General features: G+C 70.9%; 40 protein-coding genes (1 of these 40 running past the window's edge). 25 read left to right on the forward strand and 15 right to left on the reverse strand.

The annotated features are described in order from the left end of the window. Nucleotides 1–92: 92 nt before the first annotated feature. The gene (locus ACZ7OH_RS36485) at nucleotides 93–731 is read right to left on the reverse strand and encodes a phosphoglycerate mutase family protein (RefSeq protein WP_400904218.1); all 639 of its coding nucleotides are present in this window, start codon (nucleotides 729–731) and stop codon (nucleotides 93–95) included. A 56-nt stretch (nucleotides 732–787) separates the two neighbouring features. On the opposite strand from ACZ7OH_RS36485, the gene ACZ7OH_RS36490 reads away from it, so the two are divergent. The 8 genes from ACZ7OH_RS36490 to ACZ7OH_RS36525 all read left to right on the forward strand — a co-directional run bounded on the left by ACZ7OH_RS36490 (nucleotide 788) and on the right by ACZ7OH_RS36525 (nucleotide 14,384). Next, on the forward strand, nucleotides 788–2,806 hold the full coding sequence (locus tag ACZ7OH_RS36490) for a bifunctional copper resistance protein CopD/cytochrome c oxidase assembly protein (protein WP_470285030.1): 2,019 nt from the start codon (nucleotides 788–790) through the stop codon (nucleotides 2,804–2,806). A 117-nt stretch (nucleotides 2,807–2,923) separates the two neighbouring features. Beyond that, complete coding sequence (gene ettA, locus ACZ7OH_RS36495; protein WP_400904221.1) at nucleotides 2,924–4,600, forward strand: energy-dependent translational throttle protein EttA; 1,677 nt, start codon at nucleotides 2,924–2,926, stop codon at nucleotides 4,598–4,600. A gap of 16 nt (nucleotides 4,601–4,616) precedes the next feature. Beyond that, complete coding sequence (locus ACZ7OH_RS36500) at nucleotides 4,617–7,148, forward strand: hypothetical protein (protein ID WP_470285031.1); 2,532 nt, start codon at nucleotides 4,617–4,619, stop codon at nucleotides 7,146–7,148. Nucleotides 7,149–7,585: 437 nt separating this feature from the next. After that, nucleotides 7,586–12,565, forward strand: coding sequence for an NAD-glutamate dehydrogenase (locus ACZ7OH_RS36505; protein ID WP_470285032.1), 4,980 nt, complete (start codon nucleotides 7,586–7,588; stop codon nucleotides 12,563–12,565). Further along, nucleotides 12,562–12,981 carry an acyl-CoA thioesterase gene (locus ACZ7OH_RS36510; RefSeq protein ID WP_400904226.1) on the forward strand — a complete coding sequence of 140 codons (420 nt, stop codon included), beginning with the start codon at nucleotides 12,562–12,564 and terminating at the stop codon, nucleotides 12,979–12,981. Before ACZ7OH_RS36505 ends, ACZ7OH_RS36510 begins: the two co-directional genes overlap by 4 nt. Then, nucleotides 12,974–13,609, forward strand: coding sequence for a DUF8010 domain-containing protein (locus ACZ7OH_RS36515; protein WP_470285033.1), 636 nt, complete (start codon nucleotides 12,974–12,976; stop codon nucleotides 13,607–13,609). The genes ACZ7OH_RS36510 and ACZ7OH_RS36515 overlap by 8 nt, the downstream gene beginning before the upstream one ends. 52 nt (nucleotides 13,610–13,661) lie before the next feature. Then, nucleotides 13,662–13,910: a hypothetical protein gene (locus tag ACZ7OH_RS36520; protein WP_470285034.1), complete on the forward strand. Its 249-nt coding sequence runs from the start codon at nucleotides 13,662–13,664 to the stop codon at nucleotides 13,908–13,910. Nucleotides 13,911–13,949: 39 nt separating this feature from the next. Continuing rightward, the gene (locus ACZ7OH_RS36525; protein ID WP_470285035.1) at nucleotides 13,950–14,384 is read left to right on the forward strand and encodes a hypothetical protein; all 435 of its coding nucleotides are present in this window, start codon (nucleotides 13,950–13,952) and stop codon (nucleotides 14,382–14,384) included. On the opposite strand, the gene ACZ7OH_RS36530 is transcribed toward ACZ7OH_RS36525, so the two are convergent. The 3 genes from ACZ7OH_RS36530 to ACZ7OH_RS36540 form a co-directional block, all read right to left on the reverse strand. After that, nucleotides 14,381–15,931: a glycoside hydrolase family 13 protein gene (locus ACZ7OH_RS36530; protein WP_470285036.1), complete on the reverse strand. Its 1,551-nt coding sequence runs from the start codon at nucleotides 15,929–15,931 to the stop codon at nucleotides 14,381–14,383. The genes ACZ7OH_RS36525 and ACZ7OH_RS36530 overlap by 4 nt on opposite strands. Continuing rightward, nucleotides 15,928–16,311 (reverse strand): globin, encoded by a 384-nt coding sequence (locus tag ACZ7OH_RS36535; protein WP_400905856.1) that lies wholly within the window; start codon nucleotides 16,309–16,311, stop codon nucleotides 15,928–15,930. The genes ACZ7OH_RS36530 and ACZ7OH_RS36535 overlap by 4 nt, the downstream gene beginning before the upstream one ends. Nucleotides 16,312–16,455: 144 nt before the next feature. Then, a complete protein-coding gene (locus ACZ7OH_RS36540; protein ID WP_470285037.1) occupies nucleotides 16,456–17,442 on the reverse strand; it encodes a mechanosensitive ion channel family protein in 987 nt (328 codons plus the stop codon). Between the two features lie 357 nt (nucleotides 17,443–17,799). On the opposite strand from ACZ7OH_RS36540, the gene ACZ7OH_RS36545 reads away from it, so the two are divergent. Continuing rightward, on the forward strand, nucleotides 17,800–18,297 hold the full coding sequence (locus ACZ7OH_RS36545) for an HNH endonuclease (RefSeq protein WP_329044121.1): 498 nt from the start codon (nucleotides 17,800–17,802) through the stop codon (nucleotides 18,295–18,297). Between the two features lie 179 nt (nucleotides 18,298–18,476). Here the strand turns inward: ACZ7OH_RS36545 and ACZ7OH_RS36550 are convergent, their stop codons facing one another. Continuing rightward, nucleotides 18,477–18,830 carry a hypothetical protein gene (locus ACZ7OH_RS36550; RefSeq protein WP_470285038.1) on the reverse strand — a complete coding sequence of 118 codons (354 nt, stop codon included), beginning with the start codon at nucleotides 18,828–18,830 and terminating at the stop codon, nucleotides 18,477–18,479. A 278-nt stretch (nucleotides 18,831–19,108) separates the two neighbouring features. Here ACZ7OH_RS36550 and ctaJ point away from each other — a divergent pair, with 278 nt between their 5' ends. Together ctaJ and ACZ7OH_RS36560 are read left to right on the forward strand one after the other, a co-directional pair. Further along, entirely contained in the window at nucleotides 19,109–19,363 is a 255-nt protein-coding gene (ctaJ, locus tag ACZ7OH_RS36555; RefSeq protein ID WP_470285039.1) for an aa3-type cytochrome oxidase subunit CtaJ, read from the forward strand. Then, the gene (locus tag ACZ7OH_RS36560; protein WP_470285040.1) at nucleotides 19,350–19,838 is read left to right on the forward strand and encodes a DUF5130 family protein; all 489 of its coding nucleotides are present in this window, start codon (nucleotides 19,350–19,352) and stop codon (nucleotides 19,836–19,838) included. The genes ctaJ and ACZ7OH_RS36560 overlap by 14 nt, the downstream gene beginning before the upstream one ends. 54 nt (nucleotides 19,839–19,892) lie before the next feature. Here ACZ7OH_RS36560 and pepN read toward each other — a convergent pair whose 3' ends face one another. Next, nucleotides 19,893–22,460: an aminopeptidase N gene (gene pepN / locus ACZ7OH_RS36565; protein ID WP_470285041.1), complete on the reverse strand. Its 2,568-nt coding sequence runs from the start codon at nucleotides 22,458–22,460 to the stop codon at nucleotides 19,893–19,895. Between the two features lie 164 nt (nucleotides 22,461–22,624). Between pepN and ACZ7OH_RS36570 the strand changes: the two genes are divergently transcribed. Further along, the gene (locus ACZ7OH_RS36570) at nucleotides 22,625–23,245 is read left to right on the forward strand and encodes a mycothiol-dependent nitroreductase Rv2466c family protein (protein ID WP_470285042.1); all 621 of its coding nucleotides are present in this window, start codon (nucleotides 22,625–22,627) and stop codon (nucleotides 23,243–23,245) included. Here the strand turns inward: ACZ7OH_RS36570 and ACZ7OH_RS36575 are convergent. Further along, on the reverse strand, nucleotides 23,242–24,051 hold the full coding sequence (locus ACZ7OH_RS36575) for an MBL fold metallo-hydrolase (protein WP_470285043.1): 810 nt from the start codon (nucleotides 24,049–24,051) through the stop codon (nucleotides 23,242–23,244). The genes ACZ7OH_RS36570 and ACZ7OH_RS36575 overlap by 4 nt on opposite strands. Next, nucleotides 24,048–24,782: a 2-phosphosulfolactate phosphatase gene (locus ACZ7OH_RS36580; protein ID WP_470285044.1), complete on the reverse strand. Its 735-nt coding sequence runs from the start codon at nucleotides 24,780–24,782 to the stop codon at nucleotides 24,048–24,050. The genes ACZ7OH_RS36575 and ACZ7OH_RS36580 overlap by 4 nt, the downstream gene beginning before the upstream one ends. Before the next feature lie 33 nt (nucleotides 24,783–24,815). On the opposite strand from ACZ7OH_RS36580, the gene ACZ7OH_RS36585 reads away from it, so the two are divergent. Together ACZ7OH_RS36585 and ACZ7OH_RS36590 are read left to right on the forward strand one after the other, a co-directional pair. Beyond that, the gene (locus tag ACZ7OH_RS36585; RefSeq protein ID WP_470285045.1) at nucleotides 24,816–25,289 is read left to right on the forward strand and encodes a ribose-5-phosphate isomerase; all 474 of its coding nucleotides are present in this window, start codon (nucleotides 24,816–24,818) and stop codon (nucleotides 25,287–25,289) included. After that, the gene (locus ACZ7OH_RS36590) at nucleotides 25,289–26,098 is read left to right on the forward strand and encodes an Fpg/Nei family DNA glycosylase (RefSeq protein WP_400904246.1); all 810 of its coding nucleotides are present in this window, start codon (nucleotides 25,289–25,291) and stop codon (nucleotides 26,096–26,098) included. Before ACZ7OH_RS36585 ends, ACZ7OH_RS36590 begins: the two co-directional genes overlap by 1 nt. Before the next feature lie 52 nt (nucleotides 26,099–26,150). Here the strand turns inward: ACZ7OH_RS36590 and ACZ7OH_RS36595 are convergent, their stop codons facing one another. After that, complete coding sequence (locus tag ACZ7OH_RS36595; RefSeq protein ID WP_470285046.1) at nucleotides 26,151–26,972, reverse strand: hypothetical protein; 822 nt, start codon at nucleotides 26,970–26,972, stop codon at nucleotides 26,151–26,153. Between the two features lie 147 nt (nucleotides 26,973–27,119). On the opposite strand from ACZ7OH_RS36595, the gene ACZ7OH_RS36600 reads away from it, so the two are divergent. The 3 genes from ACZ7OH_RS36600 to ACZ7OH_RS36610 all read left to right on the forward strand — a co-directional run bounded on the left by ACZ7OH_RS36600 (nucleotide 27,120) and on the right by ACZ7OH_RS36610 (nucleotide 30,132). After that, nucleotides 27,120–27,995, forward strand: a complete 876-nt coding sequence (locus ACZ7OH_RS36600) for an LLM class F420-dependent oxidoreductase (protein ID WP_470285047.1) — start codon at nucleotides 27,120–27,122, stop codon at nucleotides 27,993–27,995. A 5-nt stretch (nucleotides 27,996–28,000) separates the two neighbouring features. After that, nucleotides 28,001–28,447, forward strand: coding sequence for a nuclear transport factor 2 family protein (locus ACZ7OH_RS36605; RefSeq protein ID WP_400904250.1), 447 nt, complete (start codon nucleotides 28,001–28,003; stop codon nucleotides 28,445–28,447). Between the two features lie 116 nt (nucleotides 28,448–28,563). Further along, a complete protein-coding gene (locus ACZ7OH_RS36610) occupies nucleotides 28,564–30,132 on the forward strand; it encodes a carbohydrate-binding protein (RefSeq protein WP_470285048.1) in 1,569 nt (522 codons plus the stop codon). 90 nt (nucleotides 30,133–30,222) lie between these two features. Here the strand turns inward: ACZ7OH_RS36610 and ACZ7OH_RS36615 are convergent, their stop codons facing one another. Further along, complete coding sequence (locus ACZ7OH_RS36615) at nucleotides 30,223–30,588, reverse strand: winged helix-turn-helix transcriptional regulator (RefSeq protein ID WP_470285049.1); 366 nt, start codon at nucleotides 30,586–30,588, stop codon at nucleotides 30,223–30,225. 67 nt (nucleotides 30,589–30,655) lie between these two features. Between ACZ7OH_RS36615 and ACZ7OH_RS36620 the strand changes: the two genes are divergently transcribed. The 5 genes from ACZ7OH_RS36620 to ACZ7OH_RS36640 all read left to right on the forward strand — a co-directional run bounded on the left by ACZ7OH_RS36620 (nucleotide 30,656) and on the right by ACZ7OH_RS36640 (nucleotide 43,993). Then, the gene (locus ACZ7OH_RS36620; protein WP_470285050.1) at nucleotides 30,656–31,435 is read left to right on the forward strand and encodes an NAD(P)H-binding protein; all 780 of its coding nucleotides are present in this window, start codon (nucleotides 30,656–30,658) and stop codon (nucleotides 31,433–31,435) included. Further along, on the forward strand, nucleotides 31,432–31,773 hold the full coding sequence (locus tag ACZ7OH_RS36625; protein ID WP_470285051.1) for an alpha/beta fold hydrolase: 342 nt from the start codon (nucleotides 31,432–31,434) through the stop codon (nucleotides 31,771–31,773). The genes ACZ7OH_RS36620 and ACZ7OH_RS36625 overlap by 4 nt, the downstream gene beginning before the upstream one ends. Before the next feature lie 646 nt (nucleotides 31,774–32,419). Continuing rightward, nucleotides 32,420–37,165 (forward strand): LamG domain-containing protein, encoded by a 4,746-nt coding sequence (locus ACZ7OH_RS36630; RefSeq protein WP_470285052.1) that lies wholly within the window; start codon nucleotides 32,420–32,422, stop codon nucleotides 37,163–37,165. A gap of 22 nt (nucleotides 37,166–37,187) precedes the next feature. Next, the gene (locus ACZ7OH_RS36635) at nucleotides 37,188–43,505 is read left to right on the forward strand and encodes a polymorphic toxin-type HINT domain-containing protein (protein WP_470285053.1); all 6,318 of its coding nucleotides are present in this window, start codon (nucleotides 37,188–37,190) and stop codon (nucleotides 43,503–43,505) included. Continuing rightward, nucleotides 43,505–43,993 (forward strand): hypothetical protein, encoded by a 489-nt coding sequence (locus ACZ7OH_RS36640; RefSeq protein ID WP_470285054.1) that lies wholly within the window; start codon nucleotides 43,505–43,507, stop codon nucleotides 43,991–43,993. The genes ACZ7OH_RS36635 and ACZ7OH_RS36640 overlap by 1 nt, the downstream gene beginning before the upstream one ends. Nucleotides 43,994–44,785: 792 nt before the next feature. Here ACZ7OH_RS36640 and ACZ7OH_RS36645 read toward each other — a convergent pair. After that, nucleotides 44,786–45,766, reverse strand: a complete 981-nt coding sequence (locus ACZ7OH_RS36645) for an ArsR/SmtB family transcription factor (protein WP_470285055.1) — start codon at nucleotides 45,764–45,766, stop codon at nucleotides 44,786–44,788. Nucleotides 45,767–45,928: 162 nt separating this feature from the next. Here ACZ7OH_RS36645 and ACZ7OH_RS36650 point away from each other — a divergent pair, with 162 nt between their 5' ends. Both ACZ7OH_RS36650 and ACZ7OH_RS36655 read left to right on the forward strand, forming a co-directional pair. Beyond that, nucleotides 45,929–49,549, forward strand: coding sequence for an nSTAND1 domain-containing NTPase (locus ACZ7OH_RS36650; protein ID WP_470285056.1), 3,621 nt, complete (start codon nucleotides 45,929–45,931; stop codon nucleotides 49,547–49,549). A gap of 59 nt (nucleotides 49,550–49,608) precedes the next feature. Beyond that, entirely contained in the window at nucleotides 49,609–50,601 is a 993-nt protein-coding gene (locus ACZ7OH_RS36655) for a hypothetical protein (protein WP_470285057.1), read from the forward strand. Nucleotides 50,602–51,123: 522 nt separating this feature from the next. Here ACZ7OH_RS36655 and ACZ7OH_RS36660 read toward each other — a convergent pair. Both ACZ7OH_RS36660 and ACZ7OH_RS36665 read right to left on the reverse strand, forming a co-directional pair. Next, nucleotides 51,124–51,609: a hypothetical protein gene (locus tag ACZ7OH_RS36660; protein ID WP_470285058.1), complete on the reverse strand. Its 486-nt coding sequence runs from the start codon at nucleotides 51,607–51,609 to the stop codon at nucleotides 51,124–51,126. Between the two features lie 237 nt (nucleotides 51,610–51,846). Next, complete coding sequence (locus tag ACZ7OH_RS36665; protein ID WP_470285059.1) at nucleotides 51,847–52,866, reverse strand: Scr1 family TA system antitoxin-like transcriptional regulator; 1,020 nt, start codon at nucleotides 52,864–52,866, stop codon at nucleotides 51,847–51,849. Here ACZ7OH_RS36665 and ACZ7OH_RS36670 point away from each other — a divergent pair. Continuing rightward, complete coding sequence (locus ACZ7OH_RS36670; protein WP_470285225.1) at nucleotides 52,820–53,002, forward strand: hypothetical protein; 183 nt, start codon at nucleotides 52,820–52,822, stop codon at nucleotides 53,000–53,002. The genes ACZ7OH_RS36665 and ACZ7OH_RS36670 overlap by 47 nt on opposite strands. A 123-nt stretch (nucleotides 53,003–53,125) precedes the next feature. On the opposite strand, the gene ACZ7OH_RS36675 is transcribed toward ACZ7OH_RS36670, so the two are convergent. Both ACZ7OH_RS36675 and ACZ7OH_RS36680 read right to left on the reverse strand, forming a co-directional pair. Beyond that, complete coding sequence (locus tag ACZ7OH_RS36675) at nucleotides 53,126–57,352, reverse strand: non-ribosomal peptide synthetase (protein WP_470285060.1); 4,227 nt, start codon at nucleotides 57,350–57,352, stop codon at nucleotides 53,126–53,128. Between the two features lie 2 nt (nucleotides 57,353–57,354). After that, nucleotides 57,355–57,671: the 3' portion of an SET domain-containing protein-lysine N-methyltransferase gene (locus ACZ7OH_RS36680; protein ID WP_470285061.1), read on the reverse strand. 190 nt of this gene lie beyond the right edge of the window; 317 of the gene's 507 nt are visible here — the last part of the coding sequence; its start codon lies beyond the right edge, outside the window; the stop codon is at nucleotides 57,355–57,357.

The raw sequence follows: 57,671 nt of genomic DNA on the forward strand, positions 1-57,671 counted from the left end.
TGGCTGCATTTCTGCAATCATCATCGACCCCACAGCTCAACCGGCGGCAAGCCGCCGGTCACCCGGCTGACCAACCTCCCCGGACATCACAGCTAGAGCTGCGTTTCCCCGTCGGGTGAGTCGCGCCACTGCGCGAACGGGCGGTCGAGCGACCACTTGCCGTCCTGCTCCTCGAGGACGCGGTATTCGCAGGTCCCCGGGTTGGACAGCGACTCGAACAGCTCGATGCTCCAGCCGAACAGCCGGCGGCACAGCAGCCGCAGCGTGAGCCCGTGCGACACGATCAGGACCGTCTCGGGGTGACTTTCGTCGCGCAGGCGCAGGTCCGAGAGGAACGCCGCGACGCGGTCGTCGACGTCCGCGCCCGACTCGCCGAACGGCAGCCGGTAGAAGAAGTGCCCGAACTCGTTGCGCCGCGCCTTCTGGATCTCCTGCTCGGCCGGATCCTGCAGGTTGCCCCAGTCCTGCTCGCGCAGCCGCGGCTCCTGCAGCAGCCGTTCGCAGGAGGCCCGGATGTCCAGCAGCCGCAACGTCTCCCGCGTCCGCAGGTACGGGCTGACGTAGACGGCGGGCCGCTCGCCGTCGAGCAGCCGGGCGATCTCCGGTGCCACCGCCCGGGCCTCGCGCTCGCCCCGCTCGGTCAGCGGCAGGGCGTGGTCGGGGATCCGCGTGTAGGCGAGCTCGTCGACGTTGCCGAGCGACTCGGCGTGCCGCAGCAGGATCATTCGCACGCTCCCATCCTGCCCGTCACCCGGGCCTGACCGGGTCTGGGCATACCCTCAGGGGCGTGTCCGCGACGAAATCCGACGTCCCCACGCAGCGCCGGGCCAGCGTGCTGCCCCTGCTCGCGGTCGGCGTGCTGCTGGCCGCCGTCGTCGCGATCGGGCTGATCGCGCTCACCGGCGGCGCCGGGTACGCCATCGCCGGCCTGCCGGATCCGGGGCTGGTCACCAAGTACGGCATCACGGTCATGCGCGTGCTCTCGGAAGCCGCGTCGGTGATCTGCGTCGGGTCGTTGCTGCTGGCCGCGTTCCTCGTGCCGCCGCAGCAGTCCGGCACGCTCGGCCCGGAGGGCTACGGCGCCCTGCGCGCGGCCGGGATCGCCGCCTGGGTGTGGTTCGCCGCGGCTCTGTTCTCGGTCGCGTTCACCGCCGCAGACACCGCCGGGAAGCCGTTCGGCGACGTCCTGGACCCGCAGACGCTGCTCGACCTCGTCGGCGCCATCGAACAGCCCAAGGCCTGGCTGTGGACGGCGCTGATCGCCGTCCTCGTCGCCCTCGGCTGCCGGCTCGCGCTGTCCTGGGGCTGGACGGCCGTGCTCTTCTTCCTGGCCGTCGGCGGGCTGGTCCCGGTCGCGGTCACCGGCCACTCCGCCAGCGGCGGCTCGCACGACGTCGCCACCAACAGCCTGCTGTTCCACCTCGTCGCCGCGTCCTTCTGGGTCGGCGGCCTGATCGCGCTGCTGGCTCTCGGGTACCGGCGCGGCAACCACCTGCGCCTCGCCGCGCAGCGGTTCTCGAGGCTGGCGCTGGTGTGCTGGATCGTGATGGCGATCTCCGGGGTGGTCAACGCGCTCGTCCGGATCAGCCTCAACGACCTCTTCACGACCGACTACGGCCTCCTGGTCGTCGCCAAGACGGTCGCGCTGCTGCTGCTCGGCGTCTTCGGCCACCAGCAGCGGCAGAAGGGCGTCAAGGACCTCGTCGACGGCAAGGGCGGCGGGCAGCTGCTGCGCCTGGCCGCGGTCGAGATCCTGATCATGTTCGTCACGATCGGGATCGCGTCCGGGCTGGCCAGGACGCCGCCACCGGCGGACGCGATCACCCAGCCGTCCACCACCGAGCTGCTGATCGGCTACAACCTCGACGGCCCGCCGACGGTCTGGCGCCTGCTCTTCGACACCCGCTTCGACCTGGTCTACGGCACGCTCGCGCTCGTCCTCGGCGGCCTCTACCTGGCCGGCGTGCGGCGGCTGCTGCGCCGCGGCGACACCTGGCCGGTCGGCCGCACGGTCGCCTGGATCGTCGGCTGCGTGGTGCTGCTGCTCGCGACGTCGTCGGGCATCGGCCGCTACGCGCCCGCGATGTTCAGCGTCCACATGGGCAACCACATGCTGCTGTCGATGGTGGCCCCGGTGCTCTTCGTCCTCGGCGGCCCCGTGACGCTCGCCCTGCGCGCCCTGCCCGCGGCGGGCAAGGGCGCCCCGCCGGGACCGCGCGAGTGGATCGTCGCGCTGGTGCACTCCCCGGTGTCGCGGTTCCTGACCCACCCGGTCGTCGCGCTGCTGCTGTTCGTCGGCTCGTTCTACGCGCTGTACTTCTCCGGGCTGTTCGACGCCGCGCTGAACTACCACTGGGCGCACCTGGCGATGAACGCGCACTTCCTGCTCGCCGGCTACGTCTTCTACTGGCCGGTGATCGGCGTCGACCCGTCGCCGCGGCGGATCCCGTACCTCGGCCGGCTCGGGATGATGTTCGCCGCGATGCCGTTCCACGCCTTCTTCGGCGTGATCCTGATGAGCAAGCAGACGGTGATCGGGCAGGCGTTCTACAGCCAGCTGCACCTGCCGTGGGTGACCGACCTGCTGTCGGACCAGCGGCTCGGCGGCGGCATCGCGTGGGCGTCCGGCGAGCTCCCGGTGCTGCTCGTGCTCATCGCGCTGCTGGTGCAGTGGTCGCGCCAGGACGAGCGCGAGGCGAAGCGGCGTGACCGGCGCGAAGCGGTGACGGGCGACGAAGAGCTGAACGCCTACAACGCGATGCTGAAGAACCTCGCGGAGGGGAAGCGACCCTCGGGTTCCAGTTGAGGTTGAGGGCTCGTTCGGCCGCGGAAAACAGTGCTTCCGGTGATCCCGGACTGACTTTCGGTAGTCCGACGGTGACCGGCGTCGAGCCGCGATCAGGTGCGCTCTACGATCGTCGGTATGGCCGAGTTCATCTACACCATGAAGAAGGTGCGCAAGACCGTCGGGGACAAGGTCATCCTCGACGACGTCAGCACCGCGTTCTACCCCGGCGCCAAGATCGGCGTGGTCGGGCCGAACGGTGCCGGTAAGTCCACCGTTCTCAAGATCATGGCGGGGATCGAGCAGGCCAGCAACGGCGAGGCGTTCCTCCAGCCCGGTGCGAGCGTCGGCATCCTCATGCAGGAGCCGGAGCTCAACGAGGAGAAGACGGTCCGCGAGAACGTCGAAGAGGGCCTCGGCGAGGTCAAGGTCAAGCTCGACCGGTACAACGAGGTCCTCAAGCTCATGGAGACCGAGTACACCGAAGAGCTGATGGAAGAGATGGGGCAGCTCCAGGAGGAGCTGGACCACGCCGACGCCTGGGAGCTCGACTCGACCGTCGAGCAGGCCATGGACGCGCTGCGCTGCCCGCCGCCGGACGAAGGCGTCTCGCACCTCTCCGGGGGTGAGCGCCGCCGCGTCGCGCTGTGCAAGCTGCTGCTGTCGGCGCCCGACCTGCTGCTGCTCGACGAGCCCACCAACCACCTGGACGCCGAGAGTGTCCTGTGGCTGGAGCAGTTCCTCTCCCGCTACGCCGGCGCCGTCCTCGCCGTCACCCACGACCGGTACTTCCTGGACAACGTGGCCCAGTGGATCATGGAGATCGACCGCGGCCGCGTCGTCGGCTACGAGGGCAACTACTCGACGTACCTGGAGAAGAAGCGCGAGCGCCTCGAGGTCCAGGGCAAGAAGGACCAGAAGCTCGCGAAGCGCCTGAAGACCGAGCTCGAGTGGGTGCGGTCGAACGCCAAGGCGCGCCAGACCAAGTCCCGCTCGCGCCTCGACCGCTACGAGGAGATGGCGGCGGAGGCGGACAAGCACCGCAAGCTCGACTTCGAAGAGATCCAGATCCCGCCGGGCCCGCGGCTGGGCAACGTCGTGGTCGAGGTCGAGAAGCTCAAGAAGGGCTTCGACGACCGCGTCCTCATCGACGGCCTGTCGTTCGACCTGCCGCGCAACGGCATCGTCGGCGTGATCGGCCCGAACGGCGTCGGCAAGACGACGCTGTTCAAGACCATCGTCGGGCTCGAGGAGCCGGACGACGGCGTGGTCAAGATCGGCGAGACGGTCAAACTGTCCTATGTGGACCAGAACCGCGGCGGGATCGACCCGAAGAAGACCGTCTGGCAGGTCGTCTCCGACGAGCTGGACTACATCCACGTCGGCCAGACCGAAATGCCGTCGCGCGCGTACGTCAGCGCGTTCGGCTTCAAGGGCCCGGACCAGCAGAAGCCGGCGGGCGTGCTCTCCGGCGGTGAGCGCAACCGGCTCAACCTGGCGCTGACGCTCAAGCAGGGCGGGAACCTGATCCTGCTCGACGAGCCGACGAACGACCTGGACGTCGAGACGCTGGGCTCGCTGGAGAACGCGCTCGAGCAGTTCCCCGGCTGTGCCGTCGTGATCTCCCACGACCGGTGGTTCCTCGACCGGGTCGCGACGCACATCCTGGCCTGGGAAGGCACCGACGAGAACCCCGCGCAGTGGTTCTGGTTCGAGGGCAACTTCGAAGGGTACGAGAAGAACAAGGTGGAGCGGATGGGCGCCGAGGCTGCCCGCCCGCACCGTGTCACCCACCGCAAGCTGACCCGCGACTGAGGGGGCGGGTTTCCCCGTGGAAGCCAGCAAACAGCACCGGACGGGCCCGCTCTCCCACGAGAGCGGGCGCTCCGCGCATGCCGGGGAAACCCTCTCCGCAGTCGGCCGGCTGATCGAACGCGCGGACGCGCTGCACCTGCGTGCGCCCGAACTCGCCCTGGTCCTCGGCGAGCGCGCGGCGGCGCTCTCGGAGGCCGCCGGTGCCGACGAACAGTGGATCCGGGCCGAGAGCCTGGTCGTCTCCGCGCGCGTCCGGCTGGGTGACCGGCCGGGCACGGTCGGGCGCGCCGTCGCGGCCTTGCGCGCGGCCGAGCACGCCGGCTACGGCGACATCGCCGCCCGGCTGCGCATCGACCTCGCCGTGTGCGCCCGCAGCCTGGGCGTGCCGCTGACGGGGCTCGCCGCGCTGCGGCCGGTGCTCACCGACCCGGTCGTTTCGCCGGTGCACCGCGCCGCCGCGCTGACCCACCTGGTCGGCTGCCTCGGGTTGCTGGGGCGCAAGGCCGAGCTGGACCGCGTGCTCGTCGAGGCGGACAAGCTCGTCCTCGGCGACGAGTCCCTCGGCGCCGACACCCAGCTGCTGGTCCGTGCGCTGCTGCGCGTCGGCACGGCGGCGCACCGGCGTCGCCACGGAGACCTGACGGCGGCGGCCGACGCCGCTCGGACGGGCCTGGGCTTCCTGGAGAAGCTGACCAACCCGGCCGACGACGGCGGTCTCGTCCGGATCCGGCTGGTGCTGCTGCTGGTCAGCACGCTGCTCGACCGCGGCGACACCGAAATGGCGTACGACATCGCCGAGCCGGTGCTGGCCGAGCCGGTGCGCGCGGCGGGGGTCGCGCCGATGGGCTGGCTGCGGCTGGCCGTCGCGACGCGCATCCACCTGCCCGCCGGTGCCGGGGAAGCGGCCACCGAGCTGGTCCGCGAAGCCGTGGCGAGCACCGACCGGCACGGGCTGTCCGCGGTGACCGCCCGGCTGTGGCTGGAGCTGGCGCAGCTCGAGGAACGGTTCGGGCAGGCCGAAGAAGCGATCGCGTGCCTGTACCGCTCGCGAGCGGCGGAGCAGCTGCACGCGCGGTCCCGGCGGCAGGCGTGCAACGTACTGGCCGGCGAGTTCGGCACGGGCGAGCCGGCGTCGATCGACCTCGACGAGGTGCTGAAGGCGGTGCCGTCGCGGCCGGTGCCGGTCGTGGCCCCCGAGCCGGCGGCGGCCGAACCCGTCGCGCCCGCGCTGGCGCCTTCGCCGAAGACGCCGGGCTGGTCGTTCGGCCGCGAGGAGACGCCGGAGCCGCGGCAGCCGGCGCCCGCGTGGTCGTTCGAGCGGCCGCGGGTGACCGCCGACGCCGCCGAGACGTCGGTGATGCCGGCGGTGCGGGACGAGCCCGCCGAGCCGCGCGTGCGCCCGGAACCGGTGGTCGTCGAACGGCGGCGGCCCGAGCCGGTCGAGGTCAAGCCGACGGGCCGCCGGCGTGAGCCGGAGGTCCGGGCGGAGCCGATCGAGGTGACGTCGGCTCCGGTCGAGCCGGCACGGCGGGAACCGGAGCCCAGCGAGGTCCGGTCGGCGGCGGCTGAGCCGGTACGTCGGCGTGAGCCGGAGCCCACCGAGGTCCGGTCGGCGCCGGTCGAGCCGGCACGCCGGCGTGAGCCGGAGCCCGTCGAACCCGCACGCCGGCGTGAGCTGGAGCCCATCGAGGTGCGGTCGGCTCCCGCCGACCCGCCGTGGCGGCGTGAGTCGCCCGGCCAGGCGCGGCCGCTTCCGGCGGAACCCGCCGAAGCGCAGCCGTCCGGACGCCGTCGTGCGCCGGAGGCCCCCGCCGAGCCGAGCGAAGTCCGGACCGCGCCCGAGCCGGCGGCCCCGGTGGAAAGCGAAAAGCCCAAGTTCTCGTGGGCGGCCGTCGCGCAAGAGCGGCTGCGGGAGACCGCCGCCGAGCGCGAATCGGCGCCCACGCGCATCACGCCGGCCTTGCCGCTCGCGCCCGAGCCCGCCGCCGAGCGGGAGCCGCGGCGCGAACCGCAGCCGTCGACGCGGCACGACGCCGAGCACGGTTCCGTGGCCGCCCGGTCGGTGCTGGACCGGCTGGGGATCTCGTCGTCGGGCGGTGCGGGCGGCGGGCGCCGCCGCGCGGAGGACGCCGAGACCCGCGCGGAGGAGCCACCACCGCGGCCCGCCCCGGAGCTGGCCCCGCCGCCGCGGCCGGAGGACCAACCGCCGTCGGTGCCGGACTACCGCGACGAAGCCGAGCCCTGGCTGCCGCGGCTGCGGATGCCGCCGTCGCTGGAGCCGATGGAGGACTTCGGCCACTGGACGCCGGCGACGGCCCCGTTCCCGGAGAGCTACGCGCGCGCGATCGCGGAGGACGAGCCCCCGCCGGACGCGGGGCTCGCCGACCTCCTCGCCCGCGCGCTGGCGGAGCACCAGGCGGGCACGGCGAGCGCGGCCGCGCTGGTGAAGCAGCTGGGTCCGCAGGACACCGGCCGCCGCAACGGCCACGGGCGCAACGGCCACGGAGCCGAGGTCTCGGACTCCCGCCGCCACGGCTCGGGCGACTGACTCCCTGGCCCACACCGCCGCGGTCAAGACGTCGCCGGAGGTCGGTCCGATCGGCCTCCGGTCGCCGAGACACCCCTATTCGTCGCCGACTCGCCACCGGGCCGGGCGAGTGGCGTCCGTCGCACCCCGAAGGTCGCCGACCGGCCGCCGGGCTTCGCCGAACGGCACCCACCCGGCCCGACTGAACCGATCATGTTGGCTCCGCAGCAGGTAACGCCCGTCGAGCCCGGCTGGTCAGCGCCGCGAACCGCCCCGGAACGCAACCCGTCAGTAGCTTGACCGATCACGCGAATCCGCTGGCCGGGAAGGGTTTTCCGGATCCGGGGAACCCCCGGGTCTTCATGTGATCCCCGACCCCGGCGCATTAGTGTGGGGTGGTCCGGTTCACCGCCGAACCGGCACGGTGCCACCTCACGCATACTGGAGAGTTGCCTCGAATGAGCTCGACCGGAGTCTCGTCCCCACCCGGAGCCGAAACCGAACCCGAATTCGGCCTTCGCTCCCCGGCCAGCCCGGAGCAGATCAGGGACGACCTGATCGACGCCGCCGCCGGGCTGGCGCCGGAGATCGGGGAGCTGATCCGGCTCTACTACCGGCACATCCCGGCCGAGGAGATCGTCGGCGACGAGCCCGTCAACCTGGTCGGCGCGGTGCGCTCGCACCTGCAGCTCGCCAAGCACCGGATGCCCGGCCGCCCGGCCGTGCGGCTGCTCAACCCCACCGTCGCCGAGGACGGGTGGGCGCGCGAAGCCACCGTCGTGCAGGTCGTCACCGACGACATGCCCTACCTGGTCGACTCGATCGCCGCCGAGTTCGCCCGTGACGGCGTGCAGGTGCAGCGGATCGTCCACCCGATCGTCGTCGTCAGCCGCGACCTGACCGGCGAGCTCCAGGAGGTCCACCCCGAGGCCGACCCGGCCGAGCCGCCCGCGAACTCGGCCGCCGAGTCGTGGATGTACATCGAGATCGACTTCGTCACCGACCCGAACCGCGCCCGCGAGCTCGACAACCGCCTTTCCAGCGTCCTCGGGGACGTCCGGGAGGTCGTCGAGGACGCCGAGAAGATGGCCCAGACGGCCTGCCAGCTCGCGAGCGAGCTCGAAACCGAGCCGCCGCACCTGCCGGAGGCCGAGGTCGCCGAGGGTGCCCGCCTGCTGCGCTGGCTGGCCGACGGCCACTTCACCTTCCTCGGGTACCGCCGCTACGAGCTGGTCGACAACCCGCACCCGGACGCGGAGGAGCCCGCCCTGCGTGCGGTCCTGGCGTCCGGCCTCGGCGTGCTGCGCCAGGACAGCCTGGCCGCCCGCGGCCTCACCGCGGGCCCGGACACGGCCGTGTCCGCGCTGGCGCCGTCGCTGCTGGTGCTGACCCAGGCGAGCGCGCCCTCGACCGTGCACCGGCCGGTCTACCCGTACTACGTCGGCGTGAAGACCTTCGACGCCGAGGGCAAGGTCACCGGCGAACACCGCTTCCTCGGCATGTTCACCACCACGGCGCTGCACGAGAACGTCCTCGACATCCCGGTGGTCTGCAACCGCGTCCGCGAGGTCATCCACCGCGCCGGGTTCCCGATGGAGTCGTTCTCCGGCCAGCGGATGCTCGAGGTGCTGCAGAACTGGCCGCGCGCGGACCTGTTCTCCGCCGACACCGATTCGCTGTACTCGACGACCACCGGCGCGATCACGCTGTCGGACCGCCGGCGGCTGCGGCTGTTCCTGCGCCGCGACCCGTACGGCCGCTTCTACTCCTGCCTCGTCTACCTCCCGCAGGACCGCTACACGACGCGGTCGCGGCTGGCGATGCAGGAAGTCCTGCTCGAAGAGCTCGAAGGCACCCAGCTCGAGTACAGCGCGCGGATCGGGGAGACCGTCCTCGCGCAGGTGCACTTCATGGTCCACACCGATCCCGCGCGCCGGCTCGAACCGGACACGGCGAAGATCCAGGACCGGCTCAACAACGCCGTCCGCAGCTGGGACGACCGGATGGTCGAGGCGGTCCTCGACGAACGCCGTGAGCGCTCGGACGGCGGGGTGGCCGTCGGCGTCCTCGGCGAGGAATCGGCGACCGAGCAGGGCCAGCGCTTCGCGAGCATCTTCCCGGAGGGCTACAAGGAGGACTTCTCGGCCGGAGAGGCGCTGGCCGACCTGCGCGCCCTCGACTCGCTGACCGACGAGGGCGACCTCGCGCTGTCGTTCTACCGGCCGGCCGACGCCGAGCCGGGCGAGCGGCGCTTCAAGCTCTACCTGCGCGGCGAAGGCGTCACCCTGTCCAAGGTGCTGCCGGTGCTGCAGGCCATGGGCGTCGAGGTGGTCGACGAACGGCCGTACGAGCTGCACCGCGAAGACGGCGGTGCCTGCTGGATCTACGACTTCGGCCTGCGCGTCGCGCAGAAGATGCTCGACGAGGCCGACGACCACGCGGTCGACCAGCTGCGCGGCCGGTTCCAGGACGCCTTCGAGGCCGCCTGGCGCGGGGACGCCGAGGTGGACGGGCTCGACGGCCTGGTCCTGCGCGCCGGGCTCACCTGGCGCCAGGCCGCCGTGCTGCGCGCGTACTCGCGGTACCTGCGCCAAGCCGGCAGCGCGTTCTCCCAGGACTACATCCAGAACACGCTGCTGAAGCACACCCAGATCGCGACGAAGCTGCTGCGGCTGTTCGAAGCCCGCTTCGACCCGCAGCTGGGCGACGCCGACCGCGAAGCCGCGACCGAAGCGCTGGGGAGCGAGCTGAGCGCGATGATCGACGAGGTCACCAGCCTCGACGAGGACCGCATCCTGCGCCGGCTGATGGCCGTCATCCGGGCGACGCTGCGGACGAACTACCACGTCCGCGACGACGCCGGGAACCCCCGCCAGTACCTGGCGATCAAGCTCGACCCGGCCGGCGTGCCCGACCTGCCCGAGCCGCGGCCGCGGTTCGAGATCTTCGTCTACTCGCCGCGCGTCGAAGGCGTGCACCTGCGCTTCGGCGAGGTCGCGCGCGGTGGCCTGCGCTGGTCGGACCGGCGCGAGGACTTCCGCACCGAGATCCTCGGCCTGGTCAAGGCGCAGGCGGTGAAGAACGCGGTGATCGTGCCGGTCGGCGCGAAGGGCGGCTTCGTCGTGAAGCGCCCGCCGGTCGCGACCGGCGACGCGAGCATCGACCGCGACGCCCAGCTGAACGAGGGCATCGCCTGCTACCGCATGTTCATCTCCGGCCTGCTCGACCTGACCGACAACCGGATCGAGGGCAAGACCGTGCCCGCGCCGGGCGTCGTCCGGCACGACGCCGACGACTCGTACCTGGTCGTCGCGGCCGACAAGGGCACCGCGAAGTTCTCCGACATCGCGAACGAGGTCTCGGGGCAGTACGGCTTCTGGCTGGGCGACGCGTTCGCCTCCGGCGGCTCGGTCGGCTACGACCACAAGGCCATGGGCATCACCGCGAAGGGTGCCTGGGAGAGCGTCAAGCGGCACTTCCGCGAGCTGGGCAAGGATACCCAGACCGAGGACTTCACCGTCGTCGGCATCGGCGACATGATGGGTGACGTCTTCGGCAACGGCATGCTGCTGTCGGAGCACATCCGGCTCGTCGCGGCGTTCAACCACATGCACGTGTTCCTGGACCCGCACCCGGACGCGGCGACGTCCTACGCCGAACGCCGCCGCCTGTTCGACCTGCCGCGCAGCTCCTGGGACGACTACGACCGCTCGCTGATCAGCGAAGGCGGCGGGATCTACCCGCGCTCGGCGAAGTCGATCCCGATCAGCCCGCAGGTCCGCGCCTCGCTCGGCCTCGAGGAGGGCGTCACCGCGCTCGCGCCGATGGACCTCATCCAGGCCATCCTGCTGTCCCCGGTCGAGCTGCTGTGGAACGGCGGCATCGGCACGTACGTCAAGGCGGAGTCCGAAACCCACGCCGCGGCCGGCGACAAGGCCAACGACGCCATCCGCGTCGACGGCAAGCAGCTGCGCGTCAAGGTCTTCGGCGAGGGCGGCAACCTCGGCCTCACGCAGCTGGGCCGGATCGAGTTCGCCCGCAACGGCGGCAAGATCAACACCGACGCGCTGGACAACTCCGCCGGCGTCGACTGCTCCGACCACGAGGTCAACATCAAGATCCTGCTCGACCACCTCGTGCAGACCGGCAAGCTGGAGCGCGAGCAGCGCAACGAGCTGCTGGAGGAGATGACCGACGAAGTCGGCGCGCTGGTGCTCAAGGACAACTACCGGCAGAACGCCGTCCTCGGCGTCAGCCGGGCGCACGCCGCGCCGATGCTGTCGGTGCACGCGCGGCAGGTGCAGGCGCTGGTCTCCGCGGGCGCGTTCGACCGCAAGCTCGAAGCACTGCCGAGCAACTCGGAGTTCCGCGAGCTGGAGAAGGCGGGCAAGGGCCTCACCTCGCCGGAGCTGGCGACGCTGCTCGCGCACGTCAAGCTGGAGCTGAAGGACGAGCTGCTGGCCAGCGACCTGCCCGATTCGAAGGTGTTCGCGGCCCGGCTGCCCGAGTACTTCCCGACGCCGTTGCGCGAGCGGTTCGGCAGCGCGATCGGCGAACACCCGCTGAAGCGCCAGATCATCACCACGATGATCGCCAACGAGGTCGTCGACGGCGGCGGCATCTCCTTCGTCTACCGGCTGATGGAGGAGATGAGCGCGACGGCGACCGACGCGGTGCGCGCGTACGCCGTGGTGACGCAGGTCTTCGAGCTGCCCGCCCTGTGGCAGGAGATCGACGCGCTCGACAACGTCGTGCACACCGACGTCGCCGACGCGATGGTGCTGGAGACGCGGCGCCTGCTCGACCGGGCCGCGCGCTGGTTCCTCACCAACCGCCCGCAGCCGCTGGCGCCGCTGTCGGAGATCAAGCGCTTCGGCCGGGTGCTCGGCGAGCTCGTCCCGAAGATCGGTGACCTGCTGCGCGGCCGCGAGGCCGAGTCGGTGGAGAAGCACGTGAGCGAGCTGATCGCCGCGAACGTGCCGGAGGGGCTGGCGCGCCGCGTTTCGCTGCTGCTGCACACGTACGGCCTGCTGGACGTCACCGAGGTGGCCGAGCTCGCCGAGCAGCAGGTCGGCGTGGACGCACCGCACAGCCCGGCGGAGACGGCGGAGCTGTACTACGCGCTTTCCGACCACCTGGACGTCGACAAGATGCTGACCGAGATCAGCGCGCTCGAACGCGGCAACCGCTGGCACGCGCTCGCCCGGCTTTCGCTGCGCGACGACGTCTACGGCTCGCTGCGGGCGATCACGCTGGACGCGTTGCGGCACAGCGATCCCGGCTCGTCCGCGGACGCCAAGATCGCCCAGTGGGAGAAGACGAACGCCTCGCGGCTGCAGCGGGCGCGCGTCGCGCTGGACGAGATCACCAAGTCCGGCCGGCTCGACCTCGCGACGCTTTCGGTGGCGGCCCGGCAGATCCGGAGCACGGTTCGGTGACTTACGTTTCGCACGTCCGCCCGCGCTGGACGGACATGGACGTCTACGGCCACATCAACCACGCGAAGATGGTGACGCTGCTCGAAGAGGCGCGGATCCCGCTGCTGTTCAAGGGCGCCGTCGAGGCCGGGCTGGACCAGCTGCCCAAGGGCATCGTCGTGGTCAAGCTGGAAGTGGCCTACAAGGCGCCGATCGTGGTGTCCGGGCAGCAGCTGCGCGTCGACATCGACCTGACGGAACTGCGGGCGGCCAGCTTCACGCTGGCCTACCGGGTCCACACCGGGCCGGCCGCGGACGATCCGGTGGCGGTGCTGGCGGAGACGGTGCTGGCGCCGTACGACACGGTCGCGTTGCGGCCGCGTAGGCTCAGCCCGCCCGAGTCGGAGTTTCTGAAGCAGGGGTTCGCGGATGCCTGAGTTGTTCGTGCCGGACGCGGCCGACCGGGAGACCCTGGGCGCGTTCGTCGCCCGCGCGGTCCGGCTGGACGGCCAGACGGCCGTCCGGCTGCGGCAGCGCCGCGATGGCGTGGTCGAGGCGTGGACGGCGACGCCGTTCGAGTGCTTCGCGACCCGCGCGGTGGCCGGTGACGTCACCCCCGGCGACGTCACGGTGTCCGGCAACGAGCTGCTGGCGGCACTGACCGTCGCGGGCGGCCCGCGGATGGACCCGGGCCCGGCCCGCGACCTGCTCTGGCACGGCGAGCTGCCGCCGTCCGGCCGCTGGCCGCTGGTCGACGAGCTGCCCGCGCGGGTCGTCGCGGAACTGGCCGACCGCGGCGTCACCCTGGCCCGGGACAACGCCGGTCCGCACGGCAACCCGCCGGCGTCGCTGATGGACCAGGCGGTGCTGACCGTGTCCGGCGAAGCGGTCGAGGTCAAGGTCCAGATGCGCTGCCTGTTCGCGATGTCCGGGATGGGGTTCGTGGACGCGGACCTGGCCGAGGACGTCGTCCGCGTGTCGGCGACGGATTCGTGGCTGCGGCTGGACGCGCGCTACGGCGCGATCGTCCGGCGCCGGCACGCGCTGCTGCCGTTGCTGTTCTGACGGATTCCTTACGGCGGCCACCGTTCGCGCGGAACGGTGGCACGCTGGACACATGATCCCGGACGACGATCCGACCGCCGACTTCCTCGACGGTGTCCGCGCCGAGGAAACGCCGTGGCGGCGGGACCGTCCGCCGGGGGAGCAGGCGCCGGAGCGCGCCGAGCGTCCTGAGAGGTGGGGCCGCGCGCGAGCGGCGGGCCGGGCGGCCGCCCAAGCCGCGCCCTACCTCCAGGCCGCGGCCCTCGTCGCGTGGCTGGCCAGTGGCGCCTTCGACGACGGTTCGGGCGATCAGAACGGCTGACGTGTTAAAGTCCGCGCCTTCCCGTGGGAGAGGCGAGCGATGAGGTTTCCGGCGTTCACCGTGACCGTGACCCGCGAGGCCGGCCAGTGGATCGCGAAGACGGCCGACGGCGTCGAAGCCGCGGGCGAGTTCAAGCGGTTCCCCGGCGTCGATCCGGGCATGCGCAAGGTCATCGCGAACCTGACCGGCCTCCCGCCCGAGCGGTTCTTCCTCCGCTGGCGCTACGAGTTCGAGGACCAGGACGCCACCGACCTCGTCCTGCAGTACCAAGAGGCGCACCGGATCGCCGAAGACGTCGCCGAGTGGCGGGAAGGCGTCCGCGCCCGCTTGGTCGCCACGCTGAACGGCCAGCTCTCGCAACGCGCGATCGCCGATCTGCTCGGCCTGTCGCACCAGCGCGTCAACCAGCTCGCGCGCGGTTCCGCCCCGGAGGCGGCCGAGGTGGTCAAGCCCGGCCGGTGGGTGCCGCTCTAAACCAGCCAGGCGGCCGAATCCGCCGGCAGCTTCCCGTCCACCAGCGGGCTGCTCGACAGCAGCACCTCACCCGGCGGCAGCGCGATCGGCGACGCCGACGTGTTCAGCGCGCACACGAGCCCGCCGCCCTTGCGCCGGAAGGCGAAGCAGCCCGCCGGCGCGCCGTACCACTCCAGCTCCTCGCCGCCGAACGCCGGATGCGTCTTCCGCAGCTCGATCGCCTGGCGGTACAGGGAAAGCGTCGAATCGGCGTCCTCGATCTGCTTCTCGACCGTCAGCCCGGCCCACGCCGGCGGCATCGGCAGCCACGTCCGCGGGTTGCGCGAGAACCCGAACGGCGGCAGGTCGCCTTCCCACGGCAGCGGCACCCGGGAGACGTCGCGGCCGAACTCCGCGCCGCTGGTCTTCGCGCGCGGGTCGGCCATGTCGGCCGGCGCCAGCTCGACGTTCGCCAGCCCCAGCTCTTCGCCGTTGTACAGGTACACCGCGCCCGGCAGCGCCAGCTCCACGAGCGCCATCGCCCGGGCGCGCCGCACACCGGCCGCCCCGCCGCCGTAGCGGCTGACCTGCCGCCAGACGTCGTGGTTGCCGAGCGTCCAGGTCGCGGGGGCGCCCGTGCGGGCCGGCACCGCCAGGGAACGCTCGATGGCCGTGCGCATCGCGTCCGCGTCGAAGTGGGTCAGCACCAGGCGGAAGTTGAACGCCAGGTGCAGCTCGTCGGGCCGCAGGTACCGGGACAGGCGCTCCTCGTCGGTCACCCAGATCTCGCCGACCGCCATCGCGTCCGGGAACTCGTCGAGCACCTTGCGGATCATCTGGTGGATCTCGTGGACGCCGTCGCGGTCCCAGCGCGGGTCGTAGTAGTGGCTCGGCCCGAGCGCGTCCGCGCGCGGGTCCATGTCCGGCAGGCCGGGCGGCTTGGCCATGCCGTGCGCGACGTCGATGCGGAAGCCGTCGACCCCGCGTTCGAGCCAGAACCGCAGCGTCCGCTCCAGGTCGGCGGCGACCTCGGGGTTGGTCCAGTTCAGGTCCGGCTGCTGCGGCGCGAACAGGTGCAGGTACCACTGGCCGTCCGGCACCCGCGTCCACGCCGGGCCGCCGAACGCGCTGACCCAGTTGTTCGGCGGGTCTTCGCCCTTCGGGCCGACGCCGTCGCGGAAGATGTACCGGTCGCGCTCGGGGCTGCCCGGCGCGGCCGCCATCGCCGACTTGAACCAGGAGTGCTGGTTGCTGGTGTGGTTGGGCACGACGTCGACGGTGACCTTGATGTTGCGCTTGTGCGCCTCGGTCAGCAGGACGTCGAAGTCGCCGAGGGTGCCGAACATCGGGTCCACGTCGCGCGGGTCGGCGATGTCGTAGCCGTGGTCGGCCATCGGGGAGCGGTAGAACGGGGTCAGCCACAGCGCGTCCACGCCCAGCAGCTCAAGGTAACCGAGCCTGGAGTGGATGCCCTCCAGGTCTCCGACGCCGTCACCGTCCGAATCGGCGAACGAGCGCACGTAGACCTGGTAGAAGACGGCATCTCGCCACCAGGCGCCGGGTCTCATACGAAGCTGTTCATCATGCTGTGCGCCGCCATCTCCAGGTAGGCCCAGAGCTGACCGCGGTACGGCTCTTCCAGGTTCTCCTCGTCGACGGCGATCCGGATGCAGCGCAGCCAGGCGTCGCGCTCGATCGGCCCGATCTTGAACGGCGCGTGGCGCATCCGCAGCCGCGGGTGCCCGCGCCGGTCGGAGTAGGTGTGCGGGCCGCCCCAGTACTGCATCAGGAACAGCCGGAAGCGCTCCTCGGCCGGGCCGAGGTCCTCCTCGGGGTAGAGCGGGCGCAGGACCTCGTCGCGCGCGACTTCCTCGTAGAACCGCCCGACGATCCGGCGGAACGTGGGTTCGCCGCCCACCGCTTCGTAGAGGTTCGCCGGTTCGCTCACTGCAGACACGCCTTCCATTTTGCCCTCCGGGTTCGGGTTCCCGACGCCCGGTCCCGCCCCTCGCCGGAAGGTCGCGAACCCGTTTCCCAGCGTAACCACCGGGGCCGGGTAGTGAGGCAGTTCACGACCCGGCCCCGGGGTCCGCTACTTCTCGATGGCCGGTGCCGTGTTCGGGAACAGCCGGCCGAGCGGCGGGTCGAAACCCGCCTCCTCCAGCGCGGCCAGCAGCTGGGCGCGCAACGCCCGCTGGACCGCCCACTGCTTGCCCGGCCGCACCTTCACGGTCAGGCGTAGCTCCAGGCCTTCCGGAGTGACGCTCTCCACACCCAGCATCTCCGGCGGCTCCAGGATGTTGTCCTTCAGCGCGTCGCTTTCCGTCGCGGCCGAGGCCGCCTCGCCGAGCACCGTCGTCGCGCGTTCGACGTCGGCCGTGTAGCCGAGCGGGACGTCGACCACCGCGACCGCGAAACCCTGGCTCGAGTTGCCGACCCGGAGCACCTCGCCGTTGCGGACGTACCAGACCGTGCCCTTGATGTCGCGCAGCGTGGTGATCCGCAGGCCGACGGCCTCGACGGTGCCGGTCGCCGCGCCGACGTCGACGACGTCGCCGACGCCGTACTGGTCCTCGACCATCATGAAGATGCCGGACAGGAAGTCCTTGACGAGGTTCTGCGCACCGAACCCGATCGCGACGCCGATGATGCCGGCCGACGCGATGATCGGGCCCAGGTCGATGCCCAGCTCGCCGAGCACGAGGATGCACGCGAGGCCGTAGACCAGGAACGTCGCCACCGACTTCAGCACCGAGCCGATGGTCTGCGCGCGCTGGCGGCGTCGTTCGAACACGGCCGAGCCGAGCACCTCGGGGGCGCGCTCACGCAGCGGGCGCAGCAGCGCGGGCAGGGTGCCGCCGGACTTCGGGAAGGTCGTGACGCGGTTGATCACCCGTCTCAACAGCAGCCGCACGACGAACGCGATCACGATGATCATCAGGATCTTCAGCGGCTTGGTCAGAAGCCAGTTCGCCGAGCCGGCCAGCCACTCGTTGTTCGTCGCCTTGTACACCGTGTAGCAGAAGGTGCTGGGGTCGTTGACGCACGGCGGTTGAGCGGTGGGGAACAAAGGGGACACGGAGTTCGATCATCCTTCCGATCAGGTCGGTGAGCCCAACTGTAAGTGGATGTCGGGTCGCGCGGATGTGACACGTCTTGTAACACACGTGCGCTGGGGGCCTGTTCTGTGGTCGACTATGCCTACGCCCCTGGAGGTGGTCGAGTGCCAGACCGACAACCCAGCCCCCGCGGCGCCTCCGGCCAAGCCATGGCCGATGAGACGCCAGAGGTGGTCCTGCGCGCCTATCCGGGGGGTTCCGCATCCGGCGGAGCCGTCCCGGCCGGGCCGGGGAACCGCCCAGGGGGAGTTACCCGCCCGCCCGGACAGCGTAGTAGAGGCCGGGATCCGGCCGCCCCGGCCTGGGGCCGGCGCCGGGTGCTCCTGCTCAACGCCACTTTCGAGCCGCTGACCGCGCTACCGCTGCGGCGGGCCGTGGTGCTGGTGATGTGCGGCAAGGCCGAAGTGGTGCACGGCGACCCCGGCGGCATCGAGCTGCACTCGGCCAAGGTGTCGCTGCCGGTGCCCTCGGTGATCCGGCTCAGCACGTACGTGCGCGTGCCCTACCGGGCGCAGGTCCCGCTCACCCGCGCCGGGCTGATGCACCGCGACCGGTACCGCTGCGCGTACTGCGGGGGGCGGGCCGAGACGATCGACCACGTCATCCCGCGCAGCCGTGGCGGACCTCACGCCTGGACGAACTGCGTCGCCTGCTGCGCCAAGTGCAACCACCGCAAGGCGGACCGGCTGCTCTCGGAGATCGGCTGGCGGCTGCGCGTCGTCCCGCGGGCGCCCCACGGCCCGCATTGGCGGCTGCTCGCGCACTCCAAGGAGGCCGATCCGCTTTGGCGTCCGTATCTGGGCTCCGCCGCCTGACTCATCCTTCGGGGCTCCGGGTGGCGGAGCCCCCGGCTCGGGGCGGAGCCCCGATGAAGCAGCGGTCGGCCGGCTGACGGAGCCCTGGACATGCCGGCGCCCCGGCTGCCTGTGCGGCGGCCGGGGCGAGCCGGGTGCTTGCGCGTGTTCAGGTAGTGCGTGCGGCCCTGGAGTACGGGTCAGGCAGCGAGCGCGTAGTCGCTCTGGCAGGTGACGCGGGTCCCCATGGTGACGCGCGTGCCGCGGGTCACGCGGGTGCCTCGCGTGACGCGGGTGCCGCAGGTGACGCGCGTGCCCATCGTGACCCGGGTGCCCCTGGTGACCCGCGTACCGCGGGTGACGCGCGTCCCGGCCGTCACCCGGGTGCCCGCCGTGACCCGCGTTCCCGCCGTCACACGTGTACCCCGCGTGACGCGTGTACCCCGGGTAGCCCTTGTGCCCGCCGTCACACGCGTTCCGGGCACGAATTCGGTGTCGCTGGGTGACGAGAAGGTCTCGGTGATCGCCTGTGCGGGGGTGTGGGCGCTGTTCATGGCAAGGCCTCCTGGGACCGGTGCGTTACCTGCTGGGGCTGGGGAGCGGGGCGCAAGGCCCGTACAGGTGAAAAAGCTACGAGGATTTCAAGGCTGCGACAAGACGACAGCGGCGGGTGCGGCCGCCTGTACGTTGAGTTGCAACCTTTCGGCCCGACGGTCTTCGCCCCAACGTTCCAGTGGCCGCGAGCCAAGCGGCGGACGGCACTCGGCTTACGACGAACGGTCGAGTGCGGCGCACGCGGTGGCCGCCGAGGTCATCCGATACGCTCAGCGCCGTGAACATCGTCGAGACGATCGTGGTCTTCGCCGTGATCCCGCTGGCCATCTACGGTCTCGCCGGGCTGCTGACGCTCCGGCGCAGGTCCGGTGGGGCCCCGCGGTACCGGTCCGGCCAGGCTTGGGAGTACCCGGCCATGTGGTGGAGCGCCAACCCCGAAGGGGTCGGCACCGGGCACCGGCACGCCGGCGCCGAGAACAGCGCGCCCGAGGGCGCCCCGACCGCGGCGGGAGGCGCTCGTGGCAACTGGTGAGCTGACGAAGCGCGTCGACGAGTCCGAACTGGGCTACGGCGAGGCTCTGACGTCGAGCGGTCGCGTGTCGGCCGCCAAGATGTACGAGCCCGAGGCGCCGACGAGCCCCTTCAACACCCGCCAGCTGAGCCGCCTGGACGAGGCGCTGACGTTCGCGAGCCGCGAGACCGGCCTCGACTTCAGCCTGTACCTCGGCGAGCTGGGCGAGGACAGCCGTTCGGCGGCGGAGAAGCTGCACGCGACGACGGCGGACCCGGCGAACTCGGTCCTGATCGCGGTCTCCCCGGGCGAGAAGCTGATCGAGATCGTGACGGGCAAGACGGCGCACGTCCGCCTCCCCGACCGCGGCTGCAAGCTCGCGGTGGCGAGCATGGTGGCGTCCTTCAAGGAGGGCGACCTGGTTCGCGGGCTGGTCAACGGCCTGGTGAACGCGCTGCGCATGCTGTCCGACCAGGCGGGCCCCGCGCCCCGCTGACGTAGCCACGAAAAGGGCCCCGCACCGGCTGGTGCGGGGCCCTTTTACGTCCGATCAGGCCTGCGCGTCGAAGTCCCGCGCCGCCAAGGCGCGCACGATTCCCGCCCGGCCCTCGGAAACCAACCGCCGCAGGGCCTGCGAGTGCTCGCCCTTCAGCCACTCGTCCGAAGCCGACACCGTCCCCGGGTCCACCGCCCACGACGGGTACAGCCCGATCGCGATCGGCTGCGCCCGCTCACTGGACCGGCGCTGCCACACCTCGTCGATCACCTCGAAGTACTTGGCCACGTACGAGCCCAGCAGCGCCTTCTGGCCCGGGTGCGAGAAGCCCGAGATCAGCGAGTCGCTGACCGCGTTCGGCAGCTCGTCGTCGTACACCGCGCGCTGCCACGCGTCGGCCTTCGCCTCCGCCGTCGGGCGCAGCGCCCGGGCGCGCTCGGCCTGGCGGCGACCCGTCGCCGTGTTGTCGCGGGCCAGCTCGGCGTCGATCTCGGAAGCCGCCGCCTTGCCGTGCGCCACCAGCGCGTGCAGCAGGCGCCAGCGCAGGTCCGTGTCCACCGTCAGCCCGGGGAGCGGCGCCGACCCGTCCAGCCAGCCCGCCACCACGTCCAGCGTCGCCGCGTCCAGCACCGACCCGGAGAGGGAGTTGACGAACGCCAGCTGGTGGTCCGAACCCGGCTCGGCGCCGTGGACCAGCTCCAGCAGCCGGGCCGTGAACGCCGGCCAGCCGGTCGAGGCCGCCCACTCCTGCTCGGCGTAGGAGTTCAGCGCCGTCTGGGCCTGCAGCAGCAGCCGCTGGACCACGCCGACCTCGGTCTCCGTGTGGATGCCGCGCTGCACCAGCGTGACGAAGTCGCGGGCCTTCAGCTCGGCCTCGCGCGTCATCTCCCACGCCGCCGACCAGCACAGCGTCCGCGGCAGCGGCTCGGTGATGTCGGCGACGCGGTCGATCAGCGTCGTCAGCGACGCCGGGTCGAGCCGCATCGTGCAGTACGTCAGGTCGTCGTCGTTGACCAGCACGAGCTTGCCCGCAGGCCGGCCGACCAGGTCGGGCACCTCGGTGCGCTCGCCGTCGACGTCCAGCTCGACGCGCTGGGTGCGGACGATCTTGCCCGCCCCGTCCTCGTCGTAGATCCCGACGGCGACGCGGTGCGTGCGCAGCTCACCGGCACCCGGCTTCGCGCCCGACTGCACGACGGCGAACGACGTGAACGTCCCGTCCGCGCCGACCTCGTAGCGCGGGCTGAGCGAGTTCAGCCCGGTCGTCTCCAGCCACTGCGCGCTCCACCACGACAGGTCGCGCCCGGACGCCTCCTCCAGCGCGCCCAGCAGGTCGGCCAGGGTCGCGTTGCCCCAGGCGTGCTTGCCGAAGTACACCTTCAGGCCGTCGAGGAAGTGGTCCAGCCCGACGTAGGCGACGAGCTGCTTGAGCACGCTCGCGCCCTTGGCGTAGGTGATGCCGTCGAAGTTCACCTCGACCGCGTGCAGGTCGACGATGTCGGCCGCGATCGGGTGCGTCGAGGGCAGCTGGTCCTGCCGGTAGGCCCACGACTTCTCGATGTTCGCGAAGCTGGTCCACGCGTTCTTGTACTCGGTCGCCTCGGCCTGGGCCAGGACGCTCGCGAACGTCGCGAACGACTCGTTCAGCCACAGGTCGTCCCACCAGCGCATGGTGACCAGGTCACCGAACCACATGTGCGCCATCTCGTGCAGCAGCGTCTCGGCGCGCCGCTCGTAGGCGTAGCGCGTGACGCGGCTGCGGAAGACGTAGTCCTCCAGGAACGTCACGGCGCCGGCGTTCTCCATCGCGCCCGCGTTGAACTCCGGCACGAACAGCTGGTCGTACTTGGAGAACGGGTAGGGCGTGCCGAACTTCTCGTGGTAGAAGCCGAAGCCCTGCTTGGTCTCGGTGAACAGCTTGTCCGCGTCCATGTGCTCGGCCAGCGACGCGCGGCAGTAGATGCCCAGCGGGATCGTCTTGTGCTCGTCGGAGTACTCGTCGCGCCACTCGGCGTACGGGCCGGCGATCAGCGCGACCAGGTAGGTCGAGAGCTGCTCGGACTCCTTGAACACCGTCCGGACGGCGCCTTCGGGCGTCTCCTCGGTGGACTCGGCGGCGGTGTTCGAGATGACCTTCCAGTCCTTCGGCGCGATCACGGTGAGCCGGTAGACGGACTTGAGGTCGGGCTGGTCGAAGCAGGCGAACATGCGCTTGGCGTCGGCCGTCTCGAACTGCGTGTACAGGTAGACGCCGTCGTCGACGGGGTCGACGAACCGGTGCAGGCCCTCGCCGGTGTTCATGTACCGGCAGTCGGCGGTGACCGTGAGCTCGTTCGCCTCGGCCAGGCCGGCGAGCGCGATGCCCTTGTCTTCGACGTACGCGCTGACGTCGACGTCCGCGCCGTTCAGGGTGGCCGAGTGCACGCGGTCGGCGACGAGGTCGACCCACGTGTCTTCGCCGGCCCGGGCGCTCGAGAACCGGACGGTCGTCGTCGACGCGAAGGTCTTCTCCCCGGGACCGCCGTGGCCGTCGGTGAGGTCCAGCTCGATGTCGTATCCGGTGACTTCGAGCAGGTCCGCGCGCAGCTTGGCTTGGTCGCGGGTCAGGTTGGGGGCGGGCACAGGCACCTCTGGTCGTTGGTATCGGTTTTCAACTCCCCGCATCCAATCATGGGGACGGGGTGGCGGGCGATAAGGGAACAAGCCCGCGTCCGCGGGTGTTGGCCCGCTGTGAGGGGGTTGTGCCCACCCCCGGGACCTGACCTGACTTCGCACAGGAGTGCCTGATGACCGCTGCCGAGCAGCCCACGAAGGTCGACTTCTACTTCGACCCGATCTGCCCCTTCGCCTGGATCACCTCGCGCTGGATCCTGGAGGTGGAGAAGCACCGCAACCTCGACCTGCACTTCCGGATCATGAGCCTGTCGGTGCTCAACGAGGGCCGCGACGAGCTGCCGGAGAAGTACAAGGAGCTGCTGGCGCAGGGCTGGGGCCCGGTGCGCGTGGCGGTCGCGCTGTCCCAGCTCAAGGGCGAAGAGGTGCTGCGCGACTACTACACCGAGTTCGGCACCCGCTACCACAACCAGGACAACAAGGACCGCGACGCGGTGATCAAGGAGGCCCTGGCCGCCATCGGCGCGCCGGCCGAGCTGTACGACGCCGCGCACTCCACCGAGTACGACGAGGCCCTGCGGAAGAGCCACCACGAGGGCATGGACCCGGTCGGCATGGACGTCGGCACCCCGACGATCCACATCGACGGCGTGGCGTTCTTCGGCCCGGTGCTCAGCTCGATCCCGCGCGGCGAAGACGCCCTGAAGGTGTTCGACGGCGCCGTCGCGCTGTCCAGCTACCCCGACTTCTTCGAGCTCAAGCGCACCCGCAGCGGCGAGCTCAACTTCGATTAAGGCGTCGCGAGGGCGGCCAAGGTGACGTCGCTGGGGTAGCGGGAGGCTGCCACGGCGGCCACCTCGGTCGTCTCGCCGCGGCCCATCGCCGCCTTCAGCGCGATCAGCTCGTGCAGGCCGTGGCGGTGGTAGCGGACGAAGTCGGCGTCGACCGGGTCGCCGTGGCCGGGCACGATGACCCGCGGCCGCAGCTCGAGGAGCCGGTCGAAGGTGTCCGGCCAGGCGGTCAGGTCCGACTCGGTGCTGAAGGAGAACGCGCTGAAGCCGTGTTCGGCGTTCTCGACGATGTCACCCGCGAAGAGCACGTCCACGTCCGGCACGTGCACGACGACGTCGTGGTCGGTGTGGGCGCGGCCGGGGTGCAGCAGGACGGCCGTCCGGCCGCCGAGGTCGAGCTCGGTGCGGTCGGTGAACAGGTGGTCCGGCACCACGAACGTGGTGCGCGCGATGGCGTCGGCGGTCTCCGCTTTGCCCTGTTCGCGGTAGTAGGCGATCCACTTGGCCCGGGCGTCTTCCGCGTACTCGGTCAGCTCGGCGCGGCAGCCTTCGTGCGCCCAGACGGCGCAGGGCGTGAACGGCTCGGTGCCCCAGGTGTGGTCGAAGTGCGCGTGGGTGAAGACGACCGACCACGGCAGGGGCGTCAGCTCGCGGACCGCAGCCGCCAGCTCGGCGCCCTGCTCGAGGTCGCCGCGGGTGTCGACGACCAGGCAGCGGTCGGCGCCGAGGACCAGCCCGACGGTCAGGTCCAGCTCCTCGTAGCGGCGCGCGTGCACGCCGTCGGCGACCTCGATCCAGCGGCCGGTCATGCCAGTACTCCTTCACCCATCATCGGGGCAGCATCGCTCACGTCGAGCAAGGAAGCCAGCGCGACGTCGCCGCCGTGGCCGGCCTCGGTGAGCTCACGTCCGGAGACGCAGGCCGCCAAGGCGTCGACGTCCACCGACCGGGCGGCGAGCGCGGCTTCCGGGGACAGCGAACAGCCCAGTCTCGCGAGCGCGGCGGCGATCGCGCCCGCGCCCACCTGGTCTTCGGCGCAGGGCCGCAGCGGCCCGAACGCCTCGCCGTGGCCGGAGATGTCCACCCCCCAGCGTTCCCCGGCGGCGATGAGCCCGACCGGGCCGCCCAGCTCGTGCGCCTTCGCGGCGACGGCGGAGGCGTTGCGCAGGCAGCCCGCGAGGACGTGCGCGCCGGTCGCCGCGGCGGCGGCGCACAGCGTGGCGCCGTTCGGCGAGGGGAGCGCGAGCAGCGTCCCGGGCGGGATTTCCGTCACAGAAGACGGCCGGAGGGTGAACGCGCCCTCGCCCGCGACCACCGCGCCGGCCGCCCGCGCCTGGGCGACCCCGCGTTCGTCGCGCCACCGGACCGGCAGCACGCGCCCGCCGCGGCCGACCACGAGATCCGTGGTGGTGCTGAAGGAAAGCACGTCGACGACGACCAGCACGGCGCATTCCCGGCCGAGCGCGGCGACGCCTTCGCCGCCCCAGTCGAGCCGGACGTCGCACCCGGTCTGCTCCCAGATCCCCACCCCCCGGAGCATGCCCGAAACCGGACCTGATGGCAGACTCCAGCCGTGCGTGTCTACTTGGGATCCGACCATGCCGGTTTCGAGCTGAAGAACCACCTGGTGGCTCACCTGGAGAAGCAGGGCCACGAGGTCACCGACATCGGCCCGCGGGTCTACGACGCGGCCGACGACTACCCGGCCTACTGCGTCGAGACGGCGCTGCGCGTCGTGGCCGACGAGGGCAGCCGCGGCATCGTGGTGGGCGGTTCGGGCAACGGGGAGCAGATCGCCGCGAACAAGGTCCCCGGCGCGCGGTGCGGCCTCGCGTGGAGCGTCGAGACGGCCCAGCTGTGCCGGGAGCACAACCACGCCCAGCTGATCGGCGTCGGCGCCCGGATGCACACCGTCGAGCAGGCCACCGAGATCGTCGAGGCGTTCCTGGCGACCGAGGTCTCGCCGGAGGAGCGGCACGCCCGCCGCGTCCAGCAGCTGCTCGACTACGAGCGCACCGGGAAGCCGCCGGCGCTGCCGGAGGCCTGATGCCCGAGGGGCACACGCTCCACCGGCTCGCGCGGTTGCACAAGCGCCGGTACGCCGGCGCGCCGGTCGCGGTGAGCAGCCCGCAGGGCCGGTTCGCCGCCGAAGCGTCCCGTTTGGACGGCCGGGTGTTCGCCGGCGCCGAGGCGTACGGCAAGCACCTCTTCCACGACTACGGCCCGGCCGGGATCGTGCACATCCACCTGGGCCTGTACGGCACGTTCGGCGAGTCCCCGCTGCCCGCGCCGGAGCCGGTGGGGCAGGTCCGGCTGCGGCTGGCCGGCCGGACGCACTGGACGGACCTGCGCGGCCCGACGCGCTGCGAGCTGCTTTCCCCGGACCAGGCCGACGCGATCAAGGCGCGTCTCGGGCCCGACCCGCTGCGCCGCGACGCGAAACCGGAGCAGGCGTGGGCGCGCATCTCGCGCTCGAAGACGTCGATCGCGGCGCTGCTGATGGACCAGGCGGTGCTGGCCGGCGTCGGCAACGTGTACCGCGCCGAGGTGCTGTTCCGCCACGGCGTCGCGCCGCTGACGCCGGGCCGCGCGCTCGACCGCGCGCTGTGGGACGACATGTGGGCCGACCTGGTGGTCCTGATGCGCGACGGCGTCCGCGTCGGCCGCATCGACACGGTCCGGCCCGAGCACCTGCCGGAGGCGATGGGCCGCGCGGCGCGGGTGGACCGCCACGGCGGCGAGGTCTACGTCTACCGGCGCGCGGGCGAGCCGTGCCTGGTGTGCGGGACGCCGGTGGCGAACTCGGAGCTGGTGGGCCGCAACCTCTACTGGTGCCCCACCTGCCAGCCGGCCTGAAACGCTCGTGAGTGGGAAACAGGGGCAGAACCCTGTTCCCACTCACGAGGGGTCAGAAGTCGAAGCCGCCGCCGTCGAAGCCCCCACCGTCGAAGCCGCCGCCGTCGAAACCGCCGCCGCCCCAGTCGCCGCCGCCCGCGTCGCCGCCGCCGAAGTCGCCTCCGCCGTCACCGCCGCCGAAGTCGTCGCCACCGCCCATGTCGCCGGACTCGAGCGCGTCCTGCTGGCCCGCGTCGTAGCCCGACTCCCAGGCCGACGCGCCGGCGATGCCGCTCATGCCGGAGAACATCGCGCTGAACAGGAACATCGACCCGAGGCCCCAGGCGCCGGCGACGAGCGCGGGCTTCCACCACGGCTCGCTGTACCAGCCCTGCGGCACCGGCCGCCCGGCCACGCGGCCGCCGGGGTAGTAGTACGGCGTGTCCTGCCCGGCCTCGGGCGAGGCCGAGTAGTGCTGGCCCTCGACGTCGACGTCCCGCCGTTCGGTGACCTTGCCGGCGCGCTCGCGCTCGGCCTCCTCCGGCAGCTGCGGGCCGGGGTCCATGCCCATCGCGACCCGAGCCGCGCGGACGTAGTAGAGGCCTTCGACGGCGGTGTCCTTGACCAGCCGGGCCTGCTCGATCGTGCGGGCCTGCTCCAGCTGCGAGCCGGCGGCGTTGTAGCGCTCGCTCGCGTCGGCCATCGCCTGCATCGACGCGGTGTCGTTGCCGTTGAGGTTGAGGACCTGGCCGCCGAGCCGCTCGACCAGGCGCCGGGCGTCGGCCTTGGCGTCGTCGAGCTCCCGCTGCCGGGCCGCGGCGCGCTGCCGCGAGAAATAGAGGCCGCCACCGACGATCACGACGACGAGCACGATCAGGAAGATCGCGGTGCCCATGGACCACTCCCAGAAGTTCGGGGCTCGGTGACCGGAAGTCACCTTTGATTCGGACAACGCGGACGTTACGCGGAGGGTTCCCGGCGAGTGACCCGGCACACCGTCAGAGCTGGCCGAGGAAACTAGAACACGTTATAGTTCGACACCATGAAGTTCACCCTGTCGATCGCGATGAACCCCCTCGATCAGCTGGGCGAGCTCGCCCGGGCCGCCGAAGAGGCCGGCTTCGCCTCCATCGCCCTGCCGGACTCGCTCTTCTACGCCGAAACGGTGGACACGGACTACCCGTACACCCCCGACGGCAGCCGGTTCTGGACCGCGGAGACCCCCTGGGTGGACCCGCTCGTCGCGACCGCCGCGATGGGCGCGGTCACCAGCCGGATCCACTTCTACACGTCCGTGCTCAAGCTCGGCTCGCGCAACCCGGTGCTGCTGGCGCGTCAGGTCGGCTCGGCGTCGGTGCTCACCGGCGGCCGGTTCGGCCTCGGGCTCGGCGTCGGCTGGCTGCCGCAGGAGTTCGAGTACTGCGGCGTCCCGTTCGAGCGGCGCGGCAAGCGCGTCGACGAGGCCATCGACGTCCTCCGGCTGATCCTCGACGGCGGGATGGTCGAGTACCACGGCGAGTTCTACGACTTCGACAAGATCCAGATGAGCCCGGCGCCGCCGACGCGGGTGCCGTTCTACATCGGCGGCCACACCGAGGTCGCGCTGAAGCGCGCCGCCCGGGTCGCCGACGGCTGGTCCTCGGCGATGATGAAGCTCGAAGAGCTGCGCGACACCATCGCCCGGCTGAAGGAGCTGCTGGCCGAGCGCGGCCGCGCCGGCGACCCGTTCGAGTACCAGGCCGTCTGCATCGACAAGTTCGGCCTCGACGGCTACCGCGAGCAGGCGGAGGTGGGCGTCACCGACATCATCACCATGCCGTGGGTGTTCGACGGCGTCGGGTTCGACGCCCCGATCGAGCCGAAGCTCGAGTCCATCCGCAAGTTCGGCACCGAAATCATCGCGAAGTTCGAGGAGTGACGGGCATGGGCGTGCAGGTCAGCTGGGACACGGCGGCGGAACAGCCGCCGGCGCGGCGCGCGGCGTTCGCGTCGATGACCGCGGTGGCGGCGGGGGACAAGGAGGCCTGGCTGGACCTGTTCGCCCCGGACGGCGTCGTCGAAGACCCGGTCGGGCCGTCGTTCTTCGACGAGGAGGGCAAGGGGCACCACGGCCGTGACGGGATCAGCGCGTTCTGGGACAAGACGATCGGCAACGTCGAGCGCTTCGAGTTCACGATCCGCGACTCCCACGCGGCGGGGGACGAGTGCGCCAACGTCGGCACGATCACGACGTATCTGCCGGGCGGCTACCGCGTCGACACCGACGGGGTGTTCGTCTACCGCGTCGGCGAGGACGGCCTGATCACGTCGATGCGCGCGTTCTGGGAGACCGAGCGCGCGATGGCGACGGCCCGGCAGGTGACGGAGTAGCGTCCCGGCCAGCGGCAACCAATTTTCATATCTGATACATGATCTCTTGACCTCCGGTTAGGTAGGACTCTTTACTAACTGGTGTAGACCTCCGATGTCTCCACCAGGGAGCAAGCATGTCCTTCCTTCGGCGCACGGCGGTCGCGGCGACCGCGTTCGCGCTCGCGGCCAGCGGCACCGTGCTGAGTCAAACCCCGGCTTCCGCCTTGGAAAACGGGCTCCTGCGCACCCCGCCGATGGGGTTCAACAACTGGAACTCGACGCAGTGCAAGGCCGACTTCAACGAGGCGATGATCCGGGGCATCGCCGACATCTTCGTGAGCAAGGGGCTCAAGGACGCCGGCTACACCTACGTCAACATCGACGACTGCTGGGCGCTGCCGGACCGCGACGCGAAGGGCGACCTCGTCCCGGATCCGGCGCGCTTCCCGCACGGCATCAAGGCGCTCGCCGACTACGTCCACGGCAAGGGGCTGAAGTTCGGCATCTACACGAGCGCCGGCACGCACACGTGCAACAAGGCGGGCTTCCCCGGCGGGCTCGGCCACGAGCAGCAGGACGCGAACCTCTTCGCGTCCTGGGGCGTCGACTACCTGAAGTACGACAACTGCAACAACCAGGGTGTCGACGCGCAGCAGCGGTACAAGGCGATGCGCGACGCGCTCGCGAAGTCCGGCCGCCCGATCGCGTACTCGATCTGCGAGTGGGGCCAGAACAAGCCGTGGACCTGGGCGGCGCCGGTCGGCAACCTCTGGCGCACCACCGGTGACATCTCCGACAAGTGGTCGAGCATGATCGGCAAAGCTCAGACGAATCGCGGGCTCGCGCAGTACGCCGGCCCCGGGCACTGGAACGACCCGGACATGCTGGAGGTCGGCAACGGCGGCATGACCGCGGCCGAGTACCGCACGCACTTCAGCCTCTGGGCGATGATGGCCGCGCCGCTGCTCATCGGCAGCGACCTGCGCAAGGTGTCCGACGACAGCTTCTCGATCCTGAAGAACACCGACGTGATCGCGCTGGACCAGGACCCGCTGGGCAAGCAGGCGACCGTGCTGAGCTCGAACGGCGGCCTGGTCGTCTACAGCAAGGTGCTGGCGAACGGCGACCGCGCGGTGGCGCTGTCCAACGAAACGGCGGCGACGGCGACGATCAGCACTTCCGCGTCGGCGACCGGGATCGGCAGCGCGTCGTCGTACACGCTGAAGGACCTGTGGAGCAAGGCGGTCCGCACGACTTCGGGGTCGATCAGCGCGTCGGTGCCCTCGCACGCGACGGTGCTCTACCGCGTGTCCCGCGCCGGTGGTTCGACGCGCTACGAGGCCGAGTCGGCTTCGCTGTCGGCGGGCGGCACGGTCGACTCGAACCACGCGGGCTTCTCGGGAACCGGCTTCGCGAACGGCGCCAACGCGGCGGGTAGCTACGTCGAGTGGCAGGTGACGGGCCCGGCATCGACGCTGACGTTCGGCTACGCGAACGGCACGGCGGCGGCGCGCCCGGTGGACCTCACGATCGACGGCACGGTGGCGTCGACGGGAGTGCAGTTCCCGCCGACGGGCGCGTGGACGACGTGGAGCACGGTTTCGCAGACGGCGGCTTTGGGTGCGGGCCCGCACACGGTCCGCCTCACGGCGACGACCGCGGACGGCCCGGCGAACCTGGACTACTTGGACGTTTCGCCCTAGCGCGGGGAGGTCGCGGAGTTCCGGGCGAAGCGGGTGTACCGCCGGCTTCGCCCGGAGCCCGTTCGCCGCCGGGGTGCCCGCGGCCGGCGCTTACCTGGCCGAGCCGCGGGAGTCGTAGGCCGCGCGGGCCTTTTCCACTTCGTCGAGGTTGGGCGACCACTCGGCAAGGCTGGCGAACAGAGGCCCCAGGCTGCGGCCCAGCTCGCTGATCTCGTACTCCACCCGTGGCGGCACCTCCGCGTAGTAGGTGCGCACGACCAGGCCGTCGCGTTCGAGCTGCCGCAGCCGCTGGGTGAGCACCTTCGGCGTGATGGTGGCGATGCGGCGTTCGAGTTCGACGAACCGCTGGCGACCGTATTCGTTGAGCGTCCACAGGATCGGCGTGGTCCACCGGCTGAAGACGATGTCGACCACGGGGGCGATCGGACAGGCCAGCTCGGGTGTGGTTCCGGTCACGTTCGGGGCCTCCCGCCGTTACTTTCCTCTAGGTACCTACTATACGTCGGAATGTAGCGTCGTCGGCATGATCGTTGTTACGGGAGCTACAGGCAATATCGGACGGCCGTTGGTGGAGGCGCTGACGGCGGCGGGTGAAGAGGTGCGGGCGGTGTCCCGCAGCGGGCCGATCTCGGCCGACTTGACGGACGCGGCGTCGCTGCGTCCGGTGTTCTCCGGCGCGTCGGCGGTGTTCCTGCTGCTGCCACCGGGTTTCCAGGGGCCGTTGGAGCCGGTGCTGGACGAGGCCGCCGGGGCCCGGGTGGTGTTGCTGTCGTCGCAGGGCGTCGGAACGGGCCGCCACCCGGCGGTCTTCGAGGACGCGGTACGGGTGTCGGGTCCGGAGTGGACGATCCTGCGTCCGGGCGGGTTCGCGTCGAATGCGTTCCAGTGGGCGGAAAGCGTGCGTTCGTCCCGCGTTTTGGCGGCCCCGTTCGGCGACGTCGGATTGCCGGTGATCGACCCATCGGACATCGCCGCGGTGGCAGCGGCGGCGCTCGTGGACGCCTCACACGCGGGTCGGACGTACGAACTGACGGGACCCGCGCCGGTGACGCCGCGCGACCAAGCGGCGGCGATCGGCGAGGCGCTGGGGGAGCCGGTGCGGTTCATCTCGCAGACGCGGGCGGAAGCGTTTTCGGCGATGACGGGTTTCATGCCCCCCGAGGTGGCGGAGGCAACGCTGGACATCCTGGGGACGCCGTCGCCGGCGGAGCAGCGGGTGAGCCCGGACGTGGCACGGGTACTGGGCCGCCCGCCGCGTCCGTTCGCGGAGTGGGCCGCCCGCAACGCGGCGGCGTTCAAGTGAGCAAACTGTCCTATGTAGACACCGGAACGGGCGCGCCGGTGGTGTTCCTGCACGGCAACCCGACGTCGTCCCATCTGTGGCGCAACGTGATTCCCGCGGTGCCGGGACGCGGACTGGCCCCGGACTTGATCGGCATGGGAGCTTCACCGAGGCCGCCGATCGACTACACGTTCGCCGACCACGTGCGCTATTTGGAGGAGTGGTTCGACGCCCTGTCGTTGGACAACGTGGTCTTGGTGGGCCACGACTGGGGCGGAGCGCTTTCGACGGGTGGTGAGGTTCCAGACCCGAGGCAAGGGTTCGTGAGGCGCCAGAGTCGACGGGAGTCCTTTTCATGACAACAAGTCTTCCGTGCGCGAAGCGGCCGTCCATGCCCTGGGTTTCCGACGTTGGGGTGGCCACCACGAGCATCTTCGCCTTGGGCGCGAGGGCGTGGAACATCGCCACGTCCAAGTCGGTTTCGCCGCCCACCCGAGCAGTCGTCCGGAGTTCCTGGTTCGCCGCAGGCGGGGGCCTTGACCGCGGGCTTCAGAATCTGGACGTCGGCGCTTTTCCGGCGTCCTTGCACCCGCCAGCGCGGTCGCCGCCGTGCCGGTTCCGCTCAGCGACACAGCGGTGGCCACGCGGACGGGCAGCGCGAAGCCCGGCGCTTATGTGGGATCTTGCCGAACCCGGCAGACCTTCTCAACCCGCCGGAGTCCGCACGCTCGACACGTGCTGGCCGGAGTAAAGCGCGGTCGCGCCGTCAGGAGTGCCGTCATTGGTCACGGATCGGCAGATATCCGAATAAAGCAATAAAAGTGATGTAACGGACACCAGTGGCGTCCGAATTGCCTCTCGGGTGGATGGGGGAATCAAGGCCTTCCAGCAGAATCGAAAGGCTTGCGCGGCTCCTCGCGGCGATCCGATGATCGGCCCACGTGCGCTCGTGTCGCGCGGTCGAACCGGTCGTCGTACCGGTCCTGCTGGGGGAGGATCCAACTCATGGGTGCTGGGCGCCTGCTGCGGTTTGGTGTGCTGGTCGGGCTGATGGGGGCGGCGGTGATCGTGCCGGGCACCGCGCTCGCCGCGGCGCCGGCGGCACAGCCGCGTGATGTGACGACCGCGGCGGACGCGGTCACGGCGACCACGGTGGCGCGGCAGTTCCACCACCGGGTCGAGGTCACCGGTCTGGAGACGACGAGTGCGCAGGTGTTCGCCGAACCCACCGGTGTCATGGGCTCGGTCTTCCACACGGGCGACTTCCAGGTCCGGAGGGGCGCGAACTGGGTGCCGGTCGACACGAAGCTCACGACACGCCCGGACGGCAGCCTCGCGCCGAACGTCACCGTCAACGCGATGACGTTCTCCGGCGGTGGCGGCGGGCCGCTTGTCACGCTGGCAAAGGACGGAAAACGGCTCGAGCTGAGCTGGCCCTCCGCCTTGCCCAAGCCGGTGGTCGCCGGGGACACGGTCACCTATCCCGAGATCCTGCCCGGTGTCGATCTCAAGCTGCGGGCCCAGGCCGACGACTTCGCCGAGAGCCTCGTCGTGAAGACCCGCGAGGCCGCCGCCAACCCGGCGCTCGCGCGGATCCAGCACCGCGTCAAGACCACCGGGCTGAGCCTGAAGGCGAAGGACGACGGGTCGGTGGACGCCGTCGACGCCGGGGGCAAGGCCGTGTTCAGCTCGCCGGTGACGCAGCTCCAGGACTCCGCGCCCCTGCCCGGCGACGCCCCGGCGGGCAAGCCGACGCGCAAGGCCGCGGCCAGCAAGTCCACTGTGGATGGCAACGCCGTCACCACGAGCACGGACCAGAAGCTCCTTGCGGACCAGAACGCGCAGTACCCGCTGGTCATGTCGCCGAACTGGACCACGAACAACAACCTCGGCTGGACGACGATCTTCAACGGGCCGGGCAGCATTCCCAGCAGCACCCACTGGAACGGCGCGAACACCGACCCGGAGTACTCCAACGGGCTGGGCGGCGCCCTGGTGGCGCGGGTCGGCTACTCGAACTGGGACTCGCCGACGGTCACCACCCGGTCGTTCTTCAAGTTCGACACCAGCAGCTTGGCCGGAAAGCCGCTGCTGACCGGTGCGTTCAACACCGCGGTGGTGTACAGCCCGAACTGCGACTCGAACACCCCGGGGTCCGACCAGCTGTGGGTGACCAACCACGACGTCAATCCGGACGCCAGCTGGAACAACTGGTCGGGCCCGGGAAACGGGTCGCTCCTCGACACCGTGAACAGCGTGGAGAAGGAGAACTGGAACTACGGCTGCCAGGGGCACAAGGCGGTCGGGTTCAACCTCGGCAACGCGCCGGCGGTCAACCCGAACGGCGCGTCGAGCTACTGGCTCCAGGCGAGCAACGAGGGCAAGGCGCTGGACTGGCGCAAGTTCATCACGAACCCCACGCTCTACATCACCTGGAACTTCCCGCCGGACTCGCCGTCGGCGACCGCCACCGACCCGACGTTGCCCGCGCCGTGCCGCTGGTGCGACGGAATCCCCTACCTCGCCGACAACTCCATCCGGCTGCAGGGCCAGATCCACGACGCCGACGGCGACCCGGTACGCCCGGTCTGGGACATCTACGAGACCGCTCCCGGCGCCACCACGCGGTCCGACGACCACCGCGACACCGGCGACTACCTGCCCTCGGATTCCTGGCACAGCACCACATTGGACACCTCTGCGCTGCTCACCGGGACGAAGGTCGAGTGGACCTTGCGCGGCTGTGACGGCAAAGCGAACGGCTGCCCCGGTACGAACTGGTCCGGCGGCGCGCCGTTCATCGTCGACCACACGACGCTGGGCAGCCCGCCCCAGGTGGACAGCCCGGTCTACCCGGCGGACAACGCCTGGCACGGCGGCGTGAACACGCCAGGGACGTTCACCTTCTCGCCGGCGCTCACGCTCTGCCCCGGGCACTGCCTGACCCAGCCCATCGACCACTACCTCTACGGCTGGCAGAACCCGCCGACGAATTCGATCGACGCGACCAGCTTCGGCGGCAACGCCACGATCAGCCTCACCCCGCCCGGCGACGGCCCGCACGACCTGTTCGTGCAGGGGGTGACGCGCGGCGGCCGGCCCAGCCCGACCAAGACCTACCACTTCTACGTCCGCGCCGGCTCCGGTCCGCTCGCCCAGTACGACTTCGAGGGCACCGGCAAGGACACCGCCTACCTCGGCAGCCGCGACGCGACGCCTTCGGGAAACGTCACCTACACCGCCGGCGCGGTCGGCTCCGCGGCCTCCCTCGCCGGTGACGGCGGGCACCTGACCGCTCCGTCGATCTTCAACACCCAGGCCGGGTTCACGGTCTCCGCGTGGGCCAAGGTCGACCCCACCGGGAAGGACGCCGTGCGGACCATCCTGTCCGAGGTGACGCCCGGCCTGGCCGAGATGTCGCTGATGTACCGGCCCGAAAACGGCGGGCACTGGCAGTTCGGCATGCAGAGCGGCAGCCCGGTCGCCGGCGGCTGGCTGACCTCGAAGGCGACCGCGCTGCCTGGTGCCTGGACTCATCTCGACGGGGTGTACAACGCCGACACGCACGAGATTTCCTTGTACGTCAACGGAGAGTACGACTCCGCCATGGACTGGACGCAGCAGGCCGAGCCGAACGCGCCCATCCAGATCGGCTGTACGTACTGGGACAACAATGCCTGCGCGAGCCCGTTCAAGGGACTGGTCGACCAGGTCCGCCTCTACGACCGGGTGCTGAGCGCCGACGAGATCGCCGAGCAGGTCGGGCGCGACAACGTCATGAGTGGCTACTGGAAGCTCGGTGACGGCAGCGGGAAGACCGCGCGCAACGAGATTTCGGGCGGCCCCGCGGGCACGTTGAACGCCGGCGCCGCCTTCGTCCCGGATGGCCCGATCAAGGGTTCCGCGCACTTCGACGGGACCAGCGGGGCGATCGACACCGGCGCCCCCGCGGTCCGCACCGACAGTTCGTTCAGCGTCTCCGCGTGGGTCAAGCTGGATCAGGTGCCCGCCGAGGGAACCGACGCGGTGGCGGTGTCGCAGGACGGCGCCGGCAGCGGTTTCGCGCTGGGCGTCCACGACGGCGAATGGTCCATGCTGCTGCGGACACCGGGTTCGGGCTCGGCCGCGAAGGCGAACGCGGTACAGCCGCGGTGCGCCTGCGCGCACTATCCGGCTCAGGCCGGGGTGTGGACGCACGTGGTCGGCGATCTGGACGTCACGGACCAGGGTGCGTTCGCCAACATCTGGGTCGACGGCCGGATCGGCTACAACGTCCGCACCGAGGACGGCACTCCGGGGACCGCGGGCTCGTTGGTGATCGGTCGGGGGCAGGCGAACGGCGCGCCCGCGGCGTTCTTCCCCGGCAGCGTGGCCGAGGTCCGTGTGTTCCCGTACAGCGTGTCCGGCAGCCAGGTGCAGAGCCTGCTCCAGCAGGACAACGTCAAGGCGGGATCCTGGGCGCTGAACGGTGACGTGAAGGACGCTTCCGGTCACGTCCCCGCACTCGACGGGACGGTCTCGGGCGGGGTCACCTGGGGCGGCGGGCACGACACCGTGCACAACGCCAAGGCCGCGGTGCTCGACGGCAGCACCGGTTCGATCACCACGCCGCACGCGGTCGACACCACCGGCAGCTACACCGTTTCGGCGTGGGCGAACGCGACCAAGATCGGCGGCAGCTACCGCGAAGTCCTCTCCGCCGACGGCGCCACGAACAGCGCGTTCATGCTGCGGCTGACCAGTGACGGCCACTGGGCGTTTTCGGTGACCGGCACGGACGCCACCGGCAGCGACGCCGACCAGATCGTCGGCCCGACGGCGACCGCGAACACCTGGGTGCACCTGGTCGGCGTCGTCGACTCCGCGACGTATCAGGCCTCGTTGTACGTCAACGGCGTCGCCGCGGGCAGCACGGGGCTGACTCACCTCGAATGGGCCGCTTCGAACTTCGTGATCGGGCGCGGCAAGTGGAACGGCGCGCCGGCCGACTTCTTCCCCGGCGCGATCGACGGCGTCAACGTCTACAACCGCGTGCTGTTCGCCGACGAGATCGCCGCGCTGTCCGGCCGCGACCTCAACCTGGTGCACGACTGGCCGCTGACCGAGAAGAGCGGCACCACCGCCGGTGATGCCGCGGGCGCGCAGCCGGGCACGTTGAGCGGCGGCGCGTCGTTCGGGCCGGGCCCGTTCGGCAACGCCGTCCAGCTGGACGGTTCCAGCGGCGTCGTCTCCACCGCGCCGACCGACCTGCGCACCGACGAGAACTTCACGGTCAGCGCGTGGGTGAACCTGAAGCAGGCGGCGACCCCGCCTGCGCAGCTGACCGCGGTCAGCCTGGACGGCGAGCACGGCAGCAAGTTCCGGCTCGGTTACGTCATCGACGACGACCAGTACGCCAACGGGGTCTGGGTGTTCGACATGCCGGAGTCCGACAGCAAGGGCGCGGTGGTCACCAAGGCCGCGGTGTCGGCGATCCCGTCCGACGTGGGCACCTGGACGCACTTGGTCGGCGTCTACGACGCGGCGACGAAGTCGCTCTGGCTCTACGTCAACGGAACCCGCATCGGCCAGGGCACGCTCGCCAATCCGTGGAACGCCGGCGGTGGCGTGCAGATCGGCCGCGCGAAGGTCGACGACAACCCGGCGCAGTACTGGAACGGCGGCGTCGCCGACGCCCGGCTCTACACCGGCGCGCTGAGCAAAGACCGCGTCACCGCGCTCTACAAGTCCTACCCGCCGGTCGCCCACTAGCTCCTCGCCTGGAGGGACTCCCATGTCGTACTCGCACGTCCGCGTGACCGGCCGCCGGGCCTGGACACGCGTGCTCGCCCGGGCACTGGCCGTGGTGCTGACCGTGACCATGGCGCAGGCTGTCGCGCTGCCCGCCGAAGCCGCCGCTGGCGGCCCGAGTGTGCCGCTGCCGAACACGAGTTCAGTGCCGGTATCCGGCGCGGGCACCGTCGCCGCGCCACCGGACGCCGCGGGGTCGTCGGCCCTGCACGGCGACCAGCCGGCGTCGTCCGGCAAGGCGGGTGCGGGCAACAACGGCGCGACGCCGCTCTCGCCGAGCGCCACCTGGCAGGTCTCCGGGCAGACCGGCGACTTCTCGTGGAACTACCCGATGCGGGTGCCGCCGGTGCCCGGCGGGCTCACGCCGAACCTGGCGCTGTCCTACACGTCGTCCGCCGTGGACGGCCAGACCGAGGTGACGAACAACCAGCCGGGGTGGCTCGGCGACGGCTGGTCGATGTGGCCGGGTGCGGTCGACCGCACCTACGCGTCCTGTCTGGACATCGACAACCCGACTCCCGAGACGACCGCCGACATGTGCTGGCGCAGCGACAACGCGACCGCCACGTACTCCGGCGGCGGCGGGCAGCTGATCCGCGACGACAAGGCGTCGCCGGAGAAGTGGCGGCCGAAGTCCGACGACGGGTCGCGCGTCGAGCGGTTGTGGGGCGCGGCCAACGGCGCGTGGAACGGCGAGTACTGGAAGATCACCACGGTCGACGGCACGCAGTACTTCTTCGGCTCCGAGCCGTCGTCCAACTCGACGTGGACCGTGCCGGTGTTCTTCCGTGACGCGATCCGCTGCCACGGCGCGACGTTCGAGACGTCTTCCTGCAACCAGGCCTGGCGATGGAACCTCGACAAGGTCATCGACCGGCACGGCAACGAGATCCGCTACTACTACAACGCCGAGACGAACAAGTACGCCCTGGACCGCAAGGCCGCCGGGGTGTCCTACGTCCGCGGCGGCACGCTCGACCACATCGAGTACGGCCTGCGCGCGGACGACCCGTCGGCGGCGGCCGTGGCGCGGGTGGACTTCGGACTGGCCGACCGGTGCGTGCCGGGCAGCGACTGCGTGCAGTCCAAGCCCGCGAACTGGCCGGACGTGCCGTGGGAATCCTCCTGCACCGGGGACACCTGCGACACCAAGAAGCAGGACTCGCCCAGCTTCTTCTCCACGAAGCGGCTGACGACCGTCACGACGAAGATCTCCGACGGTGGGGGTGGTTTCCGCGATGTCGACTCGTGGACGCTGGACCAGCAGTACCCGGATCCCGGGGACGGCGAGAAGGCCGCGCTGTGGCTGAAGGGCGTCACGCACACCGGCGAGGTCGGCGGCTCGGTGGCGGTTCCGGAGGTCACCTTCCAGGGCACCGCCTACCCGAACCGCGTGGTCAAGGTCGACGGCCTCGCCGTCCTCAACCGCTACCGCATCACCGGTGTCGTGTCCGAGGCGGGCGGCGTCACCGCGGTGCAGTACGCGGGTGCCGACTGCACGGCGGCGAATCTGCCCAAGCCGGAGTCGAACTCGCAGCGCTGTTTCCCGGTGACGTGGGCACCCCGTGACTACGCGCCGCGCGCCGACTGGTTCCAGAAGTACGCCGTGGCCAAGGTGTCCACAACGGACAGGTACTCGTCCAGCCCGACCCAGGTCGTGAGCTACGAGTACCTCGACGGCGCCGCGTGGCACTACAACACCTCGGAGTTCGTCCGGGACAACAAGAAGACCTGGGACGAATGGCGCGGCTACGACCGCGTCCGCATCCGCACCGGCACACCGGACGACCCGAGCGCGCCGGTCACGATGAGCGAACAGCGCTTCTACCGCGGCATGGACGGCGACAAGACGCCCACCGGCACCCGGCACGTCCAGGTCGCCGACTCCGAAGGCGGCCAGCGCGACGACTCCGACTGGCTCGACGGCTTCGGCTACGAATCCGCGACGTCCAACGGCGAGAGCGGCCCGGTGATCGCCAAGTCGATCACCACCCCGGTCGTCCAGGGCCCCACGTCGGTACGCGGCGCGTACCAGGCGTACCTGGTCCGGCCGGGCCACGTCGTCAACTACACCGCCCTCGACAGCGGCTGGCGGACCACGCACACCGACACCAGCTACGACGACAAGGGCCTCCCGACCCAGGTCGACGACTACGCCGCCCCCGACGACGAAAAGTGCGTCCGCACCAGCTACCAGCGCAACACCGATGCCTGGCTGATCGACTACCCGTCCCGGGTCGAGGTGGTCTCCGTCGGCTGCGCGACGACGCCGAAGTACCCGGACAACGCCGTTGTCGACGCGGTCACCACGTACAACGCCGTCGGTGACCCGCTCGGCCAGCAGTCGCTCACCGGGTACGACGCGGACTTGAAACCGCAGTACTACACCAAGGCGAGCGCGACCTTCGACGCCTACGGCCGGGCGCGGACGTCGACCGACGGGGTCGGGAACGTGACGAAGGCGGACTTCGTCCCGGACACCGGCGGCCCGGTGACCGGCACCGTCACCACGGACCCGGCCGGGTTCACCCGCAAGATGACGCTGGATCCGGCGTGGGGCGTCCCGGTGAAGGACGTGGACGCGAACAACGGCGTCAGCGAGAACGCCTACGACGCGCTCGGCCGGCTCGTCGAGGTGTGGGGGCCGGATCGCGACCGCAGCAAGCAACGCGGCAGCGTCCAGTACAGCTATGCGGTGCACAACGACGCGCCGACCGTCGTGACGACCACCAAGATCGGTCCCAACGGCAACTACGCGACGTTGAACACGCTGCTCGACGGCCTCTACCGGCAGCGGCAGATCCAGGCTCCGGCGCCCGGCGGCGGCCGGCTCATCAGCGACGTCCGCTACAACACCCACGGCACCGCGTACGAAACCACAGCGCCGTACTACAACGACGGCGCGGTCGACACGAACCTGGTGCTGGCCACCGAAACCAGCATCCCGCTGTCGAACGTGACGAAGTTCGACGGCGCGGGCCGCCCGGTCACCGCCGTCACCCAGGGCTACGGCACCGAGAAGTGGCACAGCAGCATGACCTACCACGGTGACCACGTCGACGCGACGCCACCGGCCGGGGGCACGCCGACGACGTCCTGGAGCGACGAGCGGGGCAGGCAGACCGCGCTCTGGCAGTACCACGGCCCGACGCCGACCGGCGATCACGACGTGACCAGCTACGCCTTCAACCAGGTCGGCGAGCCGAAGTCGATGACCGACGCCGCGGGCAACAGCTGGATGTGGGGCTACGACCTGCGCGGCCAGGTCACAGCCAAGACCGACCCGGACACCGGCACGACGACCACCACCTACGACGACGACGGCCGCCCGGTCAGCGTCAAGGACGCGCGCGGGGTGACCGTGGTGTCGAAGTACGACTCGCTCGGGCGGCAGGTCGAGGAACACCAGGACTCGCTCACCGGACCGCTGCTCGCCGAGCGGAAGTTCGACACGGCCACCAACGGCAGGGGCCTGCCCGCGTCGGAAACCCTTTACGACAACGGAAACGCGTACACGACCACGATCGGCGGCTACACGAAGCAGGGCCAGGTCCTGTCCTCCACGCTGACCATCCCGGCCGTCGAGAAAGGCCTCGCCGGCAGCTACACGACGTACTCGCGGTACAACCCGGACGCCAGCCTGGCCAGCAGCTCGCTGCCCGCGATCGGTTCGCTGCCGCAGGAACCGCTGCTGTACACCTACGACGATCTGGGGCACGCCCTCACCCTCAACGGCGGCTACAACGGTGACACCTTCGACTACGTCACCGATGTGCAGTACACGAAGTACGGTGAAGCGCAACGGATCCAGCTCGGCGACACGGGCAAGCGCACGTGGCTTTCGCTCTACTACGACGACACCACGCGGCGCCTGAACCGCCAGATCGTGGACGCCGAGGTTCCGGCGCCCATGCAGGCCGACGTCAACTACAGCTACGACAACGCGGGCAACGTCACCAAGATCGCCGATACCCCGCTGGGCAAAACCGCCGACACCCAGTGCTTCGGCTACGACTATCTGCGACGGCTGTCGAACTCCTGGACGCCGTCGGACGGTGACTGCACCGTCTCGCCGGACAAGGCCACCCTGGGCAGCGCGGCGCCGTACCGGCAGAGCTTCGGCTACGACCTGACCGGCAACCGCACCAGCGAGACCGACTACGGCATCGGCGGCGCGGGCAACACGGTCAAGACGTTCAACTACCCGAAGGCGGGCGGCCCGCAGCCGCACACGCTGTCCAGCGTGGACACGACGTTGCCCGACGGCAGCAAGCAGCACGACGCGTACACCTACGACGAGGTGGGAAACACGAAGTCGCGCCAGCAAGGGTCCACCGTGGACCAGACGCTGGTGTGGAACGCGGAGAACGAGCTGGCCTCGGTCACCGACAACAAGAAGAAGACCACGACCAGCTATCTGCGCGACGCCAACGGCAACCAGCTGATCCGCCGCGACCCGACCGGCTCGACGCTGTACCTGGACGGCCAGGAACTGCACGTCGACCTCGCCGGGAACACCCCGACGCCGACCCGCTACTACACGATGGGCAAGAGCACGGTCGCGGTCCGCACCGGCAGCGGGCTGCACTGGATCGCGGGTGACGACCAGAACACCCAGAGCCTGTCGATCGACGCGGGCACGCTCGCGGTGTCGCAGCGCCGGTTCCTCCCGTTCGGTGCCCAGCGCGGTTCGTCGCCGACGGACTGGCCGGATCAGAAGGGGTTCGTGGGCGGCAACGACGATCCGTCCACCGGCCTGACCCTGATCGGCGCTCGCCCGTACGACGCCTCCGCCGGCCGCTTCCTGGCCGTCGACCCGCAGCTGGACATCTCGGATCCGCAGTCGGTGAACGGCTACGCCTACGCCGGCAACAGCCCGAAGACGTTCAGCGACCCGAGCGGCATGTGGTGCGACGGCTGCAACGACGGCAAGGGCTGGACCGGCCCGGACGGCGGCAACAGCGACGGTACCGACTACGACCACGGCGGTGGCACGGGCGGCGGCGCGTCGAGCACACCGCCGAAGCCGCCGACGGTGAAGGTCAAGGACACGAGGACGCAGCGCCAGTCGTACTTCAAGTCCAAGGGGTACAACAACCAAGGCGTCATCGAGACCTACGAGACCACGTACATCGACTTGGAGATCGGCGGGGACTGCCCGGCCGGCTTCATCGGCCCGTGCGCTCCGCCGAGGATGGTCACGGTCGAAGACAGCGTGCTGGTCAGCACCACGTGCTACGTCTGCCAGGGCAAGGGGCAGAACGGGGGCGTCGTCGGCTGTCCCGACGACACCGGGAAGTACGAGCCAGGGCGCCCCAGCGGTCCCTCGCTCAGCGATTTCGCCGATCTCGCCAAGGCGGTGATCTTCGATCCGGGCGCTTGTATAGGCGCCGATGCGAGCGTCGGCAGTTGTCTCCTCGAACTGGCCTCCGTGGCTCCGGTGGGCAAGATCCTCAAGGGCGTCAAGGTCGGCGACGAGATCCTGAAGGGGATCCTGGACGCCTACAAGGCGGATAAGGACGCCGACCGGGTCGGCAAGGGTGCCACGTCGTGCTTGCTGCACAGTTTCGTAGCGGGCACAGAGGTGGTGCTGGCAGATGGCACGACGAAGCCGATCGACCAAATGAAGGTCGGCGACGTAGTGGAGGCGACCGACCCGGCGACCGGCGAGACGGGGCCGCACAAGGTGCTCGCCACCATCGTCCACGGTGACGAGGGAGACCTGACCCACCTGACGATCTCCGGCGGCGGTTCGCTGGACGCGACGTCGTGGCACCCGGTGTGGGTGGATGAGCTGGGGCAGTTCGTCCCGATCGGTCAGCTGGTCGTCGGCGAGCACGTGAAGTCGGCTGACGGAACGCACTCGGCGGTCACGGCCGTCCGGCACTACACGCAGGTCCGCCTGGTCTACGACCTGACGATCGAGGGCGTCCACACGTACTACGTGCTGGCCGGTGCCACGCCGGTGCTGGTGCACAACGACAACGGTGGGCTTGGTGACAACCTTCACCTCTATGGCGACTACACTGCGCGCATGGATCAGTTCAATGTTCGCGGCAATGAGGCGTCGTTCGAGATCCATCTCTATTTCAAGGGAAACGAAGTCGGTGTTTTCGGCAGCAACGGCTTCTTCAACAAGCACGGCATCAATGCGGCGGATATCTCCGTTCCGGATGAGGTTTACAACCGTCTGAAGGGTATAGCTATCGCCAAGATGCGGAATATTCAGCAACTTAGTTCTGGCGATAGCGTCAAGGGTGACAACTGGAAGCGGCCGATGCGGGGAACGGGTGCTTGCTGATGCGCTATGTACGCGTTGCCGCATCCCAAGACCCGGTTGCTGCCAACGTTCTTGATCCCGGGCCATACCTCAACGAGCTGCCTAGGATTCAGCTTGAGCTTCCCCCTGGCGCGCGGGAGTTTGCGACTGATCCCGATCACTACGATTTCACCAGTTCGCGATGTGTCAAGGATCTGCGCTTGGGAACTTTCGTACTCAAAGAAGCGGAACATGCGAAGTTGACGGTAGAGCTGACCCTCGCGCCGAATCGATTCAAGCATTTAACGGGCTTGTCTATTCGATATGATGGTGTAACGAGCATAAAGGTCAATGTCGGTCGGCTGGGTTCCGATGTGCGCGTATGGCCGGCGACTCCCAGGCTGGGCGATGTTCAGTTGGATGAGATACTGCCCGGTGACGGAGGCTGCACGCATGAGATCGAGATGACAGGCGGAAGTATCGATGTTACCTGTGAAGATCTGCATGCGAGATGGGAGTCGCGGCCCTGAACGTCATGTGTCGCTGGATCGTTGAGGGTCAGCACTTCGGGCGGGCGCGGGTTGAGGAGCGCGGTGACCCACAGGAGGTAGCGCAGGGTTCCGTCGGAGAGTTCGGCCACGTCTAGCGGGCGCAGCAGGCCGTGCTGGCGAACCGGACCTCGAACCGGCCGTCGCCGGCAGCGGGTCGACGCAGGGCTGGCAGGCGCCGGCCCAGCGCGGCGTGGTCGGGGAACTGGCCGGCCCGGGCGGGTGCTGTCTCGATGTGCCGAACAACGACCCGACGCAGAACTCGGTGTTCCATCTACGACGGCAAGTTCCCAGGTGTACAGCAAGAGCCTGGACGCGATGGCCATCGGGGCTGGCCGCGGGATGACCAAGTCCGCCTGCTTGCAGCTCGGCGACCCAGCAGCAGGACGTCCAGCCGAACGGCCTGGTCAACGTCGGTACGCAACTGGTTCTCGACGACCAGAACGACAACGCGGCCAACGCCAACGCCCGCAGACTTGGATCCCGTACGGCAGCCCGCCGCAGAAGTGGTCTACTCCGCCCGCGCCAACGTCGCGGGGCCGTAGGGCCGCGCCGGCGATGGGACGTTCCCAAGGGCACCCCCATCGCCGTCGAGAGGGTTGAACCACGATCGAAAAGCTTGTGGCGGGATGGTCTCCTCCCGCAGTCTCGGGGGCGACCGGGGAGGGTCCGGGACGGACACCGCGCCCGACAGGCGGGCGCCGGTGACCAGAAGGCGGCGTGAGTGTGGGGCCTCAGTACTGGGGGGAGGGGCCCCACGCTCACCGACCGGTGTCACACGCGGGCTTCGCGACCTCCGAGGAGATCGGCGCCGAGCACCGTCAGCCGGTGGATGACCGCCGTTCCGGTCCGCTCGGTGGTGACCAGCCCGGACGACCGGAGGATGGAAGCGTGGTAGCTCGCCGCCGAGGTGGTGATGCCGACCCGGTTGCCCAACTCGGTCGTCGTGCAGCCCTCGGCGAGCACGCGCAGGGCCGTCGCCCGGGTGGCGCCGAGCAGGTTCGCCAGCGCGGCGGAGTCACCGGAGGCCTCGGAAGCCGCGGTGGCCTCCGGCCGGGCTTCGGCCGGGTAGACGAGGACCGGCGGCAGTCCGGGATCGGCCAGGAGCGTCGGGGCCTGCCGGCAGAAGTAGGCGGGCACGAGCCGCAGCCCGCGGCCGCCGAGCTCCAGTTCGCCGGTGACGTGGTCGCCACCGACTTCCAGGGCGTGGTCGCGCCAGGTGAGCGCGGGATGCAGCGAGTTCAGCAGCACGTCGGTGCCCTGGACGGCGAGGACGCGGGTGCGGGCGGTGAGCTCGTCATCGACGACTTTCTCGATCGAGGCCCAGTGCGGCCGCAGCGTGCGCCGGTGGTACTGGGCCAGGGCGCGCCCGAGGTCGGCCAGCTCGTACCGGTCACCGGACGCCAGTCGGGCGCCCCACTGCGGGGGTGCCGGGCGGTGGGTGAGCAGTGCCAGCTCCGTCCCGATCCGCCGTGCCGGCGTGCGGAGCACCTCGTCGAGTCCGGCGGCCAGGCCCGCCGACGCTTCGCCCGGGGTGAGGAAGTCGGGGGAGTAGCCACGGGGAGGGGCCAGGCGCAGCAGCGACCGCGTCGCGCTGTCGAGCGTCACGCCGGCCCGCCAGCGGTCCAGGCGTGGATCCGGGGTGCGGGTCTGCAGGGCGTGCAGGCTGAGCAGGAGCTCCCACAGCGGATCGGGCCGGGTGGCGAAGGTGAGCCGGGTCAGGTCCGCCGCGGAGAAACGGATGCGCAACGGCATGGCAGGGAGCCCCTTTCCGGGGGACGGTGGGCGGGAGGAGCGGTCCGATAGCCTGGGCGGCGGCGCGTTCGATCATGGACGGCCACGGGACCGGCGAGAAGAGCGCGACTGTTGACTCTTCGTCGGCGACGTCGGGAAACCTCGTCCGACCAGGGAAAAGGCATGGACGCAGTGCCGTCGTTCGGAGCCGAGCTCCGGCGGCTCAGGACCGAGCGGGGCACGTCGCTCGCCGGTCTGTCCGAGCGGACGCACTACAGCAAGGGTTACCTCAGCAAGCTCGAGACCGGCGCCAAGCGCGCGTCGGTGGAGCTGGCGGCGCGCCTCGACGACGCACTCGAGACCGGCGGCCGGCTGGTCGAGCTGGTCGCCGCCGAGCACCGGCCGATCTGCCCGTACCGCGGGCTCGAGCCCTACAGCGCGGCCGACGCGCAGTGGTTCTTCGGGCGCGAAGAAACGACAGCCGACCTGCTCGACGCCGCGCTCGCGGCGCTGGCGGGCCGGCGGCCGGTCGTGGTCGTCGGGCCGTCCGGCGTGGGGAAGTCGTCGCTGGTCCGCGCCGGGCTTCAGCCGGCACTGGCCGCGGGCGGTCTGCCCGGGATGGCCGGCCGGCCGGTCGTGACGATCACGCCGACCGCGCAGCCGATGGCCGAGTGGCGCCGTTCGTCGCCGGGCGACGGCCCTCGCGTGCTGGTCGTCGACCAGTTCGAAGAGCTGTTCACCCTGTGCGAGGACGAACCGGCGCGACGGCAGTTCATCGAGTCGCTCGCCGGCCTGGCTGCAAGTGGCGAGAGCCTGGTCGTGCTCAGCCTGCGCGCCGACTTCTACGACCGCTGCCTGGCCTACCCCGAGCTGGTGGCCGCCCTGCGGCACCACCAGGTGACGGTCGGCCCGATGACGCAGCCGCAGCTGGCGGCGGCGATCGCCGGCCCGGCGGACGCGGCCGGCCTCGACCTCGAGCCCGGGCTCGTCGAGGTGCTGCTCGCCGACATCGGCGACAGCGCGGCCGGCGCCCTGCCCTTGCTGTCGCACGCGTTGCTCGCGACCTGGCAGGAACGGGAAGGCTCGACGCTGACCGTGGCCGGGTACCGGCGCGCCGGCGGCATCGCCGGCGCGGTCACGTCCACGGCCGAGGAAGCGTTCGGCTCGCTGGATCCCGCGGAGCAGGACGCGGCCCGGCGGCTGCTGCTCCGCCTGGTCCGGGTGGGCGTGCACGAGCAGGACACCCGCCGTCCGGTGCGCCGCGAGCAGCTGCTGCGCCAGCTGCCCGGCGAGGCGAGGACGGCGTTGCAGGAACTCACCTCCGCGCGGTTGCTGACTGTGGACGCCGACGTCGTCCGCATCACCCACGAGGCCCTGCTGCACGCCTGGCCACGCCTGCGCGAGTGGATCGCCGCGGACCGCGAAGGACTGCGCGTGCAGCACCGGCTCAGCGAAGCCACCGAAACCTGGGAAGCCGAACAGCAGCACGCCAGCCTGCTCTACCGCGGCCCCCGGCTGGCGCTGGCCGCAGACTGGGCCGCCGACCACGACGACCGGCTCAGCCCGGCGGAGCGCGCCTTCCTGACCGCGAGCCGCGAGGCGGCCGAGGAGGAGGCTCGGCGCGAACGGCGGCAGACCCGTCGGCTGCGGTCACTGGTCACCGGCCTGGCGGTGCTGAGCGTGCTGGTGGCCGTCGCCGCGACGGTCGCCGTGAGCAAGAGCCGGGCCGCGGATACCCAGCGGGACATCGCCGTGTCGCGCGAGCTGGCCTCGGAGGCGAACCAGCTGCGGCAGACCGACCCGGAACTGGCGACGCAGCTGAGCCTCGCCGCCTACCGCGTCGCCGACACCCCGCAAGCCCGCGGGAGCCTGCTCAGCGCGTCCGGTTCGACCTCGGTGACCCGCTTCAAACCCCACCCCGGCAGCATCACCGGCATCGCGTTCACCGGCGGCCCCGGCTTCGTCACCACCGGCCTGGACGGCACCACCCGGTTCTTCGCGCTGTCCGGTTCGGGCGATCCGGTTCCGCACGCGGTGCTGCGCGGCGGGGCCGCATCGGTGACCGCACTCGCCGTGGCATCCGGGCAGCGCCTGCTCGCGACCGCCGACGAGGCCGACACCACCCGGCTGTGGTCGACCGCCGACCCGGACCGGCCCGCGCTCCTGGGCAGCGTCCCGGTTCCGCAACAGCCGCTGGCGCTGGCGCTGAACCGCGCCGGGACGCTGCTGGCGGCCGGGCGGGAGGACGGCGGGGTCGACGTGTGGGACGTCCGCGAACCCGCGCGACCGGTGCGGGCCGGCACGCTGCCGCCCACCGGCAAGGCCGTCCGGGCGCTGGCGTTTTCGCCGGTCTCGGCGGAGCTGCTGATCGGTGGCGACGACTTCACCGCCCGGCTGTGGGACGTCGCCGGGGCGCCCGGACCGGCGTTCGACACGCACACGGCGACCATCCGCAGCGTGGCGTTCAGCCCGGACGGCAGCACGGCCGCGGTGGGCAGCGACGACCGGACGATCGACCTGTTCGCCGTCACCGATCCGCACCACCCGGCGCTGCTGCGGAAGCTGACCGGGCACACCAACGCCGTGCAGGGGCTCGCGTTCAGCCCGGACGGCCAGACCGTCGCCACCACGAGCGACGACCAGACGGTCCGGCTGTGGAACACCGCGGACGCCACCACGCTGACGTCGCTGTCCGAGCCCGCGCCCGCGCGGTTCGCCGCGTTCGCCCCGGACGGCACCACCCTCGTCACCGGCGACGACCTCGGCGGCCTCTGGCTGTGGCACCTGCCGCCGCCGACCTTCGCCAACCGCGGTGGCACCGCGATGGCCGTGTTCGACCCGCACCGCCCGCAGCTGGCCTTCGGCGCCGAGGACGGCGTGGTGCACCTGAGCGCACTGGCCGACCACCACGAACTCGGGACGATCGCGGACGGCCCGGGGAAGGTCTGGGCGCTGGCCTACGCGCCGAAGGCGCCGCTCCTGCTGGTCGCCGGGGCGGACCGGGTCGCCCGCCTCTGGGACGTCTCGGATCCCGCCCGGCCGCGGGCGGTCTCGTCGCTCGGCGAGGCCGCGACCGTCTACACGGCACGGTTCCGGCCCGACGGCAAGTTGCTCGCCCTGAGCGGGACGGCCCACGACGTCGTCCTGTGGGACGTCGCCGATCCGGCGCACCCGGTCCGTCTGCCGGACCTGACCGGGCACACGAACGCCGTCGACGGCCTGGCGTTCAGCCCGGACGGCCGGCTGCTGGCGACCGGCAGCGACGACTACTCGAGCCGGATCTGGGACGTGTCGGATCCCCGCAGCCCGCGCTTCCTGGTCCGGCTGACCGACCACAGCAACGCCGTGGCGTCGGTGGACTTCAGTCCGGACGGCACGACGCTCGCCACCGCGTCGGAGGACCACACCGTGCACCTGCTGGACGTCCGGAACCCTGAGCACCCGGTGCAGGTGGCCGAGCTGACCGGCCCCGCCGACGCGATCTCCCAGACGGCCTTCAGCCCGGACGGCCACCTGCTCGCGACCGCCGGGTTCGACGCGACGGCCCGCGTGTGGGACGTCTCCGACCGCGCCCGCCCGCAGGCGCTGGCCGTGCTGACCGGGCACGCCGGCCTGGTGATCTCGGTGGCGTTCAGCCCGGACAGCCGCCGGCTCGCCACCGCCGGCGAGGACCACACCGTCCGGCTGTGGACCACCGAACCCGAGGACGTCGCCACCCGGATCTGCGCCCTGTCCGGGCCGCCGCTGACGCCGGCGCAGTGGAGCCACTACGTGCCCGACCTGCCGTTCCGCCCGCTGTGCTGACCCTTTCGAGCACGTTCGAAAGCCTGGCGCCGCGCGGCGGCGGGCGCCAGGCTGGCTTCATGACGCGTTCCGGGCTCGTGCTGTCTGCTGTGGTGCTGCTGTGCTCGGTGCTGACGGCGGCCCCCGCGCAGGCCCTCGACGGACACGGCGGCTCGAACTACGCTTTCTACCAGATCGACCACGATCCGGGCGGGTGCGACCGCGAGCCCTACGGCGTCGTCAACAGCTACGACAAGGCGCCCGCGACGATCGGCGCCCAGCTCCGCCAGATGTACGCGGCGGGGCAGCGCCGCCTGAGGATTCCCCTGTTCCACCAGCACGGCCCGGACTCGGGAACGGTGATGAACTCGACCGGCGGCCGCCTTTCGGCGCAGAACCGCAAGAACCTCGCCGACCTGCTGGCCGCGGTGAAGGCGACCGGCTACCAGGAGATCGAGCTCGGGTTCTTCCCCATCGGCGTGGCGGACCCGCACGACTGGACCCAGTGGAACGAGGACCAGTACCAGGAGAACCGCTCGATCGTCGAGGACGTCCGCTCGGTGGTGCGCGCGGCCGGCCTGCCCTACCAGCTGGACCTGCTCAACGAAGGCATGCCGATGAGCGGGCAGACCACCCTGCGCGACTACGCCAAGCGCCTCTGGCACGACTACACGACCGCGCACGGGAAGGCCGACACCGTCGGGTTCTCGATGACGGTCTGGATCGCCGACCGAGCCCGCCAGATCCCGGACGTCTACGGCGCCGACGTCCCCAACGTCTTCGACGTCCACCTGTACGGCGACGACAACGGGAACGGCGACGAGTACCAGCAGTTCGTCGACGCCCACAACGAGCTGGCGAGCAAGGGCTACCACCAGGGCTGGATCATCGGCGAGGCGTACTACGACGACGGGGCGGCCGCCGACGGCATCGCCCGCGCGATCCGCGACACCGGGCAGGTCGTGTTCTACCTGACGCAGTGGCAGCTGAGTCGCGCCGACGGCTGCGCGGACAAGACGGTCGACGTCGCACCCCCGGTGAGCTACGCCCATTACCTGACCTCCGGCTTCTGAGCCGGCTGATCGGACGTCGCTAAGCCACTGTGCCGGGTCGGAGTATCGGACGCGGGGCGAGCGCGTCGGTCCCGTTCGCCGTTGAGTCCGCATGACGGGGACGGCCTTCGGTACCGGGCTGCGTTGGCGGCAGGGTGGTGGCGGGGTCGAGCGCGGTCACGACACCGGCGTTCAACGTCTGCCCCGCGTGAATGTGCCGCACCGCGTCGAGGGCGATCGGCCTTCCGTGGTAGTCCAGGTACGCCTCGGGTGTGCGCTCGGTCAGCAGGAAGAACAGCGCCCTGGCTGACTATGGCTTTGAACTCCTCGAGTCAGCACAAACCCGCCGGCGCGCCGCGAACTCACCCGAACCCGTCGCACTGGTCCGCGCTGGCGCTCGCTTCGAGAACGGCAAACGCGTCAAACAACCCGACGAGCACGCCCCATCCACGGCCGTCCGAACTTTCATCCAGGTCTCTACAATTCCTCGACGGGTGCGGTGCCCTGGCCCGACGGGAGAGGCTCCAGCGCCGCAGGTCGGAATTACCTGGCCTTGGCCTGCGCTAGGAACAGCTTGTACCGTCCCCGTTCGGTCTCGATGTAGTCGAGGATGTCCGCCGCGTACTCGGTGTTGGCCGCAGACCCGTGCAACAGCTCGCGGTAGAACAGCCACAGGCCGGCCCGCGCGAGTTCCTGGGCACGCTCGGGCAAGTCCGGCCGGCCTGCCTTGACCTCGGAGTAGTGGGTATCACCAAGGACGATTTCGGCCACCAGCCGCAGCGTCTCCGTGCGGGCCGCAGCCGGCGGCTCCTCGGTCAGCGCGGCGCAGAGCACCGACATCAGCGGTACCGCCGCCTCGTACAGGTTGCCCTGCACGACGACACTGTTGCCGAGGTAGTCGTAGTGACGCTCGGCTTCCGCCTCGGTGGTCGAAGCGACCAGCGCCAGCACCTCCGCCGGCACGCCGGCGGCTGTGCCGTCGACGGTGGCGAGCGATCCCCAGTCGTGCCGGTTCAGCTCGATGGACACAGCGGACAGCACGGTGGCCTCCTTCGTAGTTACCACTCCGGTGGATTCTCCCCGTGCGGCCTACTCATCTAGGGGCCAGGCCCGTTGTTGGTCGAGCCGAGATTCGAGCACGCGGTCTGTCTGCGATCGGTGGCTACTCCATTCAGGGCGATTCTTCGCGGGGTTCGCCAGTGAGGACGGCAGACATCGCCCGGAGTGCCAGGGCGTGACGTGAGACGCTGAGGGCGTCGGCGAACTTCATGGTGTCATCGAGGGTGAAGGGGATCTCGCCGTCTTCGCGCTCGCGGTAGGCGGAGAAGGTCGGATCGCGCTACGGCGAGCGTGTCCGCCAGGGCAGCGATTTCGGCGAGGGAGAAGGCGACATAGGCACCGCGTTCCAGCTTCTTCAGCTTGGACTCGGATAGGCGGTTGTTGCGGCGAGCTCGGCGTGGTCCAGCTCGCGTGCGGTCCGCAGCGTCGTGACGTGCGGTCCGAGGGTGGTTGAGGGTGATCGGGCGGGCGTGATGGCGTGGTGCGGTATCGCGGCAGGTGGTCGGTGGGGCGAGCGTGGCGCCGGTGGTCGTCGGCGGCGTCACCGTGGTGTTGCGGCTCCCTGGATCGGCTGGCGGGCGTCTGGGTAGCTCGTTGCGCGGTGTTGCGGTGGCAGGGTTCGGTGCGCCCAGTGGTGCCGTTCTTGCGCAACCACGTTGCCGTTGCAAGGTAACGGCGTAGCGCGTCGGATCGGGTGAGGTAGCTGGTGGCGTGGAGTTGGTGGGAGACGACTGCGATGGTTGCCCTGTGCCTGATGAAAAGGGTGAAAGGGGAGATGAGGCCGGGCGGGCGCAGCTCATTGGACAGCAGCAGGACGGTGATGTTCGGCTGTGCGGCGTGGGTGGTGAGGTGATCGAGTTGGTCTCCGCGGAGGTGGTCGGGGCAGGACTGCAGCGCGGTCTCGCCGACGAGGAAGGTGTAGCGCCGGCAGGGTTCGGCGAGGTCGGCGCGGCGCTGGGGCATTGCGCATGCGGTTGCGTCGGCGTGGTCGGGTTCGGCCAGTGGGTGGTTGAGCAGGTCGAGGTCGTGCTGGGGGAGGCGAAGCAGGTCGGGGACCAGGGTGGGGGCCCAGGTGATGGTGTGGTCGGCGAGGTGTTCGTAGTGCCAGGCGATGGCGGCGTCCCCACGGTGGTCGGAGTCGACCAGATCGGAGACGGATCTGCCGCAGGGGCGCGGCCTGGTGACGCGACCCGCCACGGTGTCATCCGGGCGGTCGTTGCCCGCCACGTTGACGCGCGAGGGCGTGACCCTGCTCGCGCGCCTCGACCCCGAGGATCGGGTCCTGGCCAAGCTCGACGAACAGGACCGGCGCGAGCTCCGCAGGCTCCTCGTCGCCGCCGGCCGGGTGGTCTCCCTGCGGTGATCCGCTCGGGGCACGCGAGCGCTGCCGATCACCTTCTCAGCGGCAGAAGCGCGCCTTCCCCGATCATTCCCGAGTGGACAGCTTTCACGTCGTGCTTTTGCGCGGTACAGCCGCGGACCGGGGTCAGGTGATCGGGACGTCGGCACGTCCGTGCGGCGAGTGCCCCGCCCGGTGGCGGCCCGCCGCCCGCGGCTGCCTGGCCGGTTGCTCGCCCGGGACGGCGAAAGTCCGGTCGAACTGCCAGAACGCCTGGGTCGGCGGTACCGGGTCCGCCTTCACTCGCCTGGCCTGGCGAAGCGGCTGCGTCGGCGGGTCGGGGTTCGCCCTCGGCGACGGGGCCTTCTGCTCCTTCGTCGGCACCCCCGCGTACCGCAGCCGTGGCAGCAGGTGCTCCTGCTTCATGATCACGCTGTGCGGTGCGACGTAGGTGTGCTCGCCGATTTCGGCGCCGTACAACGGGACCGTGCCGTGGGCGAGGGTCGAATGGGCGCCCACGTGGACGTGGTCGATCTTCAGGACGCGGTCCTCGAACGTGTGGGCCTGGAACATCGCGCTCACCGTCGCCCCGTCGCCGAAGTGCAGCATGTCGGGGTCGACGACCTGGGCGAAACCCTCGCCGAGCACGACGCGCTTGCCGATGGTCATGCCCATGCGGCGCAGGTACAGCGGCAGCATCAACGTCCCTTCGAAGGCCGACAGCACGCCGGAAGCGATGACACCCCAAGCGACGTAAAGAAAGTCCCACCGGCTGCACCAGCAGGACCACAACGGGTGCACGCCCGGCTTGACCCGGCCGAGCAGGCCCCACTTCAACGCGAGCACGATCAGGCACGGCAGGATCGCGCTCGCCAGCGTGACGACGGCGGCGCCCGGGAAGAGAACGGCAGGAAGCGGCAGAGTCATTGCGACGTAAGCGATTCCGGCGAACCACGCCGTCATGACGGCCAGGGGGACGACCGGCAGCGCGAACCGCAGCCACTCCCAGAACACCCGCGTGACGACCCGCGCGAACGACGGGTCGTGGGTGAGGGCGCGGTCGGTTTCCACGATTTCCCGGCGCGGCAGCAACATCGGCGGGTGGCCGAACCACGACGTGCCGGGCCGCATGACGCGGTCGTCGGCGACCGTGCAGACGCCGATCAGGATGTCCGGGGGAAGGCGTTGGCCGGCCGGGATGACGGCGTGGTTGCCGAGGAAGGTGTCGTGGCCGAGGCGGACCGGTGCCAGGGCGACCGTGCCCTGCTGGATCCGGGGGCCGCCGAGGTAGATGCCGTCGGCGAAGAACGTGTCCGGGCCGATTTCGACCAGCTCCGGGACGACGTCGATGATCGTGCTGATCTCGCAGCCGCGCCCCACCTTCATCCCCGCCCAGCGCAGCCACACCGGCCAGAACAGCCCACCGGACAGCCAGTTCCCGGCCGTGGTGACCAGATTCGTCTTCAGCCCGATCCGGATGTAGGCGAGGCTCCAGCGGCTGATGACGCCGTCGCCGACACGGCCGAGCAGCCGTGCGCTGAGCGCCTCGCACCACACCGACACCAGCAGCGACAGGCAGGTCGCCACCGCGAGGACGAGCAGGAACTCCAGGTGCGCCCACGGCTGGGTGAGCGCGTCGAGCAGCGACGGGTACGTGACGCCGAAGGTCAGCACCAGCGCGATCATGACCGCCGAGAACGGGAGGGCGAACAGCCAGGCGAAGGCCGTCCGCGCCGCGATGGTCGCGAGGCCGTGCGCGAACGGCGAGAGCATGCTGCCCGAGAAGACCGGGACCGGGGCGCGGGGTGCCGGGCCCGCGTCGTGCGCCGGGACGCCGTCCCAGCGGCGCCCGTCGGGCACCGCGGTCCCCGACGGCAGCGAGGACAACGCGGCCAGCCAGGATCCGCGGCCGAGCCGGGTGTTCGGGGACATGCCCGCGCGGACGTCGACGGTGGCCCCGCCCGCGACGGTGACCCGCCCGATCGTCAGGTGCCCCTCGGACAGCTGGACCAGGCCGAGCGAGGCGTCCTGGGCGATGGTGGCGTCGTCGCCGAGGTCGAGCAGGTCCCAGCCGCCCTGCACGACGTCGACGCCGCGGTGGATGTGCACGCGCTTGCCGATCCGGGCGCCGAGCGAACGCAGGGCGATGTTCTGGAACTCGGTGCCGGCGATGGTTCCCCACGGCACGAACCGCAGCAGGTGCCGCACGATCCACAGCCGCAGGTGGAACCCGCTCCACACCGGCACCCGGGTCGGTTCGAACTTGCCGATGAGCACCCGTTTCGCGCGGACGGCGAGGAACACGGCCACCGGCGTCCAGCCGAACCCGGCCACCAGCGCCGCGATCGGGAGCAGGACGATCAGCGGGACCAGCCCGATCCGCTCGGCCAGCCAGGGGAGTGCGACGAACACGGCCAAGTACCCGATCGGCGCGGCGATCGCCAGCTCGGCCAGCAACCAGGCCGCCTGCGCCGCGGTGACGGCGATCGCGCCGCGCGACGGTGCCGCGACTGCGTCCAGCTCGTCGTGGACCGCGGGGGCCGCGAGCTTCGCGAGCCCGGACACGGTGCGGGCGCTGTAGACGTCCCGGACGGCGATGGCCTCGGTGAGCGGGTTGGCGCGCAACTTCGAGATGAGCATCGCCGCCTGCAGCGAGCTGCCGCCGAGGTCGTCGAAGAAGTCGTCGTCGGCGCCGATGTCCGCGGTCCCGAACACGTCGCGCAGGGCGTCGGCGATGAACTCCTCGGTCGCGGTGCCGGCGGTCTTGACGGCGTGGCGCCGCCCGGTGGCCAGGACCGGCAGGTCGTCGCGGCGCAGCTTGCCGCCGGCGCTGCGCGGCAGCGTGTCCGCCGCCCCGAAGACCGCCGGGATCATGTAGGCGGGCAGGGCGGCGCGCAGGTGGTCCTTGAGCGCGGCCGGATCCGGCATGGCGCCGTCCGGCACCAGGTGCGCGGCGATGACCTGGCCCGCGCCTTCGCCCTGGACCCGGCACGCCGCCTCCCGCACGCCCGGGAACCGCGCCAGCGACGCCTCGATCGCCTCCAGCTCGATCCGGTAGCCGCGCAGCTTGACCTGGGAGTCGATGCGGCCGTGGTAGAACAGCGTGCCGTCCGGTTCGGCGTGCACGAGGTCGCCGGTGCGGTAGAGCCGCCCGAGCCGCGGGTGCCGGGGGAACTTCTCCGCCGTCAGCTCCGGCTTGCCGTGGTAGCCCAGCGCCAGGCCCGGGCCGCTCATGCAGAGCTCGCCCTTCTCCCCGGGCTTGACGGGCTGCAGCCGTTCGTCGAGCACCCAGGCCCGCATGCCGGGCACCGGCTTGCCGATGGCGACGGGCTTTCCCGGCTCGACGTCGGCGCGCAGGCAGGTCACCGTGCACTCGGTCGGCCCGTAGCCGTTGACCATCCGGCGGCCCGGCGCCCAGCGCTCCGCGACGTCGGCGGGCAGCGCCTCCCCGCCGACGTAGAGCAGGCGCAGGTCGGGCAGCTCCCGCCGCGGGTCCTCGCACGCGGTCGCGCGCAGCAGGGTCGGCGGCGGGCACAGCACGGTGACGCGCTCGCGCCGCAGCCAGGGCACCAGGTCGGGACCCAGGCGCGCGGTCTCGTCGTCCATCACCACGACGGTGGCGCCGCACGCCCACGCCATCCACGCTTCCTCGACCGAGGAGTCGTAGGCCGGGGAGGAGCCCTGCGCGACGCGGTCGCCGGGGCCGAGCCGGAACTCCGCGACGTCCGAGCGGATCAGGTTGACCACCCCGCGGTGACCGACGAGCACGCCCTTCGGCTTGCCGGTGGTGCCCGAGGTGTAGATGACGTAGGCCAGTCCCGGCGGCGCCGCGGGTGCGATGACCGCCTGGGCCGGGGGCTCCGCCGGTCCGTCGACGCGCTGCACCGCGCCGGTGTAGCCGGCTCGCGCGGCCCGTTCGTGCCCGGCCCGGTCGGTGACGAGCAACGCCGGCGCGGCGTCACCGAGGATGTGGGCCAGCTGCTCGTCGGGGAACGAGGGATCGAGGCAGACGTAGGCCGAACCGGACCGCAGGACGCCGAGCTGCGCCAGGTAGAGGTCCTCGGTCGCGCGGGACAACAGGATCGCGACGATCCCCGGCCGCCGCACGGCCTGGTGCACCGCGCGCGCCACAGCCGAGGACCGCCGGTGCAGGTCGCCGTAGGTGACGGTGCGCCGGGGCCGGCCACCGGACGGCGGGAGGTCGACGGCGACCGCGTCCGGCCACCGCCGGGCCGACTGCTCGAAGAACTGGTGCAGGAGGGCGGGTTCGGCAGCTTCTCGGGGAGTCCGGGTGGCGGAGCCCCCGGCCCGGGGCGGAGCCCCGGGCCGGGGCGGAGCCCCGGGTGTCACGGCCGGCTGGAGCGCCTCGCTCACCGTCACACTCCGACGGGTTCGGCGATCCGGCCGTCGAGCACGGCCAGCAGGTACGGCGAAAGCAGCGGGCGCAGCTCCTCGCGCCGCTCGCGGGCCAGGTGCCGGAAGCCCTGGACGACACCGTCGCAGCGGCCGCTGCCGCACTCGCACGCGAAGGGCTCGGCCATGTCGTACTCGGTGCTGGCGTAGTGGAAGGTGATCTGCGACCACGCGGGGATCGGGCGCAGGCTGAGCACCGATCGGTCGCGGATCACCGCCGTCGGCTCGCAGGCGTGGTTCATGAACCGCCAGTAGTAGCGGTCCAGCACCTCCTCGAGCG

The organism is Amycolatopsis sp. NPDC114478 (assembly GCF_055633805.1).

Coding starts and splice junctions, on each gene's coding strand:
- ettA (WP_400904221.1), top strand. CDS start 2,924: ATGGCCGAGTTCATCTACACCATGAAGAAGGTGCGCAAGACCGTCGGG.
- ACZ7OH_RS36570 (WP_470285042.1), top strand. CDS start 22,625: ATGACCGCTGCCGAGCAGCCCACGAAGGTCGACTTCTACTTCGACCCG.
- ACZ7OH_RS36520 (WP_470285034.1), top strand. CDS start 13,662: ATGATCCCGGACGACGATCCGACCGCCGACTTCCTCGACGGTGTCCGC.
- ACZ7OH_RS36635 (WP_470285053.1), top strand. CDS start 37,188: ATGTCGTACTCGCACGTCCGCGTGACCGGCCGCCGGGCCTGGACACGC.
- ACZ7OH_RS36595 (WP_470285046.1), bottom strand. CDS start 26,972: ATGGGCACCGCGATCTTCCTGATCGTGCTCGTCGTCGTGATCGTCGGT.
- ACZ7OH_RS36530 (WP_470285036.1), bottom strand. CDS start 15,931: ATGAGACCCGGCGCCTGGTGGCGAGATGCCGTCTTCTACCAGGTCTAC.
- ACZ7OH_RS36580 (WP_470285044.1), bottom strand. CDS start 24,782: ATGCTCCGGGGGGTGGGGATCTGGGAGCAGACCGGGTGCGACGTCCGG.
- ACZ7OH_RS36655 (WP_470285057.1), top strand. CDS start 49,609: ATGACGCGTTCCGGGCTCGTGCTGTCTGCTGTGGTGCTGCTGTGCTCG.
- ACZ7OH_RS36650 (WP_470285056.1), top strand. CDS start 45,929: ATGGACGCAGTGCCGTCGTTCGGAGCCGAGCTCCGGCGGCTCAGGACC.
- ACZ7OH_RS36640 (WP_470285054.1), top strand. CDS start 43,505: ATGCGCTATGTACGCGTTGCCGCATCCCAAGACCCGGTTGCTGCCAAC.
- ACZ7OH_RS36630 (WP_470285052.1), top strand. CDS start 32,420: ATGGGTGCTGGGCGCCTGCTGCGGTTTGGTGTGCTGGTCGGGCTGATG.
- ACZ7OH_RS36590 (WP_400904246.1), top strand. CDS start 25,289: ATGCCCGAGGGGCACACGCTCCACCGGCTCGCGCGGTTGCACAAGCGC.
- ACZ7OH_RS36515 (WP_470285033.1), top strand. CDS start 12,974: ATGCCTGAGTTGTTCGTGCCGGACGCGGCCGACCGGGAGACCCTGGGC.
- ACZ7OH_RS36575 (WP_470285043.1), bottom strand. CDS start 24,051: ATGACCGGCCGCTGGATCGAGGTCGCCGACGGCGTGCACGCGCGCCGC.
- ACZ7OH_RS36610 (WP_470285048.1), top strand. CDS start 28,564: ATGTCCTTCCTTCGGCGCACGGCGGTCGCGGCGACCGCGTTCGCGCTC.
- ACZ7OH_RS36525 (WP_470285035.1), top strand. CDS start 13,950: ATGAGGTTTCCGGCGTTCACCGTGACCGTGACCCGCGAGGCCGGCCAG.
- ACZ7OH_RS36600 (WP_470285047.1), top strand. CDS start 27,120: ATGAAGTTCACCCTGTCGATCGCGATGAACCCCCTCGATCAGCTGGGC.
- ACZ7OH_RS36605 (WP_400904250.1), top strand. CDS start 28,001: ATGGGCGTGCAGGTCAGCTGGGACACGGCGGCGGAACAGCCGCCGGCG.
- ACZ7OH_RS36620 (WP_470285050.1), top strand. CDS start 30,656: ATGATCGTTGTTACGGGAGCTACAGGCAATATCGGACGGCCGTTGGTG.
- ACZ7OH_RS36550 (WP_470285038.1), bottom strand. CDS start 18,830: ATGAACAGCGCCCACACCCCCGCACAGGCGATCACCGAGACCTTCTCG.
- ACZ7OH_RS36505 (WP_470285032.1), top strand. CDS start 7,586: ATGAGCTCGACCGGAGTCTCGTCCCCACCCGGAGCCGAAACCGAACCC.
- ACZ7OH_RS36645 (WP_470285055.1), bottom strand. CDS start 45,766: ATGCCGTTGCGCATCCGTTTCTCCGCGGCGGACCTGACCCGGCTCACC.